The organism is Pseudomonas sp. Eqa60, assembly GCF_018326405.1.
GTDB lineage: Bacteria > Pseudomonadota > Gammaproteobacteria > Pseudomonadales > Pseudomonadaceae > Aquipseudomonas > Aquipseudomonas protegens.
The window spans coordinates 353,153-409,832 of record NZ_AP024342.1 but is presented as its reverse complement, the minus strand read 5'-3'; the positions used below and the strand labels follow the sequence as shown (position 1 = coordinate 409,832).

Genomic DNA, 56,680 nt, shown 5'->3' with positions numbered 1-56,680 from the left:
CGAGCAGAACCCCTATAGAACAGGGCCTATAGCAAAAAAATCATAGATAATTTTTTCGGCTTTCGAGATGTTTGCACAATGCCTGCATTCTTCCATCACGAACTTGAGCTGCTAAACCCATCCTTCGACTCCCCTCTGGTGGACGTGCTGAGCGAGCTTGAGCACCTTCGGCGCTTGCGATTGGAAGGCGATACGCCGCCTGCGGTCTTCTATCAGCTGAAAACGATCTTCCACATCCTGGAAAGCCTGGGTTCGGCGCGCATCGAGGGCAACCACACAACGCTTGCCGACTACATCGAGAGCAAGGTGGAAGGCACAGCCCAGGACACCGACCCGTTACGCGAAGTGGCGAACATCGAAAAATCCATGGATTACATCGAGCAAACCATTGGCCCGGGAACACCAATCACCGAGCTCACCATCAGAGAGCTGCACGCGATGACCGTCCAGGACCTGGAGCGAGAGGGCGATAAGACGCCTGGAGCGTATCGCCAGGGCGAAGTACAGATCGCTCAGGCCGCCCACCTACCTCCTGATGCCCTGATGGTGCCCAGCTACATGCAAGAGCTGGTGGAGTTCGTCAATCGAGAGGACCTACCCAAATACGACCTGATGAAAGTGGCCTTGACCCATCACCGGTTTGGTTGGATTCACCCATTTGGCAACGGCAATGGCCGCGTGGTGCGCCTCCTGACTTATGCACAGCTGATGAAATATGGCTTCAACGTCGATACGGGTGGCCGTGTACTCAACCCTACCGCTGTTTTTTTCAATGATCGGGAACGTTACTACGCCATGCTCGCCACCGCGGACCAAGGAACCAAGGCCGGGCTGGAGGCCTGGTGCACTTACGTTCTAGAGGGCATTAGGGACGACCTGGAAAAGGTCAATCGCCTCACCGACTATCGCTACCTGACCCGGCACATCCTGGCTCCTGCCATTACCTTTGCTCGGGATCGACAATGGATCACTGCAGCGGAAGAAACAGTACTGACCACAGCGATCAAGTCAGGCGTTGTTAAGTCGAGCGACATCGCCCAGGCACTGCCCAAGCTGACTGCCGGACAAAGGACCTATCAAATAAAGAAACTGGTGGACCAGGGCATGCTATTGCCCATCAGCGCCAACGCCCGGCAATACACCATCGGTTTCTCCAACAGCTACCTCATCAGAGGAATGATCAAGGCGCTTCGAGAGCAAGGGTTCATACCGGCACCGCTTGAGGCGCCATGACACTCTCTCGGGCTCTCCAAGGGCGCCCAGAATCAAACTGATCCTGGGCGCGCTGGCGCAGCGCCTGCGCCAATCAGAAGGCCTTATCCGCCCGCTCCATCTCCCGCCCCTGAGCCACATCGAGCAGGGCCACGCCATCACCGAGCAGCAGCGCGGCGATGTCGGCGATCTGGAACAGGTCGCTGGCGTCGGCCGTTTGCGCGGTCATGCAGGACAGGCTGTTCATCAGTTTGTGAAGGGCGCGTATGCGCTGATCGGCGCAGGCCAGGAGATCGACCAGCGGCGCATGGGGATTGATCAGCAGGACGGGGTTGTCCGCTGGCGTGTGGTGAAGAGGGATATATCCGTTCATTGGTGAAACTCCTTGTGTGTGAGGAGCTACCACCCAACTTCCTACCGGCCAGGTGGCAGCTGCACGCGGGGGTAGGAACCGGTCACAAGATCCGGCCACGCCGAAGCGTGCCCGCGTACAGCTGCCATAACGCATAGACAGCAAACAACACCCAAAGCGCTGGGTGCTGGTACGCATCTTATGATCGGGTTCCTACGCCCGGCCGCTGATTTGGCAGCGACCGGCGCAGAGCAAAGAGCAGGTCCGAGCAGCGCAAGCCCTCACCTGGTGACTGAAAGTAACCGGCCCGCTCAGTGCTTGTGCCGATGATGAATATCGGGGAAGTGCGCGTGGCTATGCCGGATCGGCGCGTGCTCATGGGGATGACTGTGGGGCTCTGAGCCGTCCCACTCAAAGCCGTGTTCATGCTGGTGGTGCTCGTCATGCCGGTGGCGATGGTTGTGCGCGAGAGGCTCATGCTGATGCTCGTGGGCATGATTCTCCATGAGGTGAATCCACACGCCGATGGCCATCAGTGCCGCCGCCACCAGGAACCACAGAGAAACCGGCTCGCCCAGGATCAGAATCGAGATCACTGCTCCCAGGAATGGCGCCGTGGAGAAGTACGCCCCGGTTCGCGCACTGCCCAGCCCACGCAGGGCCAGGACGAACAACACCAGGCTGACGCCGTACCCCAGAAACCCCACCAGCAGTATCGGGCCCAGCGTGGTCACAGCAGGCAGTTGCGCGCCGATGGCCAACGCCAGGCTGGTGTTGACCACCCCCGCCGCCAAGCCTTTGCTGCCCGCAATGAACAGCGCATCCGAGGCGGAGACTTTCCGGGTCAGGTTGTTATCAATGGCCCAGCAAAGGCAGGCGAAAGCCACCGCCAGCGGTCCCGTCCAGTCATGCGCAGTGGCGCTCTGGTGCGGCCATGACAGAACGATCCCGCCTAATACGATGGCAATCATGCTGATCACGATCCGTCGATCGGCGTTCTCCCTGAACACCACCCACGCCAGCAACGCCGTGAGTACCGACTCCAGGTTGAGCATCAATGAGGCGGTGGCACCCGCCGTCCGTGTCAGGCCGAACATCAGGGCGACCGGGGCAAGCACGCCGCCAAAGAGGATGGCTCCCATCAGCCACGGCCACTCGCGCACCGTCAGCCCCGTACGTTGCCAACCTCGATCCCGAGCGAAACGAACAATGGCCAGGCCGACACCACTGCTCAGATACAACAACCCGGCCAGGAGCATCGGCGCAACATCCACCCCCAACAGCTTGGCCAGCGGCGTACTGGCGCCGAACAAGGCGGCGGCAGCCAATGCATAGAGAACACTCAGATTCATATTCGGATCGCCTGTCAGGCTCGTTGCGTGCGGTGACGCATGATGGCTTGGCCTGTGTGGAAATGATGTGAATCGCCCCGCACCAGACAAGCGCGCCCTCTCCCAGCCAATAGCAAAAACCCTGAACCTTTCGATTCAGGGTTTTCAGACCTGGAATTGGGCATCACCCATGCTCAACGCCGGGCACCCCACCACCCCTCTCTCAGTAACCGTTATTCCAGTGGATGTTGAGATCGCGCATAGCCGCCACTTTCATGTCGACCATGCTGCGCTGTTCCAGCCCTTTGCGGGTGGTGATGACCTGGTATCTGCCGGCCGGCAACTGCACAAAGACGATCGGGCCCACTCCGCTCAGGCTCAACAGCTGATGCCCTCGCGGGTTCTGGATCAGCACATCGACATCCGAGGTGTATTCATTCCCTGAGCCGACGGAAAAGGTCATGTGCAGGTTGTAACCCTTGGCCTGCTGAATGGCCCGCGACTCGTCCAGGCCGATGCCGCCGCTGACATAGGAAATGCCGTTCTGTTGCAGCGGCTCTAATTGCACGCCAGCCGGGTCGATCGGCTCATTGCTGGTGGAGGCGGAGCGCACGCTCACTGGTGCGGCCAATAGCAGCACCGCGATAACACCTGACAGGACACTCATAGAAAAGGACTTCATGATGACCACTCCCGGGTTCGTCTCGAACCACTGAATGGGACGCCACCGTCAGGCCTCTGGCCCCGGGACGGCAGCGCCCGGGTCTCCCCTGCTTCATCTTGAATGGCCAGGCCATGTCTCAGGCCAGAAGCCGAATGAAAACCCTCGCTCGCCCTGTGCAACCAGACTCGCCCATAGCTCCTGCTATTGAGTGTAAAACCTGACACAGGGCGGTTTAGATCGATTCGGCGTGAGGCCTTTAACCAAAGGTACCTAGGCTAGGGGACCAGCCCCTCGGCTCGGAGCCTGCGCCGCCTGCCAATGCTTCATCTCCTCGGCGATGAAGTGCTGCACCAGATCGCTGTACATCTTCTCGATGGCATCCGGGTTCAGGCCTTCGGCCGCCGCCCAATCGCGACGAGTGGCCAACATGGCTTTGAAACGCTCCTCGGCGCGCACGGTGGCCGCCGAGGTCTTGAATTTCGATGCCGCCAGTACGTACTGGAAGCGCGCGCCGAGCAAAGCGATGACCGCTCGATCCAGGGCATCGATTTCCCGGCGGATATCGTCCATGCCCTGGCATTGTTCCGGGCTCATCTGGTTCTTCACTTCCATGCTCAAGGCTCCATCGACGAATAGGGATACCCGGGCTCGACCGGGCCCGGATTATTCCCATGGGCCCGCCTGGGAGTAAAGTTGCAGGCATCCGCCCATCCGGGCGCAAAGGAACTGCTCTCGTGAACCAGAAGCGAACCCGAGTCCGCCTGCCCCACCCCCAGCCCGGCAAGACCCGCAGCGGGGCCTGGTTTTTTTTGCTGATCGGCAGCGTGCTGCTGGCACTGACTGCACTGCTGGGCTGGACCCTGGTAAGCGCGCTGCTGGACGGACAGATCGTCACCAGCAACCGTGCCGGGCCGAAGCTCGCCTACAGCCAGGCGTTGCAGCCCACCAAGTTTTATATCGAGCTGCTCTGGCAGGGCACCAGCACCCTGTTGCTGGGTGCCCTGGCAGTTGCCGCGCTGTGGATCGCCCGGGTATTAATGGGCGCACAAAAAAATCGTCGCTGAACGCCAGGGGTCGCTCCGGCCCGTTACAGCCGCCAAGGAACAACCGCCCATGTCCCTGCTGCCCTCGCCCGACCTGCCTGCCGCCCGCCCCGCCACTGCCGAGCCGGCGCCCGGCCCCAGTGAACGCTTCAGCGAAGTGGCGGCGGACGGTTTCCGCCTTGGCGGCTTCAGCTGGCGCCACGCGCAAGCCGATCCGGCGCGCGCAGTGGTGATCATCAACGCCGCGACCTCGGTGCGCTGCCGCTATTACTTTCGCTTCGCCGACTACCTGTTCGCCAACGGCTTCGACGTGATGACCTACGACTACCGCGGCATCGGCGAGTCGCGCCCGGCCTCGCTCAAGGGGCTCAAGGCATCCTGGTCGGATTGGGGCGCGCTGGATTTCGAAGCCATGCTGCAACGCGCCCGGCGCGAGTTTCCCGGGCAACCGATCGACGTGGTGGGCCACAGCTTCGGCGGCTGCGCCCTGGGCCTGGCGGCCTCCGCCGGGGTGATCCGCCGCGCGGCCACCATGGGGGCGCAGTTCGCCTACTGGCGCGACTACGTGCCCGCCCAGCGCTGGCGCATGCTGGGCAAGTGGCATGTGCTGATGCCCCTGCTGACCCGCCTGTACGGCTACTTCCCCGGCAAGCGCCTGGGCTGGATGGAAGACACCCCCGCCGGGGTGGTCCGCGACTGGGCCACCCCGCACCCACGCTACGAAGGCCGCCCCAGCGGCCGCAGGCTGGCCGCAGAGCGCAGTGGGCAGCCCTTCGCCCAGGTCAGCGCCCCGATCCTCGCCATCAGCGTCAGCGACGACCCCTTCGGCACCGTGGCAGCCATCGAGCGGCTACTGGGCTACTTCGACAACAGCACGCGCACCCATTGGCGCATTCGCCCCGAGGACATCGGTGAGCTCGAGATCGGCCACTTCGCCTTCTTCCACAGCCGCTTCGAAAGCCGGCTCTGGCCGCTGCTGCTGCACTGGCTGCAGCACGCAAGCCCGGCCCCGAACAGCCCGGGGCAAGAGCTGACGCCGGGGCGCTGATCAGGCAAAGGCGTTGATGAACCAGGTGATCAGCGGGATCGCCACGATGTCGATCAATACCGCACCGCACAGCGGCACGATGATGAAGGCCTTGTAGGAAAAGACCTTGTAGTGATCACAGATCGCGCCCATGTTGGCCACCGCATTGGGCGTGGCCCCCAGGCCGTGGCCCATGAAGCCGGCACACAACACCGCCGCGTCGTAGTTGCCGCCAAACAGGCGGAACAGCAGGAATACGCACAGCAGCACCATCACCAGCACCTGCACCACCAGGATCACCAGCAGCGGCAGGCCGAGCTGTTCCAGTTCCCAGAACTTCAGGCTCATCATGGCCATGGTCAGGAACACCCCCAGGCATACGTCGCCCAGGGTGCTCACGGCGCTGTCGGGGATGTCGATGATCCGCGCCCGGTCATTGAGATTGCGCAGGATGATCGCCACGAACATCGCCCCCACGTAGCTTGGCAGGACGATGCCCAGGTGCTCGTTCAGCGCGCTGCCGATCCAGAAACCCAGCACCATGATCAGCAGAATGCAGGTCAGCAGGCGCAGCAGGGTCGGCGCATCCAAAGGCGCCACCGAACCCTGGGCAGCGCTTTCCAGGTGCTGCAGGGTACTGACCTGATCGGCCTGGATCTGCAGGCGGTTGCGCTCGATCAGCCAGCGCGCCAGCGGGCTGCCCAGCAAGCCGCCGGCAACCATGCCGAAGGTGGCCGAGGCCAGGGCCGCCGTGGTGGCCCCCACCGCCCCGAGGTTTTCCGCGATCGGGCCAAAGGCCGCCGCCGCGCCAAAGCCACCCTCCAGGGACACCGCACCGGCCATGATGCCCAGCAGCGGGTCGATGCCCAGCGCCTTGGCGGCACCGACCCCCACCAGGTTCTGCAGCAGCGCCAGGGACCAGCAGGCCCCCAGATAGACGAACAGGATCTTGCCGCCACGACGCAGCAGGCCGAGGCTGCCCCCCAGGCCCACGGTGGTGAAGAACGCCACCATCAAGGGCGTCTGGATCGCGGTGTCGAGCTTGATCGCCAGCAGTTGCTGATCGCGCAGCAGCCAGACGATCAGGGCAAAGCCGAAACCGCCGATCACCGGCGCCGGGACACAGAGCTGGGTCAGCCAGCGGCTGCGTTTCTTCAGCTGGGCTCCCACCCCCAGCAGGATCAGGGCCAGCGCCAGGGTGGTCAGCGCGTCCAATTCAAAAGTCGGCATGGCAAACATCTCTTCTTGTCATTGTGGTGTTGCGCGGCGAGGGGCATGCCCCTCAGTGAATCAGGCTGGCCAGCAGACGCGCGGCCACACGGGCGGTGCGCTGGTCCTGGTCGAGCCCGGGATTGAGTTCGGCAATGTCGGCCACGCGCAATTTGCCGCTGGCCCGAGCACGGCGTACCAGGTGCTCGACCACCTGTACATCCACCCCGTGGGCCGAGGGCGCGCTGACGCCGGGAGCCTGGCTGGCCGGCAGCACATCCAGGCACAGGGTCATGTAGAGCACGTCGATACCGTCGAGAAAAGCGTCCAGGCAGGCCTCGACTGCCGGCAGGTTCCAGCCCTGCATCTGCCGGTCCAGCAGGTAGCGCACATCGAGCTCCCGGGCTTGCTCGAACAGCGCCTGGGTGTTGCTCAACTCGCTGACCCCCAGGCAGCAATACTCGAAAGGCATGCCGGCCTGCCGGCAGTACTCGGCGATCTGCCGGAACGGCGTACCGGAGCTGCTTTGCGGCGCATGGCGCAGATCGAAGTGGGCATCGAAATTGAGAATGCCGATGCGCGGGCAGGGCTGTTGGCGGCGCAGGTGATCGGCCAGGCCACTGAAGCTGGCAAAGGCGATTTCATGACCACCGCCCAGCCCCAGGGCCAGGTGCCCCTGTTCGAGCAACAGGCCGAGGCGCTCGGCGTAGCGCTGCTGGGCGCTTTCCAGGTGGTGGTCGGTGCAGGTCACGTCCCCTGCGTCGTACAGCGGGCCGGTGCCGTGCCAGGCCAGGTTGGCCAGGGCCGCGCGCAAGGCTGCCGGGCCCTGGCTGGCACCGGTGCGCCCCTGGTTGCGCTTGACCCCCTCGTCACAGGCCAGCCCGAGCAAGGCGATACCCGCCGGCTGCTGTTCGGCCCAGGGCTGCACCCACTGGTGCCAGCGCCGGGCGGCAAGGCCTTCGGCCAGGTCGATACGACCCTGCCACAGGTGCATGGGGGCGGTGCTGATCATGGTCTTGCTCCAGTCAATTCAATCCAGTCGGGCGCTCAGGCGCTGGGCCGCTTCGCGGGTCCAGCGGATCAGCCGGTCACTGCGCTGTTCGGCGCGGAACGCCGGGGCCATGAGGCTGATGGCGCCTTGCAAGCGGTCACGGCTGTCCAGCAAGGGCGCGCTGACACCCCAGATGCCCAGATCGATCTCGCTCAGGCTCACCGCATGCCCGGCGGCGCGAATGGCCCCGTAGCTGTCCAGGTGCGCGGCGAAATCCGCCTCCTCGACGCCCTGCTGGCGCAGGATCGACAAGCACAGCTCAGGCTCCATGTAGGCCAGCAACACCTTGGCCGAGGCGCCCAGCAGCAGCGGCTGCGCCAGGCCTTTCTGGTAGCAGCAGCGCAAGGGCTGCGGGCTGTCCACCAGCTCGATGCAGATCGCCTGCCCGTTGCTTGGCACCATCAGCGCGACGCTTTCCTGGCTGAGTTCGGCCAGACGGTTGAGCTCCGGCTTGGCCAGGGTCACCAGCAGGCCTTCGCGGTCGAACTTCTTCGCCAGTTGCAGGCAAGCAGGCCCGGGCAGGTAACGGCCCTGGCCATTGTCCTGGGCCAGCCCCCAGCGCAGCAGGGTCTTGAGGTGGCGATAGGTGCTGCTCAGGGGCTGCTGCAGGTTCAGCGACAGCTCCTTGGCAGACATGGCCTCCGGGGATTGCCCCAGGGCCACGAGTATTTGCAGCAGACGGTCAGTGGGCGTGTGGTAGTGCATAGCGGCCTCTTGCAGCCATGGTGCATGGAGTTTCCCGGCAAATGAAATCAGATTCCCAGGCAGTGGGAAAAGGCTGCAAAAAACCTTTGGCACAGGTGCTGCGCCGCAATGGACCTCGGCCCATGCAGGGTCGTCGGTACCCGTCTTGAGGCCTTGGCGGGTGCCAGCGCAGCGATTTGCTGGCATCCTTTCCCGCCTGACCGGCCGCTCGCCCCGAATCCGCGAGCGCCGCCCCTTTGCGCAACAAGGTAAGACGCCCATGGCATCGATCGACAAACAACACAAACGTGCCGCCCGGGCAAAGGCCAAGGCCAAGCAGAACCGCGCCAAGCGCACTGCACCGACCTCGGAGCTGGAACTGGACCCCAACGACAGCCGCATCGACTTCGAATCGGTGGACCTGACCGAGCTGTTCGTGAAGATGCGCGACGCCGAGAAAACCAGCCAGCAGGCGCTGTGCACGGTCTTCCTCTCGGACCCGCTGCTGGAGCTGGTCTATGAGCAGGAGGGCGAACAGGGCGCCACGGACTTCATCCTTGCGGCGCTGATCGAATACCGTAACTGGTCCACCGAGGCCGACGAGGCCACGGCCCTGGCCTGGATCGAGTCCGAGGCCTTCCAGGCCGACTACATGGCCGCATCCCAGGCACTGTTCAGCGCCGAAGGCTGAGTTTCTTCCGGGCATGAAAAAAGGGCGCATTCAGCAATGAATGCGCCCTTTTCCGTTTCAGCTAAACAGCCTGGCGTGATGCTCAGGCAGCTTCCAGCCGAGGGATTTCCATGCCGATGCGCGAGCTGGCGAAGTTCAGGTCGCCGCTGGCGATGGACTGGGCCTTGAAGCCTGCACCGATCAGGTCGCGTACATACAGCTTGTTGTAGATGAACATGAACACCAGGTTGCTCAGGCCGAAGGTGAACATGGCCAGCAGGAACATGATGGCAGCCCATTTCCAGTCGGCGCGGAACAGTGCCGGGATGAAGCCGAAGAAGAACACGGTCCAGGAGAAACCAACTGGCGCTTCCTTGATGGCTCCGGTGTTCGGGTTTTTGAAGATGATTTTAGTGAACGCCATGCGCGTCTCCTTGCCGCCCTTTCTTTAAGGGACCAATGGCCGGGCGATCACCATTGAACCCTGAATGCTCGTTCTTCGAACCGGGACTGTCAGGCAGGCGCTGACACTCAGGAACCATGGCGGCTACGCAGGGAACAAGGGACAGAGGCAGAAGGCGGATTCAGGGCCCCGACAAGCATTCAATCCCTTGCAATACAGCGCTATTCCATAGCTCCTCTCACGCTGGCACGCAAGAGCTCTTATCGAAGAGCGCGCAGGCTACTATTTCGCCAGCGGGCTGTCCATGAAACGCCATGTAACAAGTCACAAATCCAGCAAAAAGGCCACCGTCAATGCTGACGGCAGCCTTTTTTGCCTTTCAGAACGCCAAACTCTCAGAGCCGGCGTCCCCTGCCGGGGCCTTCTTCAGTGCCTGGTGGTACTGCTCGGCGCTGATTTCGCTGAGTGTCGCGTAGCCGTCGTACTGGTAGAAACGCTGTTTGTCGCGAGCATAGCGGTCCGCGACAAACTCCAGGCTGGCCAGGTCGATGCGCTTGGCACTCACCGGCCGCCGGCCACAGAACAGCTTGCGCGTGCCCAATTGCAGAAAGTCCGGATGAGGAACCATCACTTCCTCCGGGCTGAATTCAACCTCCAGCGGTTTGCCGGCAGCAAACATCAGTGTCGCGGTGAAGGCGTAGCTGCCCATGACGCGAGTGTGCGCCGGGTCGAGGGGCTTCTTTCTTGCGCCGTAGTAGTACACCGCCCCCTTGTCCCGGGCCCAGCCATGCCCGCATGACTCGAAGCTGGCCAGATCCGCTTTGGCCATAGGCTCGGGCACCTGATAAAAGACACTGTGGCAAAAAACCCTCTGGCCATCGGTCAGGTACGGGCCGCCCAGGGCACGGTAATGATCGGCGCAGGCCGAAGAGAATCGCTCCGGCACCCGGGTCTCGGCGCGATGAAAGGGGATCAGATACAAGCCATTGGCGTCGCCACACAGGTGTGTGTCCAGCAGCTTGAAACTGCCGGCATCCAGACCATTGATGGGGCGGCCATGGAAGTGCACCTGGCTCCCCAGCTCGAACCCGGAGCCGATGGAACGCAAGGCCTGGGCTGTTGACGCCGATGGTGCCTGCAAGCGATGCCACCAATAATCTTGCAACTGCGGATGCGCCTCGAAGTACGCCGACCACTCTTGCAGCATGGTGTCATCGATCACCCCATCCGAACCGAGCGGGCCGTGCCTGTCACCCACCAGCAACGGCGAATAGTTGCCTTCGCCACGCTCCAGCTGGGCCACTACAAAACTCTCTACATCCACGTCCAGCGGCTTGCTGCGCCGGTAGACGCGATGCCGGTCAGCGTAGTAATCGAATCCCAGGTGACGGAAACTCGGGCCATCGGCACCACGCAGGCGGGTGCCATTGCAGTAGACGAACTGATCGTCCACGGCAAAGTACGGGTCCGCCGCTTCACTCTGGCTCAAGATCCGGCCACCGGCATCGAACACCGACTGAACACGGTTCAGCAGGCGGAAGTCACCGACATAGCGCAGGGTTTTTCCGGTCAGGTAATAAGCCCGCCGTGCGTCCTTGGCGTAGCGCTCGTTGAGCACGCTGAAAGTCGCCAGATCGACGTTGTCGATGCGGTAGAAATACTCATAGGCGATGCTCGAGCCCTGCTGCGCCTGGACGATCACCGAATGCCCATCCGTACCCCAGCGCCAGGCCAGCATCTGGAAGCCATCCGGATTGGCAATCGGCAACGGCGAACCGTCCTTCTGATGCAGCACAACGCCGCCCCGGCAGACTTGGCCGCTGATCACTTGATAAGCCGGATGGTTGGTACCGCGTACCTGCTGCTCCGCGCTGGCGATCGCTCGGGCGCCGAGGAAGACCTTGTCCCCGTCACTGAACAGCACCGACCCCGCAGGCCAGTTTTCTGGCACCGGGTGCACAAGCGCCAGGCGCTCAGGCTGCGCGCCGTCGATCACCTCCTGCCCGTAGTCATGACAGAAGTAGGCACGGCACTGATCACGCCAATGGTCATGGCCCAGGCTCTGCAAGCCCCGACACACACGCACCGGCAAGGCTTGCAACGGGTGGTAGCCATAACGCGCGAAGTAACGGGGCAACGCATAATAATCGGCCCGCGCATCACGCAGCAGGTGCCGATGAACACGATGTCGCCAGAGCGGCTCGCCCTCTACCAGGGGGGAAGCCGGGAATTGCTCGGTCGCGGCCTGGCAAGCCTGCTCAGCCGGGGTCCGCCCTTCACGCTGCAGCATGAGGTAGACGTCCCGGGCTCGCTCCTCCACCAACAGGGCCCCTTCCACGAAGGCGAACCCTTGATGCCATTCGAGGTCGAGCAGTTCCCACTCGGCATCATCCATATCCAGGTCTTTCATCGCTGCATCCCAAGCTAACCGAGTGGCGGATTATCAGCAGGCGCCCCGGGTGGGTAAAGCGCCCCGTCGCCAGGCCGCGAGCGAGCCTCTGCCCGCCACCAGCAGCCCCCCAAGTTGCATCCGGACATGAAAAAGGCCGCGGTCATTTCTGAGCGCGGCCTTTTCATAAAGAGCGGAGCAAACCGTCAGTTCAGTGCCAGGGCACCATTGCGCTCGGCCTTGCGCCGACGGGCCACCATCAGGCCGGCAGCGATGACGATGACACTCAGCAGGCCAGTGGCGAGGATCTCCACCCGGTGCTCTTCCTGGAACAGCATGATGCCCAGCACCGCGACGATGAACACGATCACAGCGTAAGTCAGGCCCGGGAACAGCCACATGCGGAAGGCGATCTTCTCGCCGGCAGCCATGCGCTTGTGGCGCATGCGCAGTTGCGAGACGGCAATCACCAGGTACACCAGCAAGGCGATGGCGCCGGAGCTGGCCAGGAGGAATTCGAACACCGCCGCCGGAGCGACATAGTTGGCGAACACCGCGAGGAAGGCCGCAGCGGTGGACAGGATCACCGCCCAGTAAGGCGTGCCGCTGGCGTTGGTGCGCTTGGCGGCGGCCGGGGCATCGCCACGCTTGCCCAGGGAGAACAGCATGCGCGAGGCAGTGTAGAGCGCCGAGTTCAGGCAACTGGTCACGGCCACCAGCACCACCAGGTCAACGATCAGCTTGGCATTGGGGATGCCCATGCGGTCGAGCACGGTCTGGTAGGAGCCGACCTGGGCCAGGCTCGGGTCGTTCCACGGCACCAGGGCCACAACGATAAAGATCGATACCAGGTAGAACAGGCCGATCCGCCAGATCACCGAATTGGTGGCCTTGGAGATCTGCTTGCCCGGGTTGTGGGATTCCGCCGCGGCGATGGTGACGATCTCGGTGCCCATGAAGGAGAACATGGTGGTCAGCATGGCGGCCAGTACCGCGCCCATGCCGTTGGGCATGAAGCCCTGGGTGTCCACCAGATGCGATACGCCGCTGACCTGGCTGTTGGGGAGCAGGCCGCAGATGGCGGCGAGGCCGAGGATCACGAAGCCGATGATGGCTACCACCTTGATCAGGGCGAACCAGAACTCGAACTCACCGTAGTTCTTCACGCTGAACAGGTTGGTGGCGGTCAGCAGCAGGGTGATCACCAGAGTGAAGACCCAGATCGCCACGTTGGGGAACCAGGCATGCAGGATGGTCGCGGCAGCGTTGGCTTCCAGGGGAATCACCAGCACCCAGAACCACCAGTACAGCCAACCGATGGTGAAACCGGCCCAGTGGCCGATGGCGCGGTCCGCGTAGGTGGAGAACGATCCGGTGTCCGGCGAAGCCACGGCCATTTCCGCCAGCATGCGCATCACCAGCACCACCAGGGTGCCGGCGGCGGCATAGGCCAGCAGCACGGCGGGGCCGGCTTCGGCAATGGCGTGGCCGGAGCCGACGAAGAGGCCTGCGCCGATCACGCCGGCAATCGACAGCATGGTCACATGCCGCGGTTTGAGCCCCTGTTCGAGGTCATTGGAGAGTTGCGTACCGCTCATGAAAAGCACCTTTGCAACGAAAAAAGAGTAACTCCACCCGGTCTGCATTCGTTCTCGTAAAAAGAATCCAACAGGGCGTTCTTTATATCGCACGCAAGAATTGCGCCAAAATGTTACAGAACCCCGGGCAACAAGGGTTGGCGAGCCGACCGATGGAAATCCCAAGTCATTGAGAACAATGGCATTTCGCCATTTCGTTACCGGCCGACTCACTTGCAGGACGAAATGACGCACCAAAAACACACCCGAAAAGCAGCCGATGAGCGATTAGAGTGCAGATCCATGACCTTTGGCCCGTTAACCCTTCCAACACCCGGCCAAAGCTGGCACCATCGCGCCTTTTTTTACGCGACACCTACCGGATTTCAGGCGGATCCAGGGTTCAAACAGGCGTTCGGTTGTTGATGGGGCGACAGTCTTCTGTGCTGATGCGACAACCTGCCACACACCGTCTGTTTACCTCCGGTAGCGCTGTTGGCTGCGCTTGGAACCCTATGCTAGCTTGGCGCCTCGCCAGGAAGGCCGCCCAACAGCAGGAGCACAATGAACTCAATGAGGACCGCACATGGCTGAGGCCACGCCCGCGCTTGAAATCCGCAACTTGCACAAACGCTACGGCACTCAGGAGGTACTCAAGGGTATCTCGCTGACCGCACGCGACGGTGACGTGATATCGATCCTGGGTTCCTCCGGCTCCGGCAAGTCCACTTTCCTGCGTTGCATCAACCTGCTGGAAAACCCGCACCAGGGCCAGATCCTGGTAGCCGGCGAAGAGCTCAAGCTCAAGGCCGCGAAAAACGGCGAGCTGGTAGCCGCCGACGGCAAGCAGATCAACCGCCTGCGCAGCGAAATCGGGTTCGTCTTCCAGAATTTCAATCTCTGGCCGCACATGAGCGTGCTCGACAACATCATCGAGGCGCCACGCCGGGTGCTGGGCCAGAGCAAGGCCGAGGCCATCGAAGTGGCCGAGGCGCTGCTGGCCAAGGTCGGCATCGCCGACAAGCGCCACGCCTACCCGGCACAGCTGTCCGGCGGCCAGCAGCAGCGCGCCGCCATCGCCCGGACCCTGGCGATGCAACCCAAAGTCATCCTGTTCGACGAGCCGACCTCGGCCCTGGACCCGGAAATGGTCCAGGAAGTCCTCAACGTGATCCGCGCCCTCGCCGAAGAAGGCCGCACCATGCTGCTGGTCACCCACGAAATGAGCTTTGCCCGTCAGGTCTCCAGCGAAGTGGTGTTTCTGCACCAGGGTCTGGTAGAAGAGCAAGGATCGCCACAGCAGGTCTTCGAGAACCCGCTTTCGGCACGCTGCAAACAATTCATGTCCAGCAACCGCTAACGGAGCTACACGCATGCAGAGCTATAAGAAAATCCTCCTGGCCGCTGCCGTCACCCTGGCCTTCAGCGCCAGCGCTGCCGCCGAGACCCTGAAGATGGGCATCGAAGCAGCCTACCCACCGTTCAACAACAAGGACGCCAGCGGCCAGGTCGTGGGCTTCGACAAGGACATCGGCGACGCCCTGTGCGCCAAGATGAAAGTCGAGTGCACCGTGGTCACCTCCGACTGGGACGGCATCATCCCGGCCCTGAACGCGAAGAAGTTCGACTTCCTGATCTCCTCGCTGTCGATCACCGATGAGCGCAAGCAGGCGGTGGACTTCACCGACCCGTACTACTCCAACAAGCTGCAGTTCATCGCGCCCAAGGCCAAGACCGACTTCAAGACCGACAAGGCCTCGCTCAAGGGCAAGATCATCGGCGCGCAACGGGCGACCCTGGCCGGCACCTGGCTGGAAGACAACCTGGGCGACGACATCACCATCAAGCTCTACGACACCCAGGAAAACGCCTACCTGGACCTGACGTCCGGCCGCCTGGACGCGATCCTGGCCGACAAGTACGTCAACTACGAATGGCTCAAGAGCGATGCGGGCAAGCCTTATGAGTTCAAGGGCGAGCCTATGGTGGAAAGCGACAAGATCGGGATTGCCGTGCGCAAGAAAGATCCACTGCGCGAGAAGCTGAACGCCGCCCTGAAAGAAATCGTGGCCGACGGCACTTACAAGAAGATCAACGACAAGTACTTCCCGTTCAGCATCTATTGATACTGACTTGCCTGACCGGCGCTCGCCCCCTGGGCGCCGGTCCTTAGCAAAGCCATCCAGACCCCATGAATATCGATCTCTACGGATTCGGCCCGGCGCTCGCCGCCGGCGCGCTGATGACCGTCAAGCTGGCCCTCTCGGCGTTATGCCTGGGACTGGTGCTCGGCCTGCTCGGCGCCTTGGCCAAGACTTCCCCGTACAAGCCACTGCGCTGGCTTGGCGAAACCTATTCGACCATCGTGCGCGGCGTCCCGGAACTGCTGTGGGTGCTGCTGATCTACTACGGCACGGTGAACATGATGAGCGCGCTGGGCGAGCATTTCGGCAACCCCGATCTGGCCCTCAGTCCGTTTCTCGCCGGGGTGATCGCCCTCGGGCTGTGCTTTGGCGCCTATGCCACTGAAGTGTTTCGTGGCGCGATCCTGGCCATCCCCAAGGGCCACCGCGAGGCCGGCACCGCGCTGGGCCTTTCCAAGTTTCGGATATTCAGCCGCCTGATCCTGCCGCAGATGTGGCGCATCGCCCTGCCGGGCCTGGGCAACCTGTTCATGATCCTGATGAAGGACACCGCGCTGGTGTCGGTGATCGGCCTTGAAGAAATCATGCGCCACGCGCAGAACGCCGTGACCTTCGCCAAGCATCCCTTCACCTTCTTCATGGTCGCGGCCTTCATGTACCTGGGCCTGACCGTGCTGGCCATGACCGGCATGCACTTCCTGGAAAAACGCGCCGCCCGCGGCTTTGTGAGGACGACGTAATGGAATGGGAAGTCATCTACAAATGGCTGCCGAAGTTCATCCAGGGCGCGACGCTGACCCTGGAGTTGGTGGGCATCGCCGTGATTCTCGGTTTGCTGCTGGCCATCCCCTTGGGCATCGCCCGTTCGTCCAAGCTCTGGTACGTGCGCGCCCTGCCCTACGCCTACATCTTCTTCTTTCGCGGCACGCCGCTGCTGGTGCAGCTGTTCCTGGTGTATTACGGCCTGGCGCAGTTCGATGCGGTGCGCGACAGCTTCATGTGGCCCTACCTGCGCGACCCGTTCTGGTGCGCCACCGCCACGATGACCCTGCACACCGCGGCCTACATCGCCGAGATCCTGCGTGGCGCGATCCAGGCCATTCCGCCCGGTGAAATCGAAGCCGCGCGGGCCCTGGGCATGTCCCGGCCCAAGGCGCTGTTCTATATCATCCTGCCGCGGGCGGCGCGCATCGGCCTGCCGGCCTACAGCAACGAAGTGATCCTGATGCTCAAGGCCAGCTCCCTGGCCAGTACCGTGACCCTGCTGGAACTGACCGGCATGGCGCGCACCATCATCGCCCGCAACTACCTGACGGTGGACATGTTCTTCACCGCCGGGGTGTTCTACCTGTTGATGTCGTTCATGCTGGTCCAGGCCTTCCGCCAACTGGAACGCTGGCTGCGGGTCGACGCCTGCCAGGGACGCTGATCTTCTCCCGCTCCCGCCAGGGAGCGGGCCTGCCCCGGACGCCATGACCATGCCTGCGATTCTCCAAGGCCCTGCGCTGCTCGATCGCTTCCAGGCCCTGGACGGCTTCCTGCTTGAACACCAGGATCTCTGGCGGCCTCGTCCGTTCCAGCATCTGCACCTGCCGTGGGAAACCTCCTACCCGGAACTCGCCCAGTGGCTGCGCCAGCGCACCCTGGAAGACGCCGAGGCTGCCCACAACCACCCGGAACACCTCCAGGCACCCGCCCCCTTCGGCGAATTGGCCGCGCGCTCCGGGGCCCTGTCTGCCGTAGCCGAATGGCCCGGCCAGGCATTGCCGCCCCTGCGCCAGCGCCTCAGTGTCGACGTCCCCGGGCGCAAATGGCAGCAGATCGAAGCCTTCGCCGGCCGCCTGCACTTCACCCGGGCAACCGAGCACTGGCTCGACTGGTGTTCGGGCAAGGGCCACTTGGGGCGGCGCCTGCTGCAGCCCGGACAACAACTGACCTGCCTGGAATACGATCCGGCGCTGGTGACCAGCGGCGCGCAGCTGAGCCAGCACCACGGCCTGCCTGCCCGGCACCTGCACCAGGATGTACTGGCCGCCGACGCCGACCGCCACCTCGATGCCCGACACACCCCAGTGGCCCTGCACGCCTGCGGCGACCTGCATGTGCGCCTGATCCAGCTGGCCAGCCAGAACGGCTGCCAACAACTGGCCATTGCCCCTTGTTGCTACAACCGCACCAGCGCCAGCCACTATCAGGGGTTATCCACAGCGGCCCAGGCATCACACCTGCAACTGTCCCTGGAGGACCTGGCCCTGCCCATGAGCGAAACCGTCACCGCCGGCGCCCGGGTGCGGCGCCAGCGCGACAGCTCCATGGCCCGCCGCCTGGCTTTCGACCTGCTGCAGCGGCAAGTGCGCGGGGTCGATGAATACCTGTCTACCCCGTCGCTGCCCAGCCACTGGCTGGACAAGCCCTTCGCCGACTACTGCCGCGACCTTGCCGCGCTCAAGGAGTTATCCACAGTGGGCCAGCCAGACTGGCCGGCCCTGGAAGCCGCCGGCTGGCAGCGCCTGGCCCAGGTGCGCAACCTGGAACTGCTGCGCGGCCTGTTCCGCCGGCCATTGGAACTGTGGCTGGTGCTGGACCGGGCATTGTTTCTGCAACAGCAGGGCTACCAGGTACGCCTGGGCACCTTCTGCCCTGCGCACCTGACCCCGCGCAATCTGCTGCTTCTGGCGGAGCGTTGAGAGCCTGCGACGGCCTGTCGCGACCTGTGGATAAGTCTGTTGATGGAATTCAATGAAAGCCCATGAAAGCCTGGCCTGGAGCCAAAAACAGAGGCTGGTCATTTTTTGTTCACAAAATAAACCGTCGAAAAAACAGCCAGTTGCGCAAGGAATGAGAAACGGTCCACAAAACCGGCCCGTCCAGGCCCTGGCAACCCATCCGTTGTGCATAAACACCTGAACGAACGGGCATAACGCCCTCTCGTCCAGGCCGTTTCCACAGGCTCTGTCACCTCCTGCCGCGGGCTATTCGTCCGCTCGCGCCGGGATCCACCACTCTTCGCCTCGGGCCGTGCTGATGTACTCCGGCCAACGGAAATCGTGGGGCACCTTGAAGTCCTCGGGCAGCAGTGGCGCCTGCCAGCGAGTGCCGCCGATACCGCCACCGGTGCGCTCCACGAACTCGGCCTTGGCCGCACTCAACAGGGCTTCGTCGGTCAGCAGGTCCACCAGGGTCGCGGCAATGGTCTTGGCCGCCACTTCGATCATCGGGTCGATGGTCTGGCGAATGCCCCCCAGGGCGTTGGACACCCAGTCCGGATAGACCGTGCCAGCTGGCGCGCTGAGCATCGGCCGGGCCACCAGCAGGCGCACGGTGGGGCAGTGCCAGGTGTATTCCGGGTAGTCATCGGAGGTCAGGTAGTTCTGCCAGACGGGCATTTGCAGGCGCATCTGGCGCTCGCATTCCTGGGGTTCGATCAAGGCTTCGGTGGCCGGCAGAAATGGCCGTTCCATGGCTTCGAGGCCAAGGTTGCGCTGGATTTCCCGAGCGATCTCCCGGGCTTCTTCGTCCCACTGTGGAGCGCCCACCGCCGCCAGGTTGTCGTAGGTGGCCTGGGCCATGACGTGGTTGGGCAGGCCGCCCCGGGACTTGCACACCCAGGTCTTTTTCCAGCGGCAGCCGGTGGCCATGGCCGCCGCTGCGGCGTTGTTGTCCATGACCTGGGAGATGGTCTCGGCCTGCTCGATGGAATCGCAGCGCAGCAGGTACTGGATCTGCGACAGGTGCGGCGGCAGGTTGTCCGCGGTGGCCTGGCCGGCGGTGAGAATCGCCTCGTTGTAGCTCCACAGGCCGGTGAACGGCAGGGTCGAACGGCGCAGGCTTTCGTTCAGGGTGTAGAAATGCACCAGGGCGTCATTGGCCCCCGGCGCCCGGGCCGCCAGATGGTTCTGCGGGATCGGGCTGTAGCGATCGGCGGCGATCCAGTTCTGCGGATCCTCGCAGGTAAAGCTGTAGATGTAGGCGTAGGCGATGCCGCAGTGGGTGTCCCAGGTGGTGGTGTTGTTCAGCGGCAGCATGTAGGTGGGGTGGAAACTGATAGCGGCATCCAGGTCATCGTAGTAGCCCTTGGCGGCGTGGACCGGCTTGGAGGCGCGAAGCTTTTCCGCCGGCTCGCCGAAGAACCTGATGCTGCCCTGCAGGCCGAATTCCACCATGGTCGCCTTGGCCGCCAGGGCCCCGCCGAGGGCGCTGATGCCCAGGGCCGAGTGCGGGTCGGTGTGCCCAGGAGCGAAGCGCGACAGGCCATCGCGCGGCTGCTTGCGCGTAGTGGCCGCCTGGCAGTTGCCGGGCACCGCGTCGTATTCGCCGTAGGTGGCCAGCAGCGGTCCCTGGCCCTGGGTGAAGGTGGCGCAGAAGGCCGTGGGCATGCCGCCGCTGGCGCGCTCGACGGTGAAGCCCTCGGCTTCCAGCAGTTGCACGTACCAGGCGCTGGACTTGTACTCACGAAAGGCCGGCTCGGCGTAATGCCAGATGATCTGGTGCCAGTCCGACAGTTGCTGGCGGTGGCGTTCAACCCAATCCATGGCGAATTCTTTGTAACGGGACATCCGCGGCACTCCTGGTTATCCAGGTTCCGGCCGGCCGGCGCCAGGACGCCACAGCGCCCCCACTCGGCCTGCGGGACCTCTTGTTGTTATTAGGCTTGTCCGGTCGGCTACAGGCCGGATCGAGGCTCAGTATTGGTGAAGCGCCGATTACATCAATCGAATTTTTTAGGCGGCAATGTCAAAGTAAATTGACCAGTTTGCCGAGAGGTCGGCCCATACTGCGCCGCACTATGTGCGGAATACGAACGCCGTCGAACACAGGTTCCCTTGACCCGGAGGTTGTATGCGCTACCCCTCGATCACCGCCCTGCGCGCCCTCGACGCGGTCGCCCGGCTGGGCAGCGTCACTGCTGCCGCCCAGCAACTGAGCCTGACCCGCAGCGCCATCAGCCACCAGATCATCAGCCTGGAACAGAGCCTGGGTTTTGCCCTCACCGAACGGGTTGGGCGCGGCATCGGCCTGACCTACCAGGGCCAGTGCTATGCCCGGGAGGTGCGGCGCATCCTGGCCGACATCCAGGACGCCGGGCGGCGTTTCGACGGTCTGTCGGTGTCCGGAAAACTGCGCATCAGCTGCAACCCGGGGTTCGCCAGTTTCTGGCTGTGCAATCACATCAACGGTTTCCTGCGCCAGTACCCCCAGGTGCAGTTGCAAGTGGTCAGCCCGCGCTCCCAGGACGACACCAGCGACGCCGAAGCCGACCTGTTCATCGCCTATGGCATCGGCGACTGGCCGGGGCTGCTGGTGGAGCAGATCGTTACCCTGCGCTTCTCGCCGGTGTGCAGCCCGCGCCTGATCAACGCCATCGGCGGCCTGAAGACCCCACTGGACCTCAAGGACTTCCCGCTGATCCACATGAGCGACACCAGCGACTGGCGGGTCTGGCTGGCAGCGGCGGGCGCCAGTCAGGTCAACGCCGACAGCGGCATCACCTTCTCCGATGCGCACTGTGCCCAGTCGGCCTGCATCGCTGCCCAGGGCGTGGCGATTGGCGACAACCTGCTCAGTGGCGACGCCCTGGCCCGGGGCCTGCTGGTGCGCCCGTTCGACATCAGCATCAGCGCCTTGCGCGGCTACTTCCTGGTGATCGACCCGGCCAAGGCCGAGCGCTCGGTGGTCCAGGCCTTCAGCGCATGGTTGAAGAACCAGTTGCAGACCAGCGCCCAGCACATCTCGGACGCCCCCTCCGGCGAACCCTGAGGCGCTCGCGACTGGGAAATTTCACTCACCAATGAGACAAAAATTATTCCATTGATGTGGCGTTGCTTTTCACAATAATGAGCCGACCGCCTGCTGTTCCGACAATAAAAATTCCATAGCGCAGGCCGGCTTTGCGGGAGATCTCCGTAGTGTCCAGCAGTCCCTCGACTCAACTCAGCGCCCAAGGAATCAGCCAGTTCTACGGCAACTTCACTGCCCTGGACGGCATCGACCTCGACGTTCGCCAAGGCGAATTCCTCACCCTGCTCGGCCCCTCGGGCTCAGGCAAGACCACCCTGTTGATGATCCTCGCGGGCTTCCTCACCCCCAGCGCCGGCAAGCTGCTGGAGCGCGGTGTGGACATCAGCCGGCGGCCGGCGGAAAAACGCAACTACGGCATGGTGTTCCAGGGCTACGCGCTGTTTCCCCACATGAGCGTGGCCGACAACGTCGCCTACCCGTTGCGCATCCGAGGCGTGAAAGCCGAGGAGCGCCAGCGCCGGGTCAAGCACATCCTCGAAGTGGTGGGCCTGGGCGCCCACCTGAACAAGAAGCCGTCCGAACTTTCCGGTGGCCAGCAACAGCGCGTCGCCATCGCCCGGGCCCTGGTGTTCGAGCCGGACATGCTGCTGCTGGACGAGCCGCTCTCGGCCCTGGACAAGAACCTGCGCGAGCAACTGCAGACCGAGCTGCAACGCATTCATCGCCAGGTCGGCACCAGCTTCGTCTTCGTCACCCATGACCAGGGTGAAGCCCTGGCGTTGTCGACCCGCATCGCCATCTTCAACCAGGGGCGGCTGGCACAGATCGACACCCCGGAAACCATCTACGACCGCCCGCGCAACCGCTTCGTCGCCGAGTTCCTGGGCAAGATGAACCTGTTCCCGCTGCAAGGCATTTCCCGCAACGGCAGCCAGGCCAGCGGACGCTTTGGCGACAGCCCGCTGCAGGCCACCACGTCCGGGGAAATCAGCAGCCAGCCGCAATTGCTGGCGGTACGCCCGGAACACATGACCCTGCACACCGAGCGCCCGCAAGCCGGCGAGCACAACGTGCTGCCCGCCAGCCTCGGCGAGCGGGTGTACCAGGGCTCCAGCACCCACCTGGCGCTGAACATCAGCCCGGAACTGGCACCGGTGAACCTCTCGGTGCCCGGCGACCACCCCGGCGCCCGATTGCCCAGCGGCACCCCGGTGTGGCTGAGCTGGCCGGTACGCCACAGCTTCCTGCTGGAAGCCTGAGCCGGCCGCTCCCCCATCGCGCACAGCTCTCCCATAACAATAATCGGCCGGCGCGCCCTGCACCGGCCTCGCGAGGACTTGCCCCATGAGCCAGCACCATCAACGCGACTGCATTGAAATCCTCATCGAAAAAGCCCGCGGCGGGCAGGTCAGCCGCCGCACCTTCCTCCAGGCCATGGGCCTGCTGGCGGCGGTGCCCCTGGCATTGCGCAGCGGTATCAGCTGGGCCGCCGACAAGCCCCTGGTGGTGGTCAACTGGGGCGGCGACGCACTCAATGCCTTTCGCAGCGCCTGGACCGACAGCTTCACCAAGAGCACCGGCATCCCGGTGCGCATCGACGGCGCCGGCCCCACCGAAGGGGCCATCCGTTCGCAGCTGGCCAGCGGCCGGCCGAGCTGGGACGTGGTCGACGTGGACAGCTACAGCGCCATGACCCTGGGCCGCGACAAGGTCCTGCAACCCCTGGACTACAGCGTGGTGCAGCGGGACCTGGTGGCGCCGTCGCTGTCCCACGAGCACGGCATCGCCGGCTACCTGTTCAGCTACGTGATCGCCTGGGACAGCCAGAAGTTCGGCGACAACGGCCCCAAGGACTGGGCGGATTTCTGGAACGTGGAGAAATTCCCCGGCAAGCGCACCCTCTACAAGTGGATGAACGGCATGCTCGAAGCCGCGCTGCTGGCCGATGGCGTGGCCGCCGAGCAGTTGTACCCGCTGGACGTGCCTCGCGCCTTGCGCAAGATCGATGAGCTCAAGCCCCATGTCCTGTCGTTCTGGGGCTCGGGTGCGGAAAGCCAGCAGTTGATGATCGAAGGCGAAGCCTCCATGGGCGCCATCTGGCACACCCGCGCCACCCTGCTCCACGAAGACAGCGGCGGCCGCATCAAGTGGGGCTTCGACCATGCCTTCCTCAACGCCAGCAGCTGGGGCGTGCTCAAGGACAACCCCGCGGGCACCGCACCGGCCATGCAGTTCATCCAGCACGCCTTGCAGCCGGCCGGGCAACTGAAGCTGTTCGAGGCCCTGGGCAACGGCCCGTCCAACGCCGCCACCCAGCAACTGATGAGCGCCGAACAGCGGGAGATCAACTGCGCCTCCGAAGCCAACATGAAGAAGCAGATCTTCCTCGACACCCAGTGGTACGCCGACCACTACTCCAGCACCCTGGAGCAGTACCTGACCCACCTGTCCAAATGAGCCGCCGACCATGAGTGCAACCCGAACCGCACGCCTGGAACGCAGCCTGCTGCTGTTCCCGCTGCCGCTGCTACTGGTGGTGTTCTACCTGTTGCCGTTCTTCGGCGTGGTGAGCTGGAGCTTCACCCTGCCGGAGACGGGCTTGGGGCAGTACCAGCGCATCGCAACCGACCCGGCGATCCACGACATGCTCCTGCGCACCCTGCGCCTGTGCCTGACCGTGAGCCTCTTGGCCCTGGTGATCGGCTACCTGCTGGCCTACTGCTGGGTGTTCAGCCCGCCGTTCTGGCAACGCATGGTGGAGATCTGCGTGTTCATCCCGTTCTGGATCTCGGTGCTGGTGCGGGCCTTCGGCTGGCTGATCGCCCTGCGCAGCAACGGCGTGGTCAACGACAGCCTGCTGTCCCTGGGCTGGATCGATCACCCCTTGCAACTGACCCGCAACGAACTGGGGGTGGTGATCGGCATGCTGCACTTCATGATCCCCTATGCCCTGTTCCCGCTACTGTCGAGCATGCGCCAGCTGGATCAACGGGTGCTGCTGGCCTCACGCGGCCTGGGGGCCGGCGCCCTGCGCACCTTCTGGCAGGTGCTGCTGCCGCAGACCCTGCCGGGGCTGCTGGGGGCCTTCATCATGGTCTTCGTGTTCTGCCTGGGCTTCTTCATCACCCCGGTGCTGCTGGGTGGCGGGCAGACGGTGATGATTGCCGAATACGTGTTCCTGCAGATGTTCCAGACCAGCAACTGGGGCCTGGGCGCGGCCCTGAGCCTGGTGCTGCTGACCCTGGTCAGCGCGCTGATCTGGCTGCTGATGCGCATCACCCGTGTCAATCGACTGGTGGGTTGAGGTCACTATGAATACACATCGCACTGCCCTGAGTACCCGGCTGATCGCCGTGGTCGCCATGGCCTTCATGCTGTTCCCGCTGCTGACGGTGATCCCGGTTTCCTTCACCGCCAAACGCTACCTGTCGATGCCCGACGGCCACTGGTCGCTGCGCCACTACGAGGCGCTGCTGAGCAACCCCGACTGGCTGTCGAGCATCGGCCAGAGCCTGGCCATCGCCAGCGCCACCAGCCTGATCGCCACCCTGCTGGCGGTGAGTTTCAGCCTCGGCATCTGGTACCTGCGTTCGCGCCTGGCAACCCTGCTGATCGGCCTGGTGCTGCTGCCCATGGCCATTCCGCCGGTGATCTCGGCGCTGGTGCTGTACTTCATGGAAACCAACCTCGGGCGCATCGCCCCGGGCTGGGGCTACGACACCCTGCCCGGGGTGGTGATCGCCCATGTGGTGATGGTGGTGCCCTACGGCGTGGTGACCATGCTGGTGGCGCTGAGCCAGGTGGACCGGCGCATCGAGCTGGCCTCGCGCAACCTGGGGGCGAGCCTGATGCAGACCACCTTCCTGGTGATGTTGCCGAACCTCAAGCTGGGGATCTTCTCCACCGCGCTGCTGAGCTTTGCCCTGTCCTGGGAGGAAGTGGCGGTGACCCTGTTCATCACCAGTGTCGACGTCAACACCCTGCCGCGGCGGATCTGGAGCGGCCTGCGCGATAACGTCGACCCCAGCGTGGCGGCGATCTCGGTGCTGCTGATCGGCCTGACCCTGCTGGTGCTCATGGGCCGCCTGGCCTTGCAGTACGCCGCCCAGCGCCGCGCCCGCTCCTAGCGCCTGTGGCGAGGGAGCTTGCTCCCTCGCCACAGGGCCCACCCTACTCCCTGGCTATTCGCTTCCGAGCTGACCGAAGTCATCCCTCACTCCCCGCGTTTTATCCGATAGTGCCCCGTTCGCCCACCCGGTTGCCCAGGCTCTTCTAGACTCAATGGGTGGTCGTAGATGGAACCGAACACGTCGCTTTCGTGCAGATGAACCAGAAGCAGCGTGTCAAGCTGCCCTTTATGCCCTGAACAGGTGCGGCAACGACCGCGCCGGGTACAACAAGATGCCCATTCAGGGTGCATGGCCAACGGCCTGAAACGCCGCGCTACCGTGACGTGGCAACCAGCGCCGCAGCCGACACTTTCGGACAGCCGACAACCACCAGGTTTGTCCGTGACCGTGAGGAATTGCTGTATGCCTGATGAAACACTGCATCTGCCGTTGATCCACACCCTGCTGGAGCGTCACAAAGGCTCCCCGGGTGCGCTGTTGCCGATTCTCCACCAGATCCAGGAAGAGCTCGGCTACATCCCCGATCTGGCCGTCCCCGAAATCGCCCATGCACTCAATCAGAGCCAGGCGGAAGTGCGCGGGGTGATCAGCTTCTACCATGATTTTCGTACCGCACCGCCGGCGCGCCACATCCTGCGCCTGTGCCGCGCCGAGTCCTGCCAGAGCCGCGGCTCCGAGCAGCTGGCGGCGCAACTGCGGGCACGCCTGCAACTGGATGACCACGGTAGCAGCGCCGACGGCTCCATCAGCCTGCGGCCGGTGTACTGCCTGGGGGCCTGTGCCTGTTCGCCGGCCCTGGAGCTGGACGGACAGTTGCATGCCCGGGTCAGCGCCGAACGTCTGGATGCGCTGCTGGACAGTTGCCGGGAGGACGCGTGATGCCAAGCCTCTATCTGCCCTGTGATTCCCTGGCCCGGGCCGTGGGCGCCGACGCGGTGGCCGACGCCATCGCCGCCCAGGCCGAGCAGCACCAACTACCGCTGCAACTGCAACGCACCAGCTCCCGTGGCCTGTACTGGCTGGAACCGCTGCTGGAAGTCGATACCCCGGACGGACGCCTGGGCTTCGGCCCGGTGAGCGTCGCCGACGTACCCTCGCTGCTGAACGCCCTGCAAGACGCTCCCGCCAGCCATCCCCTGGCCCTGGGCCGGGTGGAAGACCTGCCCTACCTGAAGAGCCAGCAACGTCTGCTGTTCGCCCGCGCCGGCATTACCCGGCCGCTGTCCCTGGCGGACTATCGGGCCCACGGCGGCTTCGAGGGCCTGAGCCGCGCCGTCGCCCTGGGCGGTGACCAGACCGTGGCCGCGGTGCTCGACTCCGGCCTGCGGGGCCGCGGCGGCGCGGCCTTCCCCGCCGGGATCAAATGGCGCACCGTGCGCGACACGCCGCAGCAGCAGAAGTACGTGGTGTGCAACGCCGACGAGGGCGACTCCGGCACCTTCGCCGACCGCATGCTGATGGAAGGCGACCCGTTCCTGCTGATCGAAGGCATGGCCATTGCCGGTATCGCGGTCGGCGCCAGCTACGGCTACATCTACGTGCGCTCGGAATATCCCCAGGCGGTGGCGACCCTGCGCGAAGCCCTGGAAATCGCCCGGGATGCCGGTTATCTCGGGGCCAATGCCGGCGGTAGCGGCCAGGCGTTCGACATGGAGGTTCGGGTCGGTGCCGGGGCCTATATCTGCGGCGAAGAAACCGCCCTGCTGGACTCCCTGGAAGGCAAGCGCGGCATCGTTCGCGCCAAGCCGCCGATCCCGGCGCTGCAAGGCCTGTTCGGCCAGCCGACCCTGGTGCACAACGTGCTGACCCTGGCCTCGGTGCCACTGATCCTGGAAAAGGGCGCGCCGTTTTATCGCGACTACGGCATGGGCCGCTCCCTGGGCACCATGCCCTTCCAACTGGCGGGCAATGTGCGTCACGGCGGCCTGGTGGAACGGGCCTTCGGCCTGACCCTGCGCGAGCTGGTGGAAGGCTACGGCGGCGGCACCGCCAGCGGTCGGCCGCTGAAGGCTGCGCAAGTCGGCGGCCCACTCGGCGCCTGGGTGCCCCCTGCACAGTTCGATACGCCGCTGGATTACGAAGCCTTCGCCGCCATGGGCGCGATGCTCGGCCACGGCGGTGTGGTGGTGGCCGATGACAGCCTGGACCTGGCCCACATGGCGCGCTTCGCCCTGCAATTCTGCGCCGAGGAATCCTGTGGCAAATGCACCCCGTGCCGCATCGGTTCGACCCGCGGCGTGGAGGTCATCGACCGCCTGCTGGCAGCCCCCGATCAAGGCCGCCGCGATGAGCAGGCGCTGATCCTCAAAGACCTGTGCGACACCCTGCAATACGGCTCGCTGTGCGCCCTGGGCGGGATGACGTCCTATCCGGTGGCCAGCGCCCTGAAGCACTTTCCCGCCGACTTCGGTCTGCAGCCCTCGGAGGCCGACCAATGATCAGTATTTTCGACCCAGCCACAGACATCGACCTCAATGCCGTGGACTTCGGCACCCCAGCCCGCGACAGCCAGGTGCAAGTCAGCCTGAACATCGACGGACGCAACATCAGCGTGCCCCAGGGCACCTCGGTGATGCGCGCCGCCGCCCTGCTGGGCACCACCATCCCCAAGCTCTGCGCCACCGACAGCCTGGAAGCCTTCGGCTCGTGCCGCATGTGCCTGGTGGAAATCGACGGCATGCGCGGCTACCCGGCTTCCTGCACCACCCCGGTCAGCGAAGGCATGGTGGTGCATACGCAAACGCCAAAGCTGGCGACCCTGCGGCGCAACGTGATGGAGCTGTACATCTCCGACCACCCGCTCGACTGCCTGACCTGCTCGGCCAACGGCAACTGCGAACTGCAGACCGTGGCCGGCCAGGTGGGCCTGCGGGAAGTGCGCTACGGCTATGACGGCGCCAACCACCTGGACGATCAGAAAGACACCTCCAACCCCTACTTCGACTACGACCCGAGCAAGTGCATCGTCTGCAACCGCTGCGTGCGCGCCTGCGAGGAAACCCAGGGCACCTTCGCCCTGACCATCAGCGGCCGCGGCTTCGAATCCCGGGTCGCGGCAGCCGGTGGCGACAACTTCCTCGACTCCGAATGCGTGTCCTGCGGCGCCTGCGTGCAGGCCTGCCCGACGGCGACCCTGATGGAAAAAAGCGTGGTGGAAATCGGCCAGCCGGAGCGGGCGGTGATCACCACCTGCGCCTACTGCGGGGTGGGCTGCTCGTTCCGCGCCGAGATGAAGGGCGACCAGCTGGTGCGCATGGTTCCGGACAAGAACGGCCAGGCCAACCACGGCCATTCCTGCGTCAAGGGCCGCTTCGCCTGGGGCTACGCCACTCACCCTGACCGCATCACCAAACCGATGATCCGCAAACACATCAGCGACCCGTGGCAGGAAGTCAGCTGGGACGAAGCGGTGACCTACGCGGCCAGCGAGCTGCGGCGCATCCAGTTCAAGTACGGCCGCGACTCCATCGGCGGTATCACCTCCAGCCGCTGCACCAACGAAGAAACCTACCTGGTGCAGAAACTGGTGCGGGCAGCCTTCGGCAACAACAACGTCGACACCTGTGCGCGGGTCTGCCACTCGCCCACCGGCTACGGTCTCAAGCAGACCCTGGGGGAATCCGCCGGGACCCAGAGCTTCGACTCGGTGATGCAGGCCGACGTGATCCTGGTAATGGGCGCCAACCCCAGCGACGCCCACCCGGTGTTCGGCTCCCAACTCAAGCGGCGTCTGCGTGAAGGGGCCAAGCTGATCGTCATCGATCCGCGACGCATCGATCTGGTGGACTCGGTACACGCCCGCGCCGAGCTGCACCTGGCTCTGCGCCCGGGCACCAACGTCGCCATGCTCAATGCCCTGGCCCATGTGATCGTCACCGAAGGGCTGGTCAACCAGGGGTTCGTCGACGCCCGCTGCGAGCCGGAAGCCTTCGCCCAGTGGAGCGCCTTCGTCAGTCGCGCCGACAACTCGCCGGAAGTGCTCGGCGCCATCTGCGGCGTCCCCGCCACCGACATCCGCGCTGCCGCGCGCCTGTACGCCACCGGCGGCAACGCCGCGATTTACTACGGCCTGGGCGTCACCGAGCACAGCCAGGGCAGCACCTCGGTGATGGGCATCGCCAACCTGGCCATGGTCACCGGCAACATCGGTCGCGAAGGGGTCGGGGTGAACCCGCTACGGGGGCAGAACAACGTCCAGGGCTCCTGCGACATGGGCTCCTTCCCCCACGAGCTGCCGGGCTATCGGCACATCTCCAACCAGGCGGTGCGCCAGGAGTTCGAGCAGGCCTGGAACGTCACCCTGCAAGCCGACCCCGGCCTGCGCATTCCCAACATGTTCGAAGCGGCCCTGGGCGGCAGCTTCAAGGGCCTGTACTGCCAGGGCGAGGACATCGCCCAGAGCGACCCCAATACCCAGCACGTGACTGCGGCCCTGTCGGCCATGGAATGCGTGGTGGTGCAGGACATCTTCCTCAACGAAACCGCCAAGTTCGCCCACGTGTTCCTGCCGGGCTCCTCGTTCCTGGAAAAGGACGGCACTTTCACCAACGCCGAACGGCGCATCTCCCGGGTGCGCAAGGTCATGGAGCCCCTGGGTGGCAAGGCCGACTGGGAAGGCACCCTGGCCCTGGCCGCGGCCCTGGGCTACCCGATGCACTACAACCATCCTTCGCAGATCATGGATGAAATCGCCCGCCTGACCCCGACCTTCACCGGCGTCAGCTACGCCAGCCTGGACCGCCACGGCAGCCTGCAATGGCCGTGCAACGACGCCGCGCCGGACGGCACGCCGACCATGCACATCGACGAGTTCGTGCGCGGCAAGGGGCGCTTCATGCTCACCGGCTACGTGCCCACCGACGAGAAGGTCAACGGTCGCTACCCGCTGCTGCTGACCACCGGCCGCATCCTCAGCCAGTACAACGTCGGCGCCCAGACCCGACGCACCGACAACGTCGCCTGGCACGCCGAGGACCGCCTGGAAATCCACCCCACCGATGCCGAGAGCCGGGGCATCAACGAAGGCGACTGGGTGGGCATCGGCAGCCGCGCCGGGCAGACCGTGCTGCGGGCGCGGGTCACCGAGCGGGTGGCACCGGGGGTGGTCTACACCACCTTCCACTTCCCCGAGTCGGGGGCCAACGTGATCACCACCGACAACTCCGACTGGGCCACCAACTGTCCGGAATACAAGGTCACCGCGGTGGAAGTCAGCCGCGTCTACCACCCTTCCGAATGGCAGAAGCGCTACCAGGCATTCAGCGAAGAGCAGCATCGCCTGCTGGACAAGCGTGGCCGCTCCCGGGGCGGCAAGGCGGAGGTGCGCCGATGAGCACCGCCAACCTGATCAAGATGGCCAACCAGATCGCCTCGTACTTCGCCAATGAGCCGGACCAGGTACAGGCCGTGCTCAGCGTGCGCAACCACATGCAGATGTTCTGGACCCCAGGCATGCGCAAGGAACTGCTGGCCTGGCAGACCGAGCAGCAAGGGGCCGAACTGCATCCACTCGTGCAGCAGGCGGTGCGCGACGCGGGCTGGGAGGCCTAGACCAGCCCTCACCCCCGGCCTGCTACCCCAGGCCGGGGCTACCCTCCAACGGCTCAGCTACCCGGGCACTTGCTGTCCACCGGCGGCTTGGCCTGGACCGCCATCGGAATGACCGCTCCCGGCTTGCCCAGGGGCAACAACTGGTACACCGCAAAGGCACACATGGCTGCGGTTTCGCCGTTCGCCTGGGGGATGTAGTTCAGACCGACATAGGCCTCGTAGCTCTTGCCCGGCTCGAACAGCACCACCTTCCTCACCTCAGGGCAGGTGCTGTAGGTGCTGCCATAGCCACCTGCCGCCACGCCCCCGCCTTCCAGCAGGAAAGGCCGGCCCGCCGGTACCCGGTACTCGGTGGCGATCTCGTTGTAGGCGCCCTCGCCCCTGCGGATCGCCCCTGCGTAGGCCGGCAGTTTCGGCGCGAACCTGGGCAGCATGTCGATCTGCCGGGGCTGCACCGGGAACTGCGGGTAGTTGATGTTGGCCTGTTGATCGCTGCCGAAACGCCCGGCCTTGGCCAGGCGCTTGCTGTCCCCCAGGCACCCGGCATAGGCGTCCCCGCGCACCTCGCCGTTGGTGATCACCCGCAACTGCGCGGTCGGCACGCTCAGGGGCGGTTCCGAATAGGGCTGTACCGGTTTGGCACTGCAAGCGCCGAGCAACGCCAACGCGGCCAGCAGGGTGGGAGTTGCGAGATTCATCACTGAAGTTTCCTTTGACTGAGGCGGCCACCGGGCCCGCACAGGCTATCGGCCGAGTGCCCGCAGCCTTCACTGCCACCCAGGCACTTTCCACAAAACACAAGCCAGCTTGTGCCCGCCGGGATGTACCCGGCAACCCCTGCCACCTACGCTGCGCCGACCTGCCTTCAACAACAAAAACAAAAGGAAGCGACGGTTATGGCACTCGATTATCTGGTAATGGCGATCTACGTCCTGCTGATGGCCGGCCTCGGCTGGTGGGGCATGCGCAAAGTGAAAAACCAGGATGACTTTCTGGTGGCCGGGCGCCGCCTGGGCCCGGCCCTGTACCTGGGCACGCTGTCGGCGGTGATGCTCGGCGGCGCTTCCACCATAGGCTCGGTGCGCCTGGGCTACAGCTACGGCATTTCCGGGCTGTGGCTGGTGTTCATGCTGGGCCTGGGGATCATCGTGCTGAGCCTGGTGTTCTCCCGGCAGATCGCCCAGTTGCGGGTCTTTACCGTGACCCAGATCCTAGAGCAGCGCTACCAGGCGTCCTCGCGGCTGATCGGTGGCTGCGTGATGGTGGCCTACGACCTGATGGTGGCGGTGACCGCCACCATCGCCATCGGCTCGATCACCGAAGTGGTGTTCGAGATCCCGCGGATCACAGCGATCCTCTGCGGAGGCGGCCTGGTGATCTTCTACTCGGTGATCGGCGGCATGTGGTCGCTGACCCTCACCGACATCATCCAGTTCGTGATCATGACCCTGGGGATCTTCGGCGTCCTGCTGCCCATGAGCCTGGGCCAGGCCGGCGGCCTGGAAGCCTTGCAGGCCAACCTGCCGGCGGGCTTCTTCGAGCTGGGCAATATCGGCCTGGACACCATCCTCACCTACTTCCTGCTGTACTTCTTCGGCGCCCTGATCGGCCAGGACATCTGGCAGCGGCTGTTCACCGCCCGCAGTGAAAGCGTGGTGCGCTACGCCGGGCTCGGCGCCGGGATCTACTGCATGTTCTATGGCGCCGCCTGCGCCCTGGTGGGGGCCGCCGCCAAGCTGCTGCTGCCGGACCTGGCGGTGGCGGAAAACGCCTTCGCCGAAATCACCCGCAGCGTGTTGCCCGCCGGCCTGCGCGGCTTGGTGGTGGCCGCTGCCCTGGCCGCCATCATGTCTACCGCCAGCGCCTGCCTGCTGGCGTCGGCCACGGTGCTCAAGGAAGACATCTACAGCCGCTTCCTTACCCGGGGCGGGGAAAACCACCTGGCCAGCAGCCGCTGGATCACCCTCGGGCTGGGGGCGGCGATGCTGTTGATGGCGTGCCTGGTGAACGACGTGATCGCCGGGCTGAGCATCGCCTACAACCTGCTGGTGGGCGGCCTGCTGGTGCCGATCATGGGCGCGCTGCTGTGGCGTCGCGCCTCGGCCAGGGGCGCCATCGCCTGCATGCTCACCGGCAGCCTGACGGTGATCGCGTTCATGGTCCGCGACGGCATTCTCGCCAACACCCCGATCTACTACGGGCTCGGGGTCAGCCTGCTGACCTTTGTCGGCGTCAGCCTGACAAGCCGGGCGGCACCGGCACTGCGCAGCGCCACCGAATAAATCCTTCACAGCGAACAAGGAACCCCGCCATGTCCAAGCCCTTTCCCCAACCCGTGGATGCCGCCCTGGTCCCACGCTTCGCCGGCATTCCAAGCTTCATGCGCCTGCCGCTGTTCGACGACCCGGCCCAGGTGCAGATCGCCCTGGTGGGCGTGCCCTGGGACGGCGGCACCACCAACCGTGCCGGTGCCCGCCACGGCCCGCGGGAGGTGCGCAACCAGTCGAGCCTGATGCGCAAGGTGCACCATGTCAGCCGCATCGCCCCCTATGACCTGGTCCGGGTCGGTGACCTGGGTGATGCACCGGTGAACCCCATCGACCTGCTGGATTCGCTGAAACAGATCGAAGGTTTCTTCAGCCAATTGCACCAGGCCGGCGCCGTGCCCCTGGCGGTGGGTGGCGACCACCTGGTGACCCTGCCGATCTTCCGCGCCCTGGCCCGCCACCGGCCCATCGGCATGGTGCACTTCGATGCCCACTCCGACACCAACGACCGCTACTTCGGCGACAACCTCTACACCCACGGCACGCCCTTTCGCCGCGCCATCGAAGAAGGCCTGCTGGACCCCAAGCGCACGGTGCAGATCGGCATTCGCGGTTCGATCTACAGCGCCGACGACGAGGCTTTCGCCCGGGACTGCGGGATTCGCGTGATCCACATGGAAGAGTTCGCCGACATCGGCGTCGAAGCCACCCTGGCCGAAGCCCGGCGCGTGGTGGGCGACGGCCCGACCTACATCAGCTTCGACGTCGACGTGCTCGACCCGGCCTTCGCCCCCGGCACCGGCACCCCGGAGATCGGCGGCATGACCACCCTCCAGGCCCAGCAGATGATCCGCGGCCTGCGCGGCCTGAACCTGGTCGGCGCCGACGTGGTGGAAGTCTCGCCGCCCTTCGACGTCGGCGGCGCCACCGCCCTGGTGGGCGCGACCCTGATGTTCGAGTTGCTGTGCATCCTCGCCGAATCGATAGCGCAAGGCTCCTGAGGAGGGCCAGCCAATCGTTTGCCAGCGGACGCGGCCCTGAGCGCTTCGCAAAAATAGTCAGATTTCAGGGGTTTACAGAAGCCCGCCAATCGCTATAATCGTCGCCCTGACACGCCGGTATAGCTCAGTTGGTAGAGCAACTGACTTGTAATCAGTAGGTCCCGGGTTCGACTCCTGGTGCCGGCACCATACAAAACAAAGCCCTCGCAGCGATGCGAGGGCTTTGTTGTTTCCAGGGTCAAACAATCCTCTCCCGATGCCTTCAGCACCTTGCTGGACCCGGTATCGCCGCGCTTCAGCCCCCTTACCCTTCTTCGCAAGTCCCACAAGCACAATATCCTTCGTGTTTAATGCACATCGCCAGCACGACTCCGGCAGGTGTTTTGCGCTAGTGTTTCCTGCGGACTCGGACGTTCTTCACGTGCACGGCCTTTGAACCAGGTGCAAACGCTCATGACCCATGCAACGCCCTCCATCAAACTCAGCACGCTTCAGCAAATAGCGCCCTACCTGAGCATGCGCGGGGTGTCGCCGCTGGAGTTCTTCCGGCGCTACGGGATTTCCCCGCAGGTTTTTCAATACCCGGATGCCTGGGTGCCGCGAGCGACCTGTTTTCACATCGCCAATGAAATGGCCGCGGTCGCACAGGACCCCTTCGCGGGTGCAACGGTGGGGCACTTGATCGAAGTACGCTCACTCGGCGCCTGGGGCGGGTTGATCCTGGGTTCGACCAACCTTGCCCAGGCGTGCGCAGTGGCAGCGATCCATACGGACTTACTGCATCAAGGAAGTGACGTAAGAATCGTTACCGAAGGCCGTACGACGAAGCTGATCCAGCAATTCACCGGGCAGCACGGGGCTGATCCGAAGCAGGTCATTCTCGGCACTCTGGCGCTGCTGAGGAAAGTGCCGCTCATGTCCGGCGAGCCTTGCGCCATACGGGTGCATCTGCAAAACCCGCGGGAGCGAGGAGATGAGGCGCTGGAGGAGTACCTGGGGCCGAATCTGCACATGAACGCGAAGCACAACATGATCGAATTCGATCGTGAGCTGCTCGACACCCCTCTGCAACCTGCCCGGGATGACGCCTGGAAAGTCACCGAGGCCTTGAAGTCGACCGCGCAAGCCGCCGGTGTGCTGATCGAACGGATCGCGGATCAGGATCGATCCAAACTTACCGCTATTTCAAGAAACATCGGCTTGTCTTCCCGAACGCTACAGCGGCGCCTCAAGTACTGCGGCATGGACTTCGAAGACCTGCGTGACGAAACCCGTCGCAGCGAAGCACTGCAATTGATTGCCAGCGGCAAATACACCGCGACCGAGATTGCCTACATGGTGGGCTACAGTGATCAGGCGCACTTTACCCGAGCCTTCAAGCGCTGGACCGGAAGTTCGCCGTCACGCTACCGCTCGCTCTTGAAAGATGATCGTTAACCTCTTCGCCTGACCCTCCCGCCCCACTATCGGGCGCCTTCAAATAACCCACTTCGCGGTACTTGCCTGGTGTGCTTTTGGCACCAAATGGCAAGTTTCCAGCGGGGTGTTCTTTTACAGTCTGAAAAGGTAATGCCCACTTAAAAACGCTAGAGGTTTACATGCCCGATTCATCCACGGCCTGCATCGTCGCCCTGACGCTGGCCACTTTTGCCAGTGCACACGCTCAGTCATCCGCTGATGCGACGGTGCGGGTAAATGTCGATAACTTTGCTCGCGCCGAGTCCGACCTCTACATGGGCAAGAGTGTGAAGAGTGGAGGCTTGGGGCGGTTTGTTCACAGCCGCGAAGCGGTTGCCATCGACGCTCAGGATGTCATCCGCATGAACAGGGACACGCTTTACTCGTCAGCGGTGTTCGATCTCGATGCCGGCCCGGTGACTGTCACCTTGCCTGAAGCCGGTGAGAGGTTCATGTCGATGCAAGTGGTCAACGAAGATCACTACGTGCCGGCAGTCATTTATGGGCCCGGTCCCCATACGCTGGCGAAAGAGGACATCGGCACACGCTATGTATTTGTCGCTATCCGCCTGTTCTTCGACCCCATGGATCGCAAAGACCTCGAGCAGGTGCATGCGCTGCAGGACGCCATCCAGGTCAGCCAGGCCAGGCACGGGGAGTTCGTGGTTCCGAAGTGGGATCAGGCGAGCCAGAAAAAAGTGCGTGATGCCCTGGCTGTTCTGGGTTCGACCCTTCCCGACTACAACCAGTCCTTTGGCCCGAAAGGCAGGGTCGATCCGGTGCGCCACCTGATCGGAACCGCAACGGGCTGGGGCGGCAACCCGAGCAGGGACGCCATCTACCTCGGAGCAGTATTGCCGCACAACGATGGAAAAACCGTCTACCGGCTCAAGGTCGAACAGGTACCGGTCAAGAGTTTCTGGTCTGTGAGTGTTTACAACGCCGACGGGTACTTTCAGAAAAACCCCTATGACGCCTATTCGCTGAACAACCTCACTGCCAAGAAAAGTGCCGATGGTTCAATTGTCATCCAGTTCGGGGGTTGCGAGGCCAAGGTCGTCAATTGCCTGGTTACGACACCCGGCTGGAACTACACCGTCAGGCTCTATCGACCGAGTAACGAAATACTCAGTGGCCAATGGCGTTTTCCAACGCCCGAGCCCGTCGATTTGTAAATTCGAGTATTCGAGCAAGTGCAAGTTTGTCGAAAGGACGGACTCCTGCCATCGGTACTTGTAAACGCACTGGGGCGATCAATGAGGCCAGCGCTTGCGCCGGGGGTTTACCGGCCTGCACTCGCCTCGGATACCAGCACCTGCAAGTTGAATATTGGTGATCAACTCAGCAATGGCTCTGCACTACAGAGTTCACACCCAAGGAAATGAACAATGACACTCAAGGATCATTCACATTCTTTCAGGTCTCCCGTGGTGTTCTCCCTAAGTGCAGCCCTTGCATTGATGCTCGTGCCGCCTGCCCAGGCTGCCCCGGCCGATTCAGGCGGCACGCCATCGGTGACGGTAGGCGGTGGCTTGGCTGTTGGCCCGTTGTACCAGGGCTCTTCCCACTACGCCGCCTTCCCGTCACTGAAGCTCAAGGCGGTCATGCCGACCCAGGACTGGGGCACCTTTACCGCGGCCTTTCCGGAAGGGCTGCGGTGGGATCTGCCGGGGCTGGCGCCTTTCGGCGTGGCCCTGCTGGTGGGTTATGACCCGGGGCGCAAGGAACGCATTCACACCCTGGACGGCCGTGATGACTACCTGCGGGGCATGGGCAACCTGGACAGCACCGCCCTGGTGGGGGCGGAAGCGTACTGGATCCTGCCCGCCGGCCGCTTGTTCGTACGCGGCCTGCAATCGAGCCAGAGGCGCAATTACGGTGGCGAAAGCCTGGGCCGTACGACGTACCTGGAAGCCGGGGTCGCCACCACCTACCCGCTGTCTTCGACCTTGACCCTGGACTCGACGCTGTACGGTACCTGGAGCAACGAGAACGACATGATGGCCCGCTTCGGCGTCACCGCCCAGCAAGCCGCACGCACCCGGTTCGATGAATACCACCCCGGTGGCGGGATGCGCGACGTGACCTTGAAGCTGGGCCTGACCTGGCAATGGCAGCCACAGGTGGCACTGGAAGGTGGCATCAAGACCTACGCCCTGGTCTCCGACGCCCGTGACAGCCCGCTGACGGGGGAAAAGGTCGGTGCCGGAGCCTATCTGGACGCCTTGTACCGATTCTGATCAGCCGTGGTCATGGATAGAAAAGAGAACGCACGATGAAAAAAATACCTGACCCCCTCGCGGTGACACTGTCCCTGGCCGGCCTGCTCTGGTCGGCATGGGCGCTGGCCGAGGACGCCGCCACGAAGGTCACCGACCCGCACTTCAAGCTGGCGCCAGGCTACCTTGAACCGGCTGACTTGCCTTTACGCCTGGCATTGCTCGGGGCCCCGCCAAAACCGGGCTCCGCGGCTCTCGCGCGGGATGAAGAAGCACGGCGTGCGGCGCTGGCGCTGCGTGGCTCGAGCCGGGAGAAACTCGCGGCAACCGATGCAGAACTGTCATTCCCCGGCCCGGCGAAAACCTTCTCTTGCGCGCTGGGCACGCAGATCAGCGAAAAGAGCACACCCCATCTCTATACCTTGATGCAGCGCACCCTGACGGATGCCGGGGGCTCCACCTACGCCGGAAAGAATGCCTACAACCGTACTCGCCCCTTCGTGGTGCATGACGAAGGCACGTGCCGCAAGGACATGGAGCCACTGCTGCGCACGGATGGCTCCTGGCCCTCCGGCCACTCCGCCGCGGGCTGGGCCTGGGGCCTGGTCCTGGCCGAGATCAACCCGGCCCGCGCCACCGAACTGATGACCCGTGGCCTGGCATACGGCCAAAGCCGGGTCATCTGCGACGCCCACTGGCAGAGCGACGTGGACGCTGGCCGCATCATGGGGGCCGCGACGGTGGCCAGCCTGCATGGCAATCCGGCGTTCCTCGCCGATCTGGCGGCCGCGAAGGAGGAGGTCAAGGCGGCGCAGCAAGCCGGCCTGAAGCCTGCCAAGGACTGCGCAGCCGAAGGCGTGGCTCTTGGGCTGACCCAGCACTGACCGGAGAAATAGCATGATCCACCGTGACCATCCGCCCTCATCATTGCTGCACCGGCGCACCCGCCTGGCGCTGCTGCTCGGTGCCTTGACGACCGCCGGAACCAGCCTGCCGCCCGTGGCCATGGCGGCAGACGACGATGGCTGGCGCTTCAACGGCGGCCCGTACGTGTGGGGCGCCGGGATCCGCGGGCACGTAGGCCACCGCAGCACAGGGACCCAGTTCATCAAGTCCGACTTCTCGGACATCGCGCGCAGTGTCGACATGTCGGTGATGCTGATGGGCGAAGCGCGGCGCGGCCCCTACAGCGTGCTCGCCGACCTGATGTACATCGACACCGACACCCGCAACCGGCTGCCAGCCGGAGCGCTGGCATCCAAGCTTGAGGTGCAGAGCAAGACCGCCTCGGGTTTCCTGGGGGGCGGCTACCAGGTGCTGGGGGATGACGATCATCGCCTGGACATCGCCGGCGGCGTGCGCGTCTGGTACAGCAGCACCAGCATCACCCTGCACGGTGGGCCGGCCGGCGGCCTGTCGGGCTCGGACAAGGCCACCTGGGCCGACGCGATGGCGGGGTTGCGCGGGCACTACGCCGTGAATGAGCGGTTCTGGCTCTCCGCCTGGGGCATGGCGGGCGCCGGGCAGTCCCGGGAAGACTGGGACCTGGCCGCACTGGCGGGCTGGGAGTTCCTGCCGGGCTTTTCGGCGGTGGCCGGCTACCGGGCCATGGGGGTCGATTATCGCCATGACGGGTTTGTCTACGACATCGTCCAGAAGGGCCCGCTGCTGGGTATCAGTGGGCGCTTCTGAGCCTTGTATCGCAAGGCTCCCCCCAGGCATGCGCTTCATGCTCCAATAGCCGCCGATTCCAGCTGCACGCAGGCCGCCCATGAAGCCCATCGCCGTATCGATCCTGACCCTGTTGCTCCACTCCCTGCTATTCAGCGCCCCGGCCCTGGCCGGTGATGCCGAAGCCGGCGCCAAGCTGTTCAAGCGCCTGTGCAGCGGCTGCCATAACATCGGGCCTTCGGTACGCAGTTCCTTCGGGCCGCAGCTCAATGGCATCATCGACCGCCCCGCCGGCAGCGCCGCGGACTACCAGTACTCGACGGCCATGAAGTCCTCGGGCATTGTCTGGAGCCGGGACAAGCTCATCCAGTACCTGGAAGACCCCAAGGCCGTGGTGCCCGGTACCCGGATGATTTTCTGGGGGCTGAGCGATGAGGAAAAAATCGATAATCTGCTGGCCTATCTGCAGACGTTCCAGACCCCCTGACCCGTTTTCGACAAGGATGTGTTGATGAAGCTCCCTTTGCTCTCGCTGGCGGCCATGAGCCTCGCGCTGGCGCCCGATCTGCAGGCCGCCGGCTTCGACTGCGCCAAGGCCTCGACCCAAGTGGAAAAGACTGTCTGCGCCACGCCGACGCTGTCCGCCAAGGACGAGGAGATGACCCGCCGCTACCAGGCGCTGAAGCACTTGCAGGTGTTCCGCCTGCTGCAAGGCCACTGGTTGAAGAACACCCGCAATACCTGCCCCGACACCGATTGCCTGGAGTCGGTCTACCGGGCCCAGGTGAAAATGCTCACGTCGCTGCCGATTCCTCCCGAGCCCGCCCCGGACGCACTGCGCCCACTGGCTCCCGGCGAGGCGTACCTGGTCTATGACCCGGACGACTGGCAGAACTTCACCCTGGCCACCTTCAACAGCACCCTGCCCCAGGGCGACCAGCAGATCGTCGATGCCCAGGTGATAGCCGGGGTGTTGCATGTGGTGCTGTTTGTCGGGCGCTATCAGCAGGGCAAGCCGGTGTATGTCGGCACCCTGTATGAGTACGCCGATGACCAGCCGGGGCTGCATCCCATCGCCCAGGACATCGCCTTCGCCGGCTGGGCCAATCCCGGGGCCAACGACCAGGGGCCGCGCTACGCCGGGATAGTCGATGGCCAGTTCTACTACCGCGAGCAGCTGGCGGGCCAGTTGCAGCAAAGCATGGTCTACCGTCTGGGTTCGCGCAGCGCGCCCGCCAGCACCCAGCAGGTGTTCCAGGTGGGCTCCAACACCTTCATGCACGCCCGGGCGCGGGTGGAGCAGGACCTCAATCGCGACAGCAGCCAGCTGTCCCTGAACTATGACCGCGCCAACGCGGGCAGCCATTCGGAGAACATCACCGAGCAGAAACAGCCCGATGCCGGATGGGCCATCGTCAACCCGACCTGGAGCACCACGCGCCCGGTGCTGTACTTCGATAACCAAGGGCCCCGGGCCTGTATCTGGCGGGTCGATATGCGGGGCAAGGAGTTGTCGAAGATAGTCACCGATCACGACGCAATGTCGGCCCGGCCGGTGGATATCCATGGCCGTGAAGCGGTGGTCTACCTGCAGGGCAACCAGCTGAAGTTCGCCATCAATCCGGACGACTGACGAACAGCGTTCGCGGATAAAAAAAGGCTCGCGATCAGGCGAGCCTTTTTTATTGCATCAACCACGCTGCATTCAAGGCAGCTTGATCTTGTACTCGGCCAGCTTGGCCTGGTGCTGCGGCTCGACGTACTTCTGGTTCACCAGCTTGGCGAACTGTGCAAAGTCGGCGCGGGCGTCGTCGGTCTGGCCCAGTTTGTCGTAGGCCAGGCCGCGGTGGTAGAAGGCCCAGGCATAGTCGGGCTGCTTCAACAGGCCGGTGCTGTAGGCTTCCGCGGCCTCGCGATAGCGACCCAGGTCGTACAGCGTCTGGCCCAGGTGGTAGTAGGTCGGCATGTTGAAACCGCTGCCCTTGCCCGCCTCGCCCAGGTTGTTGTCAAGGTTGGACTGCACCAGCTCCAGGGCCTTTTGCGGGTTGCCCGCTTCGCGATACAGACGGCTCAGGTCCAGCACCGCCCGAGCATCGGGCTTGGGGCCCAGCTCGATGGATTTTTCCTTGGCGGCGATGGCTTCCGGGTAACGCTTGAAGCTGGCGTAGGCATCGGATTTGAGCCAGTACACCAGGCTCTGCATGGGCTGGCTCAGCTGGTTCTTCTCAAGGCACAGGTCGGCCTCTCGCAGCACCACGTCGAATTTTTCGGCCTTGGAAGCCTGGCCCACCATGCGGCAATGGGCGTAGTTGATCTGGTCCTGGCTCTGCAGGCTGGCGCAGCCAGTCACAGCAAGGGCACACACAAGCAGGAGCGACCCGCGTACAGACAATGAAGGCATGTTTTTCAATCCAGCAGATGGGCGTTGAGGTCAGGGCGATACACCTGCAGCAACGGCGCGGTGACCGTACCCTGCAAGCTGCAGAAGATCGTGGTGCGTCCGGCAATCGGTGCGTTGGTGGTACCGATGTCGATGCTCAGGATGCGTTCGACATAACCGAACGGCGTAGCCACGCCACCGCCCGCCAGGCCTTCGGTGCGCCACTGGTCGATGGGGTCGCCGACCCGGCGGATCTCCACCCGGCTCATGGCGCTGCGGTCTGCCTTCAGGCGGCTGTTGTCCACCAGCAGCGGCTTGAGTGCCGCGGCCACGTCCTTGGGCTGGCCCTCGGCGACAAAGCCCCAGAACAGCAGGTTGCCCACCGACTTCAGCGACTGAGCTTCGTTGTAGTAGCCCACCAGGCGCACGCCATTGACCAGCAGCGGCTGTTCGAAGGCCTGGTAGCGCCCGCCTTCCTGCAAAGGGTTCATGACCTTGGGCGCGCTTACCGCACCGTACCGGGCCAGGCTCAAGGTGCCGGTCGGCAGTCGGGCGGTATTCAGGTTCTGGAAGAACTGCGCATCACAGCGGGAGAAGTCGCTCAGCAACTGCTCGGGCGCAGTCGCTTGCTGGCCGTGGGCGATGCTGGCGACGCTCAGCAGGCACAGGCCGGATAGCAGGGTACGGAACATCGAAATCATCCGTGACAAGACAGGGGGGTGGACTGTAACAAGATTGATATGCGCCAACCACTGGCTGAAAAAAGCACCCGGGCGAGAACAGTCACCCGCCATCCCGGGCATTTCTGCAACCCGGATGCCCAGGCACAAAAAAGCCCCGAACCAGTCGGGGCTTTTTCCATTGCGCCACCTGAAGTCAGGCGGTGATCAGGCGTTCATCAGAACACGTTGATCGGGTAGTCGACGAACACACGCAGTTCGTTGCCGCCCACGTTGTACTCGGAAGACTTCTGCGAAACGCGCAGTACCGAGCTGCGTACTTTCACGCTCAGGTCTTTGGCTGGGCCACTCTGTACTACGTACTTGAACTGGTTGAAGATTTCCCGCTCGCTGCCGCCGGTGGAGGTCGAGGTGGTGATGTTGTCGCCACGCACGTAGGCCACGTTATAGGTCAGGCCCGGTACGCCGAAGGCGCCGAAGTCCAGACCGTAGCCCAGCTGCCAGCTGCGCTCGTCTTCGGCGTTGAAGTCGGACCAGTAGGAGTTGGCCAGGTAGATGGTGTTGCCGCCATCGCCCACGCGGTTCTGACCGCGCTGGTAGCCGCCGTAGGCATAGCCCAGGTGGCTGTCGCCGGTGCTGCGCTGGTGCGCCAGGGTGAAGGAGTGCGGGCCCATGGCGTAGGTGGCTGCCAGGCTCCAGATCTTGTTGTCTTCGCCGCCGGCTTTAGCCTTCTCGGCGTAGGACTTGTCCAGCTCGGTACGGTAGCCGTTGAAGTCCAGGGTCAGGGACTGGTCAGTGGCCAGCGGGAACACGTAGTTCAGGTTGATGTACTGCTTCTTCAGCACGTCTTCGACGTCGGAAGCGTACAGCGCGCCCTTGAACTGCTCGGTGAACTGGTAGCTACCGCCCAATACGTTGATCGACTTCAGGCCACCACTGTCACGGCCTTCGGCGCTCTTGCGCGATTCGGCGGTGAAGTGACCGGCGTTCAGCTCCAGGCCCTTGATCTCCTTGGAGGTGATCAGGGTACCGGTGTAGCTTTCCGGCAGCAGGCGCGAGTTGTCGTAGTTCAGCACCGGCAGGGCCGGCATCTGGTCACCGTAGGTCAGCACAGTGTTGGAGAAACGGAACTTGACTGCAGCACCGGCCTTGGCCAGGTCGTCTGCAGCGCTACCGCTGTCACCCTGCTTGAAGAAGTCGATGCCGCCGGCACCGCTGCGACCCTTGCCGCCGTCCAGGCGCAGTGCGTACAGGCCGAAGGCGTCAACGCCCACGCCCACGGTGCCTTGGGTGAAGCCCGAGGAGAAGGTGCCGATGAAACCCTGGCCCCATTCAGCCTTGTCCGGGTTGCCATCTTTGTAGTCACGGTTGATGTAAGCGTTGCGCAACAGCACTTTCAGGCTGCTGTCTTCAACAAAACCCTTGGCGTCGGCCTGGCCGTCGGCCATGGCCTGTGTTGCGCTCAAAATCCCCAGTGCAACCAAGCAGATCCGCTGTTTAAACATTTTATTTTCCTTATTACGGGTTGGTGACGCGCTGTGAGCTCCGCGGCTATGGCGATTGAACGCTCTTCTACCGTTGAAACAAAAAAGCCCGACCGCGGGTGAGCACGGTGGGCCTTTTATTATTCTGAAATATGGCTCCTGGCCACAGGCGTTGGGGCGAATCCTATCTGCGCCTTTAACAACGTGTCAATTTCGTGAATCGTCTTTGAATAGCTGAAAATATTCTAAGAACTGCGGGCTAGAGCATTGCCAGCTGCACACTGTGACTGTCCACGAATTGTTCGAAGTGGGTGACCTTGCCATCTTTAAGTGTCCACAAGTGAGCCACCCGTACATCGATCGGTTTGCCCGAGGCCTTGTAGACGCCCTGGTAATTGCCATAGGCGAACACCTTGTCGCCCTGGGCCACATAGTTCTCGACCTTGAAGGTGAAGTCCTGCCATTCCGAGCCCAGGCGCTTGAAGACGTGCTCCAGCACCGCCTCGAACCCTATGTAGGTGCCGGCATAGGGAAAGCCTGCCGCCTCGGTCCAGCGGGCATCGGGGGCCAGGGCCGCTGCGGTGTTGCGCGCATTTTCCTGGGAGTTGGCACCTTCGTAGGTGCTCTTGATCAACGCTAGGTTATCCATGGGTGACTCCACGCAGGTCAGGTGAGTTCAGGGTGTGCAACCGTCCAGGCCACAGGCCTGGACCACGCCATCGTGAGGGCCGCTATCGGCGCCCAGGGAGGTCTTCAGCCAGTCGGCGAAGGCCTCGGGTTTGCCCAGCCAGGGGCTGATGTCGAGCAACTGGTAACGACCATCGCGCTCCAGCACCAGGGTCGGGAAGCCTTGCCCGCCGACCTTGGCCAACAGGGCCCGGCTCGCCTTTATATGGTTGTCCAGTTCATGGGCCACCGCCTGGTCGAAGGCCGCCTCGAAGGCGGCCGGGGCAAACCCCTGGGCCTGCGCCAGCTCCAGCAGCACCTGCCGGTCGGCGATCCTGCGTCCTTCCAGATAATGCGCCGTCTGCAACCGGCCCAGAAATTCCAGGCCCCGCCCTTCCATAGCCTGGGCCGCCAGTACGGCGGCAATCGGCGGCGCCGAGTCGAAGGTGGCCGTCTCATCCCGCAGCAGGCCCTCGAAATAGGCCTGGCCAAAAGGCTGCCCGGTGTACTCGGCGATCCGCCGGTCATGGGGCATGACGTAATCGCGCAGTTGCGGCGAGACCGGCTGGCGGTTGCGCCCGGTCATCATGCCGCCGGCATGGGCCACCACCGGCACCACCGCCTGGGCGGCCTGCACCAGCGGCTTGGCACCGTAGCACCAGCCGCACAGGGGATCATAAATATAGTGAAGGGTGGCCAAGGACATATCGGGGCTCCAGCAAGGTCTTGAAAATTCGATGTCACGCAGACTAGGCCGCGCGCGCCAAGGAAAAAACCTCGAATTGGCTTTTAGTCTGTTGCTGTAACCGGTCGAATCCGTCTGTTTAGCCTCAGTATGCGAACCGATACCCGAAAGATACATTCAGAAACAAATAGCCCGGGGAACTTATTAGGGAATATTTAACATCTGTTAATGACAAGCATTACCATTCGCACCCTCGAATTCCCCCTTCTCGGATGCGTTTCAGATGCCTGCCCATTTCCGCCTCATGCCCCTGTCCCTGGGTCTTTGCACCCTGCTGGCCAGCGGTTTTGCCTGCGCTGCCAGCACTACCCTGCCGATGACCTCCATCAGTGCCGAGGCCGAAGCCGACCCCGATGACCCTCGCGTCAAGGAAGTCAGCACTGCAACCCGTACCTCGACCCCGGCGCGCTACGTGCCCCAGGCCATCGACACAATCAAGACCGCCAACGTGCTGGACTACGGCGTCAACGACCTGGGCAGCGCCCTGAGTGGCATTCCCAACGTCAGCAGCGGCTCGGACACGCGCTTCGACAGCCTGCGGATCCGCGGCTTCGATGCCAGTAACGACTTCTACCTGGACGGCATCCGCGACGACAGCCAATACGTGCGCGACCTGCACAACATCGAGCGCATCGAAGTGCTCAAGGGCCCGGCGGCAGTGCTCTACGGCCGTGGCAGCCAGGGCGGGATCATCAACCGGGTGAGCAAGCTGCCGGAATTCGGCCGCCGCTCCAGCGTCGAAGTCCAGGGCGGCAGCCAGGACCTGCGCAGCCTGTATGCCGACCTCAGCGCCGACCCGACAGAGAACGTCAGCCTGCGCCTGAACCTGGGCAACGAGGACCGGAACAGTTTCCGCAAAGGCGTCAGCGGCAACCGCCAATTGTTCGCCCCGTCCATGAGCTGGCAACTGACCCCGGACCTGAACTGGCTGGTGCAGTACGAATACAGCCGCTACAACCGCACCCCGGACCGCGGCATCCCCGGGGTCAATGGACGCCCGGCGGACGTCAGCCGCGACACCACCTACGGCGATCACCGCGACTACATCGACGACAAGTCCCAGTCCCTGCGCTCCAAGCTGAGCTACGAGCTCAGCGAGAACTGGCAACTGCGCCACACCCTGGGGGTATTCAAGCTCGACAGCGACTTCGACAACACCTACCAGACCGGCTACAACGCCACGACGGGCAAGGTCCAACGCCAACGCTGGCAGCAGGACCTGAAGACCCGCAACGTCTACAACAACACCGAACTGGAGGGCCGTTTCGACACCTTCGGCCTGGAACATCGCCTGCTCACCGGCCTGGAGCTCGGCAGCCAGCGCCGCGACCCGATCCTCTACAACGCCGCCACTTCCGGGCCGGGCAGCCAGGCGGTGCCCGCCGTCGACCTGTACAACCCCAACCCGTACCAGAGCCACACCGGCCGCATGCAGGTCTCCAGCAACAACCACACCGAGGTCGAAAGCCGGGCCCTCTATGTGCAGGATCAACTGCGCCTGAACGATCAATGGCAATTGCTCGCCGGCCTGCGCTACGACAACTTCGATGTGCAGACCAGCAACCGCAAGAACGGGCTCTCCGAAAGCCGCGAAAGCCACAGCGTCAGCCCGCGCCTGGGGGTGGTCTGGACGCCGCTGGAGCACCACTCGTTCTATGCCTCGTGGAGCAAGTCGTTCTCACCGGTGGGCGGCGGCCTGATCGGCATCACCCCGAACGCCGCCGGTAACGGCAACGACCTGAGCCCTGAGCTCACCCGGCAGAAGGAAGTCGGAGTCAAGAGCGACTGGCTGGACGAACGCCTGAGCACCACCCTGGCGGTGTATGAGCTGGAGCTCTACAACCGTCGCACCTCCGATCCGCAAGACCGCAGCATCACCCTGCTCACCGGGCTGCAACGCTCCCGCGGCATCGAGCTGACGGGCACCGGCAAGATCGTCGGCAACTGGTACCTGCGCGGCGGCATCGGCCTGCAGGACGCCGTGGTGGTCAAGGACAACAACGGCTTCGAAGACAAGCGCGTGAACAACGTCGCCAAGCGCAATGGCAGCCTGTTCATCACCTGGAAACCGGAACTGGGCTGGTACGCCGAGACCGGCCTGACCCTGGTCGGCGACCGCTTCGCCGATAGCAGCAACACCGTGGCGCTGCCCGGTTATGGCCGCTGGGACGCCCTGGCCGGTTACCGGCACAAGGACTGGGACGTACGCGCTGCGCTGAACAATATCGCCGACCGCGAGTACTACAGTTCCGCCACCAGCGCCTTCCAGATCCAGCCGGGCGACCCTCGCAGCCTGGTGGTCACCGGCAACTACCGCTTCTGACACCCGGACGCCCGGCATCTGAATGCCAGGCAAAAAAAAGCGCTGCCATCCCGGCAGCGCTTCGCACAATCCCTTGTTTGTCTATCCTTTCACCACATCCCACAACGCCTGCAGTTCCGCCTCGCTGAGCAATCCAGCGGGGTAACGCTCAATGATGATCCGGCGCGGATCAGGTTCCCTGATCTGACGCGTTCCATTGGACTTCAACCACTGGGCCAGCACCTGCAGCGACTCGTTATTCATTGCCAAGGGATGGGACGCCCGCTCGCTGACCATGTTCATTCCAGCGCTCTCCTGGTATCTGAGCGGCCTAACTTATCCAAGCTTTATGACAGAACAACACCGTTCTCCATGTCTCAGAATCACGCCAGGAGAGATACAAGAGCTATGCCAATGTGCCACCCGTGCCGATATACGGCCATGAAAAAGCCCGCGGCCTGTCTAGGCTGCGGGCTGGCTGGTGAAGCTCAGGCCACGGGCCGGGCCGGCACCGGCAAACAACCGGCATCGGCTGTTACAACGGCACTCAAATCCGCTGTGGCGCGGGCTGTTGCTGGGTAAGGCAGTGGATATTGCCGCCCCCCAGTAACAGTTCACGGCCCGGCACCATCACCACTTCGTGCTCGGGAAACAGCTGCTGCAGGATGGCCTTGGCCTGGGCGTCCATCGGGTCGTCAAAGCTGGGCGCGATGATCCCGCCATTGACGATCAGGAAGTTCACGTAGGAACCCGCCAGCCGCACCGAAGGGTTGCGCTCCTGGCTGCCCTCTACCGCGTCGACCCCGGCGCATTCCTCTTCGGTGGCGTACAAGGGGCCGGGAATCGGCATCTTGTGCACCTTGAAGGTGCGGCCCTTGGCGTCACGGGTGTTTTCCAGCACCTGCAGGGCGGCCTGGCAACGCGGGTAGTTCGGGTCCTGGGGGTCGTCGGTCCAGGCCAGCAGCACTTCGCCCGGGCGCACATAGCAGCAGAAGTTATCCACATGGCCGTCGGTTTCGTCGTTGTACAGGCCGTCCGGCAGCCAGACGATCTGCTCCACCGCTAGATGCTCGCGCAGTACCGCCTCGATCTCTTCGCGGGACAGGTGCGGGTTGCGGTTGTGGTTGAGCAGGCATTCCTCGGTGGTGATCAGGGTGCCTTCGCCATCGACGTGGATCGAGCCACCTTCGAGCACGAAGCCCTCGGTGCGGTACTCCTGGCAACGTTCGATTTCCAGCACCTTGCTGGCGACCTGCTCGTCACGGTTCCACGGCGAATACAGGCCGCCTTCGAAGCCGCCCCAGGCGTTGAATCCCCAGTGCACGCCGCGCACTTCGCCGCTGGCGTTGATGACGAAAGTCGGGCCGGTGTCGCGGACCCAGGCGTCGTCGCTGGACATTTCCACCACACGGATATTGGGCACGTCCAGGCGTGCCCGGGCGTTTTCATACTGGGCCGCGGACACGGCCACTGTCACCGGTTCAAAGCGCGCGATGGCCTTGGCCACCGCGGCATGGGCGGCCTGCGCCGGCTTGCCGCCCAGGCGCCAGTTGTCCGGGCGCTCGGGCCAGATCATCCAGGCCTGGGTCTGGGTCGCCCATTCGGCGGGCATGTAGAAACCGTCGGCGCGCGGCGTGCTGTGCAAAGTGCTCATAGTGTTCAGGACTCCAGGGAACCGTCGAGGGTTTTCAGCGCGCCATAGAGGTTCGGACGACGGTCACGGAAACTGCCCCAGGCGCTGCGGATGTGCTCGAGCTCGTCGAGGTCGAAGCTGTGCACAAGGATACCTTCTTCAGTTTGGTTGAGCTCCTGAACCTTCTCGCCGAACTGATTGGCGATGAAGGACGAGCCGTAGAAGGTGATGTCGTAGCCGTCCTGCTCTTCGTTGCCGATGCGGTTGCTGGCGATCAGCGGCATCAGGTTGGCCCCGGCATGGCCCTGCTGCACCCGCTGCCAGTGGTCGCGGGAGGAAATTGTCTGGTCGTGGGGCTCGCTGCCGATGGCGGTGGGGTAGAAGAGAATCTCCGCGCCTTGCAAGGCCATGCTGCGGGCGCACTCGGGGAACCACTGGTCCCAGCAGATGCCCACGCCGATCTTCGCGTAGCGGGTGTTCCATACCTTGAAGCCGGTATCGCCCGGGTTGAAGTAGTACTTTTCGTGGTAGCCGGGGCCATCCGGGATGTGGCTTTTCCGATAAATCCCGAGGTTGCTGCCATCGGCATCGATGATCGCGATGCTGTTGAAACGCGCCCGCCCGGCCAGCTCGTAGAAGCTGATGGGCAGCACCACTTGCAGCTCCCTGGCGACTTTCTGGAAGTGCGCGATGGCGGCGTTGCTGTCCACCGTGGTGGCCAGTTGCAGGTAATCCGGGTTGGGCTTCTGGCAGAAGTAAGGCGCCTCGAACAGTTCCTGGATCAGGATGATCTGCGCCCCCTTGGCCGCGGCTTCGCGTACCAGTTTCTCAGCGGTTTCGAGGTTGGCCTCAAGGTCCCAGGAACAGGCCATCTGGGTAGCGGCGACGGTAACGGTACGGCTCATGGATCAACTCCTGGGCAAGGCGAAGCGGTCGATGACAACGGACACAAGGCACCGGGCACGGCGAGGCCAAGCCTGGATATGGCCACTTTATATCCGATAAATATCGACTTTAAAAGCTGAAAAACCATTAACTACGATAAATTAACGACAAAAAGCCGATAACAATCGAATTATAAAGAAACGCATTCGCCGGCAAGCCTGCTCCTACCAAGCGTTGCAGGAGCCGGCCTGCCGGCGAATGGAGGTCAACGCAAAGCAGAGCCCTGCGCCTACAGCTCTTCGCTCAACACCTTGGCCAGCATGTCGACGAAGAAATCCACGCTCTGGCGAGTCGTGACCATCGGCGGCTTGATCTTGAGGATGTTCAGGTGATCGCCGGTAGGTTGCATGAAAATCCCCAGCTCGCGCAGGCGTTCGCACAGCAGGGTGGTTTCCTCGGTGGCCGGTTCCAGGGTGGCGTGATCGCGGATCAGTTCCAGCCCAAGGTAGAAACCGGAACCATGCACCGCTCCCACCAGCGGGTGGTTTTCCTTGAGCGCCTCCAGGCGCTGCCGGAAGTGTTCACCGACCACCTGGGCGTTTTCCCAGAGTTTCTCTTCCTGCATCACGTCCAGCACCGCAATGCCGATGCGGCAACTGACCGGGCTGCCGCCGGACGAGGAGAAGAAATAGCCTTCGGCCTCCAGCGCTTCGGCGATTTCCCGCCGGGTGATCACCGCACCCAGGGGCTGGCCGTTGCCCATGCCCTTGGCCATGGTGATGATGTCCGGGGTCACGCCCTGCTCCTCGAAGCCCCAGAAGAACTGGCCCATGCGCCCGTAGCCGACCTGGATCTCGTCGGCGATGCACACCCCGCCCCGAGCCCGCACCCGCTCGTAGACCTGCTGCAGGTAGCCCGGTGGCAGCGAAATCCCTCCGGCGTTGCCATACACGGGTTCGCAGATGAAACCGGCCAGCTGGCGTTGCTGCTCATCCAGCTTGTGCAGTTGCTGGTCGACGCTGCGCAGGTAGTGCGGGGTGCTGTCCTGGCCGCGGAACTCGCCGCGATAGGTGTTGGGCGCGGTCACCGGGTGCACCCACTCCGGACGGCTGGTGAGGGCCTGGGGGTTGTCGGCGATGGAGGTGGACACTGCGTCAGCCGCCACCGACCAGCCGTGGTAGGCCTCCAGCACACTGAGCATGTCGCGCCCGCCGCTGTAGGCCCAGGCCAGGCGGATCGCCAGGTCATTGGCCTCGGTGCCGCTGTTGACCAGGAACACCCGGTCCATGGAATCCGGTGCCAGGGCCAGCAGGCGCTCGGAGAACTCGGCGATCGCCGCATAGTGGAAACGCGAGTTGGTGTTGAGCAGCGACCATTGCCGCGCCGCTTCAGCGGCCATGCGCGGGTGACCGTGGCCCAGCACCGCGACGTTGTTGAGCATGTCCAGGTAGGAACGCCCCTGCATGTCGATCAAGTGGTTGCGCCAGCCGCGCTCGATCCGCGGCGGATCGACGTAATAGTGCTTCTGCGAGCGGGCAAAACTGGCGTCACGACGCTCCAGCAGGGTTTGCGGATCCAGTTCCGGCTCGGCATCGCAGGCCAGCCCCAGCAGCGCCGCCGGCGAGGGGCAAAGGGCTTGCCAGGCCGGGGCTCGGGACGGTGTACAGAACAGCGGCGGATCCAGTTCGGCAGCCCGACACAGCTGCACCTTGAGCCGACCATCCGCCGCCACGGCGCCCAGCACCTGGCCCTTGACCAGCGCCGCTCCCGGCTGCAACGAAGGCTCGACGCCCCACAGGTGCACACTCAGGGTCGGGCCATCGAGGCGCAACAGGCCTTGCTCGGCACGGTGCAGGACCCCGGCGAACGGCGCTTCCACAGCGGTGCCTGGCGGCACTTGCAGTTGTACATGCAAGGGGCAGGTCGAGGGTTCCTCGGCGCTATCGGGACGGGTCTGCGACAGGCGGTACTGTCCATAGCGGCTGGCTGCCAGGCCATGGGCGGCGCCGGCTTCGGCCAACAGGCGATCGTCGATCCCCGGCTGCTCCCAATTGCCCGCCTCGAAGTGCGGGCTGAGCACGCCCAGGTCGATCAGGGCGAATTCGCGCCCCACCAGGCTCGGCAACAGCGGGGCGAACCCCTCACCACCGATGGCAGGCAGTGCGTGCCCGACAGCGGTGAGAATCGCCGCCTCCATGAACTCGAACGACACCGAGTTGGCGACCTGGAAAATCTCCCACTCGTGGCTCAGGTTGGCACGGCTGTAGGCATTGCCCGGGTCGATGCTGACCTGCTGCTCGCCACTGAGCACCAGCACCGCCGCCCGGGCCACGATCAGAGGCCAGAGCGCCAGCAGTTCCGCACGTTGCAACGGGTTGACCTGATGGTAGGCCTGGATCGCCGGGAGGATGCGCAGCGGGTCGCCCTCGGCGTGATGCAGCAGCGCCGCGCAGGTCACCGACAGGTCGGTGATGCGCCAGGTGCGGATCAGGTCGCCGAAATCGATCACCCCCTGCACCTGCCAGTGCCGTGCTTCATCCCGCTGCCAGACCACGTTGTCATCGGTGATGTCCATATGGATGGCCTGCACCGGCAGTTGCTCCAGCAGCGGATGCAGGCGGCGCTCGGCGCGTTGCGCGGCGCTGGCGATCACCGCTCGTTGCTGCGGGTCGGCAATGATCGGCAGCAGATGCCCGATCAATGCCTGGGCATGCCGGGCGTCCCATTGCAGGGTGCGCTCCAGGCCCGGATGCTCGAAATCCGCCAGGGCCAGGTCCATCTGCCCGCACAGCCGGCCCAGGCCCGCCACCAGCTCGCCGCCCAGGTGCGGCAGCTGGGTCAGGGAGCGGCCTTCTATATAGTCCAGCAGGCGCACGTGCAGCGCTTGCCCGGCGATCTCCAGGGACAGCAGGTCCGCGCCGTTTGTCGCCGGGATGACCCTGGGCACTCGCAGCTCCGGGTGCTGTTGCAGATGCTTGAGGCCGGCGTGCTGCGCCTGCAACTCCAGGACCGAGTAGTCGCCGCGGCAGATCTTCAGGACAAACCGCCCCTGGGGGCTGTCGACGCGATAGTTGAGGTCTTGCTGGCTGCCCAGCGAATGCAGGGTGCCGTGCAGGCCGTAGTGGCTTTCCAGCAACTCCAGCGCTTGCTGCGCTAAGACTTGCGGGCTGGGCAGACTGGCACGGTGGATCAAGGTGGCGAGCAACATACAACGACCCCTGGAATTGTTATAGGGCGCTTATATCGCCACTGCGCAAGTTAATGCGCAACCCCAAAGCGCACAGGCAAGACCAGAGCCTTGCCTGCTGTAAACTTCGGCCGGCGAAATTTCCGACGGTTCGCAGAGCAATCAAGCGGTTGTTGCTATTGCACCCTAGGCGTCCTATCGACAAGCTATGCTGCATTCGTCGCAGCAAATGACCGTTTTCAAGGATACAGGCCCCAAATATGCGCATTCTCGTTACCGGCGGAGCCGGTTTTATCGGCTCGGCCCTGGTCCGCCATCTGCTTCAGCACACGGAACACGAAGTGCTGAACCTGGACAAACTGACCTACGCAGGCAACCTGGAATCGCTGCACAGCATCGCCAGCAACAGCCGCTATGAGTTCGTCAAGGCCGATATCGTCGACCAGGCCACCGTCAGCGCCGTGCTGGCGCGCTTCCAGCCCCACGCGATCATGCACCTGGCTGCCGAGTCCCATGTCGACCGCTCCATCGACGGGCCGTCCGACTTCATCCAGACCAATATCGTCGGCACCTACAGCCTGCTGGAAGCGACCCGCGCCTACTGGCACACATTGCCCGAGGCGGAAAAAGCCGCTTTCCGTTTCCACCATATTTCCACCGATGAGGTCTATGGCGACCTGCATGGCGTCGATGACCTGTTCACCGAAACCACGCCCTACGCCCCCAGCTCGCCCTACTCCGCCAGCAAGGCCGCATCCGACCACCTGGTCCGCGCCTGGCAGCGTACCTATGGGCTGCCGGTGCTGATCACCAACTGCTCCAACAACTACGGCCCGTTCCACTTCCCCGAAAAGCTGATTCCGCTGGTGATCCTCAACGCCCTGGCAGGCAAACCGCTGCCGGTGTACGGCAACGGCCTGCAGGTGCGCGACTGGCTGTATGTCGAGGATCACGCCCGGGCCCTGTTCAAGGTGATGACCGAAGGCACGGTCGGCGAGACCTACAACATCGGCGGCCACAACGAGCAGAAGAACATCGACGTGGTACGCGGCATCTGCAGCCTGCTGGAAGAGCTGGCCCCGCACAAACCCCAGGGCGTGGCTCACTACGCCGACCTCATCACCTTCGTCCAGGACCGCCCCGGCCACGATCTGCGCTACGCCATCGACGCCGGCAAGATCGAGCGCGAGCTGGGCTGGGTTCCGGAAGAAACCTTCACCAGTGGCCTGCGCAAGACCGTGCAGTGGTACCTGGAAAACCTCGAGTGGTGCCGCCGGGTACAAGACGGCAGCTACCAGGGCCAACGCCTGGGTTCCACCGACATCAAGGATCTGATTGCATGATCAAAGGCATTGTTCTGGCGGGCGGCTCCGGCACCCGTCTGCACCCCATCACCCTCGGTGTGTCCAAGCAGCTGCTGCCAATCTACGACAAGCCGATGATCTACTACCCGATCTCGGTACTGATGCTGGCCGGCATCCAGGACATCCTGATCATCTCCACCCCCCAGGACCTGCCGCAATACCGCAACCTGCTGGGTGACGGCAGCCAGTTCGGCGTGCGTTTTTGCTATGCCGAACAGCCTTCCCCGGATGGCCTGGCCCAGGCCTTCCTGATTGGCGAGGAGTTCATCGGCAATGACCCGGTGTGCCTGATCCTGGGCGACAACATCTTCCACGGCCAGTACTTCGGCGAACAGCTGCGCGACGCCGCCAAGCGCACCAGCGGCGCCACGGTGTTCGGCTACTGGGTCAAGGACCCGGAGCGTTTCGGAGTCATCGACTTCGACAGCGAGGGCCGTGCCCTGTCCATCGAAGAGAAACCCAAGAAGCCGAAGTCCAGCTACGCGGTCACCGGCCTGTATTTCTACGACAATGACGTGGTGCAGATTGCCAGGGACGTCAAGCCTTCGCCCCGGGGCGAACTGGAGATCACCGACGTCAACAACGCCTACCTTAAGCGTGGCGACCTGCACGTGGAGCGTTTTGGCCGGGGCTTTGCCTGGCTCGACACCGGCACCCACGACAGCCTGCTGGAGGCCTCGCAATACGTGCAGACCATCGAGCATCGCCAGGGCCTGAAAGTCGCCTGTCTGGAAGAGATCGCCTATGAGAACCGCTGGATCAGCCGCGAGCACCTGCTGGAGCGCGCCGCTTACTTCGGCAAGACCGGCTATGGCCAGTACCTGTTCACTCTGGCGGGGGAGACCCAATGAACATCATTCAGACAGAGCTCACCGGTGTACTGATTATCGAGCCCAAGGTCTTTGGCGACGAGCGTGGCTTCTTCTACGAGAGCTTCAATGCCAAGGCCTTTGAAGAGGCCACCGGCTTGCAGAAGAGCTTTGTACAGGACAATCACTCGCGATCCGTCAAGAACGTCCTGCGTGGTCTGCACTACCAGATTGAGCACCCGCAGGGAAAACTGGTCCGGGTGATTGCCGGCGAGGTTCTGGACGTAGCCGTCGATATCCGGCGTAGCTCCCCGAACTTTGGCCGTTGGGCAAGTGTTCGCCTGTCTGCACATAACAATCGCCAACTATGGATTCCCGAAGGGTTCGCCCATGGCTTCGTAGTACTCAGCGACGCTGCCGAGTTTCTCTACAAGACCACCGATTACTACACGCCTTCTGCTGAGCGTTGCATCAGTTGGGACGATCCGACCCTGGCGATCGACTGGCAGTTGCAGGATATGCCAACGCTCTCGGCCAAGGACCAGAAAGGTAAAAGCCTTGAAGAAGCCGATCTGTTCCCATGAACGCTCCTCTGAAAATCCTTATCAGCGGCCAGCACGGCCAGGTCTCCCGGGAGCTGCAGCAGCGCCTCGGCGACCTGGGCGAGCTGGTGGTCCTGGGTCGTGAGCAACTGGACCTGAGCCACCCGGAACAGATCCGCCAGCAAGTGCGCGCCACTCGCCCGGACCTGATC

53 protein-coding genes and 1 tRNA gene (1 of these 54 only partly in view) are annotated in these 56,680 nt (G+C 63.7%); 33 read left to right on the top strand and 21 right to left on the bottom strand.

The annotated features are described in order from the left end of the window. The first annotated feature begins 78 nt into the window (after positions 1–78). Positions 79–1,233: a Fic family protein gene (locus tag KI242_RS01835; protein ID WP_053155986.1), complete on the top strand. Its 1,155-nt coding sequence runs from the start codon at positions 79–81 to the stop codon at positions 1,231–1,233. 73 nt (positions 1,234–1,306) lie between these two features. Here KI242_RS01835 and KI242_RS01830 read toward each other — a convergent pair whose 3' ends face one another. From KI242_RS01830 to KI242_RS01815, 4 genes are all read right to left on the bottom strand, one after another. Then, on the bottom strand, positions 1,307–1,585 hold the full coding sequence (locus KI242_RS01830) for a hypothetical protein (RefSeq protein ID WP_015633822.1): 279 nt from the start codon (positions 1,583–1,585) through the stop codon (positions 1,307–1,309). A gap of 290 nt (positions 1,586–1,875) precedes the next feature. Next, on the bottom strand, positions 1,876–2,916 hold the full coding sequence (locus tag KI242_RS01825; RefSeq protein ID WP_212805865.1) for a DMT family transporter: 1,041 nt from the start codon (positions 2,914–2,916) through the stop codon (positions 1,876–1,878). A gap of 202 nt (positions 2,917–3,118) precedes the next feature. Next, positions 3,119–3,577, bottom strand: a complete 459-nt coding sequence (locus tag KI242_RS01820; protein ID WP_212805863.1) for a carboxypeptidase regulatory-like domain-containing protein — start codon at positions 3,575–3,577, stop codon at positions 3,119–3,121. A gap of 252 nt (positions 3,578–3,829) precedes the next feature. Beyond that, the gene (locus KI242_RS01815; RefSeq protein WP_011058729.1) at positions 3,830–4,171 is read right to left on the bottom strand and encodes an isochorismate lyase; all 342 of its coding nucleotides are present in this window, start codon (positions 4,169–4,171) and stop codon (positions 3,830–3,832) included. Positions 4,172–4,293: 122 nt separating this feature from the next. On the opposite strand from KI242_RS01815, the gene KI242_RS01810 reads away from it, so the two are divergent. Both KI242_RS01810 and KI242_RS01805 read left to right on the top strand, forming a co-directional pair. After that, the gene (locus KI242_RS01810; RefSeq protein WP_041751913.1) at positions 4,294–4,623 is read left to right on the top strand and encodes a hypothetical protein; all 330 of its coding nucleotides are present in this window, start codon (positions 4,294–4,296) and stop codon (positions 4,621–4,623) included. Between the two features lie 49 nt (positions 4,624–4,672). Then, on the top strand, positions 4,673–5,650 hold the full coding sequence (locus tag KI242_RS01805; protein ID WP_077933218.1) for an alpha/beta fold hydrolase: 978 nt from the start codon (positions 4,673–4,675) through the stop codon (positions 5,648–5,650). Here the strand turns inward: KI242_RS01805 and gltS are convergent, their stop codons facing one another. From gltS to KI242_RS01790, 3 genes are read right to left on the bottom strand one after another with little or no spacing between them, the layout of a single operon-like run. Further along, complete coding sequence (gene gltS / locus KI242_RS01800; RefSeq protein WP_011058726.1) at positions 5,651–6,859, bottom strand: sodium/glutamate symporter; 1,209 nt, start codon at positions 6,857–6,859, stop codon at positions 5,651–5,653. It abuts the gene before it with no gap. 52 nt (positions 6,860–6,911) lie between these two features. Further along, on the bottom strand, positions 6,912–7,850 hold the full coding sequence (hutG, locus tag KI242_RS01795; RefSeq protein WP_041115264.1) for a formimidoylglutamase: 939 nt from the start codon (positions 7,848–7,850) through the stop codon (positions 6,912–6,914). Positions 7,851–7,868: 18 nt separating this feature from the next. After that, entirely contained in the window at positions 7,869–8,594 is a 726-nt protein-coding gene (locus KI242_RS01790) for an IclR family transcriptional regulator (RefSeq protein ID WP_041115262.1), read from the bottom strand. Between the two features lie 259 nt (positions 8,595–8,853). Here KI242_RS01790 and KI242_RS01785 point away from each other — a divergent pair, with 259 nt between their 5' ends. Continuing rightward, the gene (locus KI242_RS01785) at positions 8,854–9,264 is read left to right on the top strand and encodes a hypothetical protein (RefSeq protein WP_011058723.1); all 411 of its coding nucleotides are present in this window, start codon (positions 8,854–8,856) and stop codon (positions 9,262–9,264) included. 82 nt (positions 9,265–9,346) lie between these two features. On the opposite strand, the gene KI242_RS01780 is transcribed toward KI242_RS01785, so the two are convergent. From KI242_RS01780 to gabP, 3 genes are all read right to left on the bottom strand, one after another. Beyond that, entirely contained in the window at positions 9,347–9,667 is a 321-nt protein-coding gene (locus tag KI242_RS01780; protein ID WP_011058722.1) for a hypothetical protein, read from the bottom strand. A gap of 358 nt (positions 9,668–10,025) precedes the next feature. Continuing rightward, entirely contained in the window at positions 10,026–12,056 is a 2,031-nt protein-coding gene (locus tag KI242_RS01775) for a DKNYY domain-containing protein (protein WP_152685884.1), read from the bottom strand. A 185-nt stretch (positions 12,057–12,241) separates the two neighbouring features. Beyond that, complete coding sequence (gene gabP, locus KI242_RS01770) at positions 12,242–13,633, bottom strand: GABA permease (protein ID WP_011058720.1); 1,392 nt, start codon at positions 13,631–13,633, stop codon at positions 12,242–12,244. Positions 13,634–14,198: 565 nt separating this feature from the next. On the opposite strand from gabP, the gene KI242_RS01765 reads away from it, so the two are divergent. The 5 genes from KI242_RS01765 (at position 14,199) to KI242_RS01745 (ending at position 18,443) form a co-directional block, all read left to right on the top strand. Next, positions 14,199–14,972: an ABC transporter ATP-binding protein gene (locus KI242_RS01765; RefSeq protein WP_011058719.1), complete on the top strand. Its 774-nt coding sequence runs from the start codon at positions 14,199–14,201 to the stop codon at positions 14,970–14,972. Between the two features lie 13 nt (positions 14,973–14,985). Beyond that, a complete protein-coding gene (locus KI242_RS01760; protein WP_011058718.1) occupies positions 14,986–15,738 on the top strand; it encodes an ABC transporter substrate-binding protein in 753 nt (250 codons plus the stop codon). A 65-nt stretch (positions 15,739–15,803) separates the two neighbouring features. Next, positions 15,804–16,496, top strand: coding sequence for an ABC transporter permease (locus KI242_RS01755; protein ID WP_011058717.1), 693 nt, complete (start codon positions 15,804–15,806; stop codon positions 16,494–16,496). Next, positions 16,496–17,185, top strand: coding sequence for an ABC transporter permease (locus KI242_RS01750; protein WP_072452116.1), 690 nt, complete (start codon positions 16,496–16,498; stop codon positions 17,183–17,185). The genes KI242_RS01755 and KI242_RS01750 overlap by 1 nt, the downstream gene beginning before the upstream one ends. Positions 17,186–17,234: 49 nt before the next feature. Further along, positions 17,235–18,443, top strand: coding sequence for a methyltransferase (locus KI242_RS01745; RefSeq protein WP_077934982.1), 1,209 nt, complete (start codon positions 17,235–17,237; stop codon positions 18,441–18,443). Positions 18,444–18,728: 285 nt separating this feature from the next. Here the strand turns inward: KI242_RS01745 and KI242_RS01740 are convergent, their stop codons facing one another. Further along, positions 18,729–20,312 (bottom strand): peptidase M20, encoded by a 1,584-nt coding sequence (locus KI242_RS01740; RefSeq protein WP_053148574.1) that lies wholly within the window; start codon positions 20,310–20,312, stop codon positions 18,729–18,731. A 283-nt stretch (positions 20,313–20,595) separates the two neighbouring features. Between KI242_RS01740 and KI242_RS01735 the strand changes: the two genes are divergently transcribed. The 9 genes from KI242_RS01735 to KI242_RS01695 all read left to right on the top strand — a co-directional run bounded on the left by KI242_RS01735 (position 20,596) and on the right by KI242_RS01695 (position 31,175). Continuing rightward, positions 20,596–21,513 carry a LysR substrate-binding domain-containing protein gene (locus KI242_RS01735; protein ID WP_011058712.1) on the top strand — a complete coding sequence of 306 codons (918 nt, stop codon included), beginning with the start codon at positions 20,596–20,598 and terminating at the stop codon, positions 21,511–21,513. 149 nt (positions 21,514–21,662) lie between these two features. Beyond that, positions 21,663–22,754 carry an ABC transporter ATP-binding protein gene (locus KI242_RS01730; RefSeq protein ID WP_053148571.1) on the top strand — a complete coding sequence of 364 codons (1,092 nt, stop codon included), beginning with the start codon at positions 21,663–21,665 and terminating at the stop codon, positions 22,752–22,754. An 85-nt stretch (positions 22,755–22,839) separates the two neighbouring features. Then, entirely contained in the window at positions 22,840–23,952 is a 1,113-nt protein-coding gene (locus KI242_RS01725; RefSeq protein ID WP_015633809.1) for an ABC transporter substrate-binding protein, read from the top strand. 10 nt (positions 23,953–23,962) lie between these two features. Continuing rightward, complete coding sequence (locus KI242_RS01720; RefSeq protein WP_047283525.1) at positions 23,963–24,799, top strand: ABC transporter permease; 837 nt, start codon at positions 23,963–23,965, stop codon at positions 24,797–24,799. Positions 24,800–24,806: 7 nt separating this feature from the next. Then, a complete protein-coding gene (locus KI242_RS01715) occupies positions 24,807–25,622 on the top strand; it encodes an ABC transporter permease (protein ID WP_019093897.1) in 816 nt (271 codons plus the stop codon). A 405-nt stretch (positions 25,623–26,027) separates the two neighbouring features. Continuing rightward, entirely contained in the window at positions 26,028–26,504 is a 477-nt protein-coding gene (locus tag KI242_RS01710) for a formate dehydrogenase subunit gamma (RefSeq protein ID WP_123724165.1), read from the top strand. Beyond that, positions 26,504–28,063 carry an NADH-ubiquinone oxidoreductase-F iron-sulfur binding region domain-containing protein gene (locus KI242_RS01705; protein ID WP_212805862.1) on the top strand — a complete coding sequence of 520 codons (1,560 nt, stop codon included), beginning with the start codon at positions 26,504–26,506 and terminating at the stop codon, positions 28,061–28,063. Before KI242_RS01710 ends, KI242_RS01705 begins: the two co-directional genes overlap by 1 nt. Next, positions 28,060–30,957, top strand: a complete 2,898-nt coding sequence (fdhF, locus tag KI242_RS01700) for a formate dehydrogenase subunit alpha (RefSeq protein ID WP_212805861.1) — start codon at positions 28,060–28,062, stop codon at positions 30,955–30,957. The genes KI242_RS01705 and fdhF overlap by 4 nt, the downstream gene beginning before the upstream one ends. Then, on the top strand, positions 30,954–31,175 hold the full coding sequence (locus KI242_RS01695; RefSeq protein ID WP_011058705.1) for a formate dehydrogenase subunit delta: 222 nt from the start codon (positions 30,954–30,956) through the stop codon (positions 31,173–31,175). The genes fdhF and KI242_RS01695 overlap by 4 nt, the downstream gene beginning before the upstream one ends. Positions 31,176–31,228: 53 nt before the next feature. Here KI242_RS01695 and KI242_RS01690 read toward each other — a convergent pair whose 3' ends face one another. Continuing rightward, positions 31,229–31,873 (bottom strand): amidase, encoded by a 645-nt coding sequence (locus KI242_RS01690; protein ID WP_212805860.1) that lies wholly within the window; start codon positions 31,871–31,873, stop codon positions 31,229–31,231. Between the two features lie 198 nt (positions 31,874–32,071). Between KI242_RS01690 and KI242_RS01685 the strand changes: the two genes are divergently transcribed. The 10 genes from KI242_RS01685 (at position 32,072) to KI242_RS01640 (ending at position 41,424) form a co-directional block, all read left to right on the top strand. Next, on the top strand, positions 32,072–33,457 hold the full coding sequence (locus KI242_RS01685; RefSeq protein WP_015633802.1) for a sodium:solute symporter: 1,386 nt from the start codon (positions 32,072–32,074) through the stop codon (positions 33,455–33,457). 29 nt (positions 33,458–33,486) lie between these two features. Continuing rightward, entirely contained in the window at positions 33,487–34,443 is a 957-nt protein-coding gene (speB, locus tag KI242_RS01680; protein ID WP_019093902.1) for an agmatinase, read from the top strand. 113 nt (positions 34,444–34,556) lie between these two features. Next, positions 34,557–34,632 (top strand) — tRNA-Thr (locus tag KI242_RS01675). A 264-nt stretch (positions 34,633–34,896) separates the two neighbouring features. Beyond that, positions 34,897–35,880, top strand: a complete 984-nt coding sequence (locus KI242_RS01670) for an AraC family transcriptional regulator (protein WP_123431230.1) — start codon at positions 34,897–34,899, stop codon at positions 35,878–35,880. Between the two features lie 161 nt (positions 35,881–36,041). Further along, a complete protein-coding gene (locus tag KI242_RS01665) occupies positions 36,042–37,076 on the top strand; it encodes a DUF1254 domain-containing protein (RefSeq protein WP_210693206.1) in 1,035 nt (344 codons plus the stop codon). Between the two features lie 213 nt (positions 37,077–37,289). After that, entirely contained in the window at positions 37,290–38,141 is an 852-nt protein-coding gene (locus tag KI242_RS01660) for a MipA/OmpV family protein (protein ID WP_212805859.1), read from the top strand. Between the two features lie 35 nt (positions 38,142–38,176). Further along, complete coding sequence (locus KI242_RS01655) at positions 38,177–39,004, top strand: phosphatase PAP2 family protein (protein WP_212805858.1); 828 nt, start codon at positions 38,177–38,179, stop codon at positions 39,002–39,004. 13 nt (positions 39,005–39,017) lie between these two features. Further along, the gene (locus KI242_RS01650) at positions 39,018–39,812 is read left to right on the top strand and encodes a hypothetical protein (RefSeq protein WP_212805857.1); all 795 of its coding nucleotides are present in this window, start codon (positions 39,018–39,020) and stop codon (positions 39,810–39,812) included. A 79-nt stretch (positions 39,813–39,891) separates the two neighbouring features. Beyond that, entirely contained in the window at positions 39,892–40,278 is a 387-nt protein-coding gene (locus KI242_RS01645) for a cytochrome c family protein (protein ID WP_011058696.1), read from the top strand. A gap of 24 nt (positions 40,279–40,302) precedes the next feature. Further along, entirely contained in the window at positions 40,303–41,424 is a 1,122-nt protein-coding gene (locus KI242_RS01640; protein ID WP_125062534.1) for a hypothetical protein, read from the top strand. 72 nt (positions 41,425–41,496) lie between these two features. Here the strand turns inward: KI242_RS01640 and KI242_RS01635 are convergent, their stop codons facing one another. The 5 genes from KI242_RS01635 to KI242_RS01615 all read right to left on the bottom strand — a co-directional run bounded on the left by KI242_RS01635 (position 41,497) and on the right by KI242_RS01615 (position 45,707). Then, entirely contained in the window at positions 41,497–42,192 is a 696-nt protein-coding gene (locus KI242_RS01635; RefSeq protein ID WP_212805856.1) for a tetratricopeptide repeat protein, read from the bottom strand. A gap of 5 nt (positions 42,193–42,197) precedes the next feature. Further along, positions 42,198–42,863, bottom strand: coding sequence for a hypothetical protein (locus KI242_RS01630; RefSeq protein WP_230493583.1), 666 nt, complete (start codon positions 42,861–42,863; stop codon positions 42,198–42,200). Positions 42,864–43,069: 206 nt separating this feature from the next. Beyond that, entirely contained in the window at positions 43,070–44,356 is a 1,287-nt protein-coding gene (locus KI242_RS01625; protein WP_015633793.1) for an OprD family porin, read from the bottom strand. Positions 44,357–44,594: 238 nt separating this feature from the next. Then, complete coding sequence (locus KI242_RS01620; protein ID WP_015633792.1) at positions 44,595–44,984, bottom strand: nuclear transport factor 2 family protein; 390 nt, start codon at positions 44,982–44,984, stop codon at positions 44,595–44,597. Positions 44,985–45,011: 27 nt separating this feature from the next. Next, positions 45,012–45,707 carry a DsbA family protein gene (locus tag KI242_RS01615; RefSeq protein ID WP_011058689.1) on the bottom strand — a complete coding sequence of 232 codons (696 nt, stop codon included), beginning with the start codon at positions 45,705–45,707 and terminating at the stop codon, positions 45,012–45,014. Between the two features lie 262 nt (positions 45,708–45,969). Between KI242_RS01615 and KI242_RS01610 the strand changes: the two genes are divergently transcribed. Beyond that, a complete protein-coding gene (locus KI242_RS01610) occupies positions 45,970–48,069 on the top strand; it encodes a TonB-dependent siderophore receptor (RefSeq protein WP_053155939.1) in 2,100 nt (699 codons plus the stop codon). A gap of 81 nt (positions 48,070–48,150) precedes the next feature. On the opposite strand, the gene KI242_RS01605 is transcribed toward KI242_RS01610, so the two are convergent. From KI242_RS01605 to KI242_RS01590, 4 genes are all read right to left on the bottom strand, one after another. Beyond that, positions 48,151–48,351 (bottom strand): hypothetical protein, encoded by a 201-nt coding sequence (locus tag KI242_RS01605; RefSeq protein WP_011058687.1) that lies wholly within the window; start codon positions 48,349–48,351, stop codon positions 48,151–48,153. 244 nt (positions 48,352–48,595) lie between these two features. Further along, positions 48,596–49,702: an agmatine deiminase gene (aguA, locus tag KI242_RS01600; RefSeq protein ID WP_011058686.1), complete on the bottom strand. Its 1,107-nt coding sequence runs from the start codon at positions 49,700–49,702 to the stop codon at positions 48,596–48,598. Between the two features lie 5 nt (positions 49,703–49,707). Beyond that, entirely contained in the window at positions 49,708–50,586 is an 879-nt protein-coding gene (gene aguB, locus KI242_RS01595) for an N-carbamoylputrescine amidase (RefSeq protein WP_011058685.1), read from the bottom strand. 269 nt (positions 50,587–50,855) lie between these two features. Continuing rightward, positions 50,856–53,774 carry an aminotransferase gene (locus tag KI242_RS01590; RefSeq protein ID WP_053155936.1) on the bottom strand — a complete coding sequence of 973 codons (2,919 nt, stop codon included), beginning with the start codon at positions 53,772–53,774 and terminating at the stop codon, positions 50,856–50,858. 239 nt (positions 53,775–54,013) lie between these two features. On the opposite strand from KI242_RS01590, the gene rfbB reads away from it, so the two are divergent. The 4 genes in view from rfbB to rfbD are tightly spaced (each overlapping or abutting the next) and all read left to right on the top strand, a layout consistent with a single transcriptional unit that may run on beyond the window. Further along, positions 54,014–55,096: a dTDP-glucose 4,6-dehydratase gene (gene rfbB, locus KI242_RS01585; protein ID WP_212805855.1), complete on the top strand. Its 1,083-nt coding sequence runs from the start codon at positions 54,014–54,016 to the stop codon at positions 55,094–55,096. Further along, positions 55,093–55,968 carry a glucose-1-phosphate thymidylyltransferase RfbA gene (rfbA, locus tag KI242_RS01580; RefSeq protein WP_015633785.1) on the top strand — a complete coding sequence of 292 codons (876 nt, stop codon included), beginning with the start codon at positions 55,093–55,095 and terminating at the stop codon, positions 55,966–55,968. Before rfbB ends, rfbA begins: the two co-directional genes overlap by 4 nt. Further along, positions 55,965–56,510: a dTDP-4-dehydrorhamnose 3,5-epimerase gene (rfbC, locus tag KI242_RS01575; protein WP_041115221.1), complete on the top strand. Its 546-nt coding sequence runs from the start codon at positions 55,965–55,967 to the stop codon at positions 56,508–56,510. Before rfbA ends, rfbC begins: the two co-directional genes overlap by 4 nt. Then, positions 56,507–56,680 carry the beginning of a dTDP-4-dehydrorhamnose reductase gene (gene rfbD, locus KI242_RS01570; RefSeq protein WP_041115220.1) on the top strand. The gene runs 708 nt beyond the window's last position, so only the first 174 of its 882 coding nucleotides appear in the window; its start codon is at positions 56,507–56,509; its stop codon lies beyond the right edge, outside the window. Before rfbC ends, rfbD begins: the two co-directional genes overlap by 4 nt.

Bases quoted from the DNA above. Each gene is read 5' to 3' on its own strand.
- KI242_RS01835 (WP_053155986.1), top strand. From the start codon at position 79: ATGCCTGCATTCTTCCATCACGAACTTGAGCTGCTAAACCCATCCTTC.
- KI242_RS01830 (WP_015633822.1), bottom strand. From the start codon at position 1,585: ATGAACGGATATATCCCTCTTCACCACACGCCAGCGGACAACCCCGTC.
- KI242_RS01825 (WP_212805865.1), bottom strand. From the start codon at position 2,916: ATGAATCTGAGTGTTCTCTATGCATTGGCTGCCGCCGCCTTGTTCGGC.
- KI242_RS01820 (WP_212805863.1), bottom strand. From the start codon at position 3,577: ATGAAGTCCTTTTCTATGAGTGTCCTGTCAGGTGTTATCGCGGTGCTG.
- KI242_RS01815 (WP_011058729.1), bottom strand. From the start codon at position 4,171: ATGGAAGTGAAGAACCAGATGAGCCCGGAACAATGCCAGGGCATGGAC.
- KI242_RS01805 (WP_077933218.1), top strand. From the start codon at position 4,673: ATGTCCCTGCTGCCCTCGCCCGACCTGCCTGCCGCCCGCCCCGCCACT.
- gltS (WP_011058726.1), bottom strand. From the start codon at position 6,859: ATGCCGACTTTTGAATTGGACGCGCTGACCACCCTGGCGCTGGCCCTG.
- hutG (WP_041115264.1), bottom strand. From the start codon at position 7,850: ATGATCAGCACCGCCCCCATGCACCTGTGGCAGGGTCGTATCGACCTG.
- KI242_RS01790 (WP_041115262.1), bottom strand. From the start codon at position 8,594: ATGCACTACCACACGCCCACTGACCGTCTGCTGCAAATACTCGTGGCC.
- KI242_RS01785 (WP_011058723.1), top strand. From the start codon at position 8,854: ATGGCATCGATCGACAAACAACACAAACGTGCCGCCCGGGCAAAGGCC.
- KI242_RS01780 (WP_011058722.1), bottom strand. From the start codon at position 9,667: ATGGCGTTCACTAAAATCATCTTCAAAAACCCGAACACCGGAGCCATC.
- KI242_RS01775 (WP_152685884.1), bottom strand. From the start codon at position 12,056: ATGAAAGACCTGGATATGGATGATGCCGAGTGGGAACTGCTCGACCTC.
- gabP (WP_011058720.1), bottom strand. From the start codon at position 13,633: ATGAGCGGTACGCAACTCTCCAATGACCTCGAACAGGGGCTCAAACCG.
- KI242_RS01765 (WP_011058719.1), top strand. From the start codon at position 14,199: ATGGCTGAGGCCACGCCCGCGCTTGAAATCCGCAACTTGCACAAACGC.
- KI242_RS01760 (WP_011058718.1), top strand. From the start codon at position 14,986: ATGCAGAGCTATAAGAAAATCCTCCTGGCCGCTGCCGTCACCCTGGCC.
- KI242_RS01755 (WP_011058717.1), top strand. From the start codon at position 15,804: ATGAATATCGATCTCTACGGATTCGGCCCGGCGCTCGCCGCCGGCGCG.
- KI242_RS01750 (WP_072452116.1), top strand. From the start codon at position 16,496: ATGGAATGGGAAGTCATCTACAAATGGCTGCCGAAGTTCATCCAGGGC.
- KI242_RS01745 (WP_077934982.1), top strand. From the start codon at position 17,235: ATGCCTGCGATTCTCCAAGGCCCTGCGCTGCTCGATCGCTTCCAGGCC.
- KI242_RS01740 (WP_053148574.1), bottom strand. From the start codon at position 20,312: ATGTCCCGTTACAAAGAATTCGCCATGGATTGGGTTGAACGCCACCGC.
- KI242_RS01735 (WP_011058712.1), top strand. From the start codon at position 20,596: ATGCGCTACCCCTCGATCACCGCCCTGCGCGCCCTCGACGCGGTCGCC.
- KI242_RS01725 (WP_015633809.1), top strand. From the start codon at position 22,840: ATGAGCCAGCACCATCAACGCGACTGCATTGAAATCCTCATCGAAAAA.
- KI242_RS01720 (WP_047283525.1), top strand. From the start codon at position 23,963: ATGAGTGCAACCCGAACCGCACGCCTGGAACGCAGCCTGCTGCTGTTC.
- KI242_RS01715 (WP_019093897.1), top strand. From the start codon at position 24,807: ATGAATACACATCGCACTGCCCTGAGTACCCGGCTGATCGCCGTGGTC.
- KI242_RS01710 (WP_123724165.1), top strand. From the start codon at position 26,028: ATGCCTGATGAAACACTGCATCTGCCGTTGATCCACACCCTGCTGGAG.
- KI242_RS01705 (WP_212805862.1), top strand. From the start codon at position 26,504: ATGCCAAGCCTCTATCTGCCCTGTGATTCCCTGGCCCGGGCCGTGGGC.
- fdhF (WP_212805861.1), top strand. From the start codon at position 28,060: ATGATCAGTATTTTCGACCCAGCCACAGACATCGACCTCAATGCCGTG.
- KI242_RS01695 (WP_011058705.1), top strand. From the start codon at position 30,954: ATGAGCACCGCCAACCTGATCAAGATGGCCAACCAGATCGCCTCGTAC.
- KI242_RS01690 (WP_212805860.1), bottom strand. From the start codon at position 31,873: ATGAATCTCGCAACTCCCACCCTGCTGGCCGCGTTGGCGTTGCTCGGC.
- KI242_RS01685 (WP_015633802.1), top strand. From the start codon at position 32,072: ATGGCACTCGATTATCTGGTAATGGCGATCTACGTCCTGCTGATGGCC.
- speB (WP_019093902.1), top strand. From the start codon at position 33,487: ATGTCCAAGCCCTTTCCCCAACCCGTGGATGCCGCCCTGGTCCCACGC.
- KI242_RS01670 (WP_123431230.1), top strand. From the start codon at position 34,897: ATGACCCATGCAACGCCCTCCATCAAACTCAGCACGCTTCAGCAAATA.
- KI242_RS01665 (WP_210693206.1), top strand. From the start codon at position 36,042: ATGCCCGATTCATCCACGGCCTGCATCGTCGCCCTGACGCTGGCCACT.
- KI242_RS01660 (WP_212805859.1), top strand. From the start codon at position 37,290: ATGACACTCAAGGATCATTCACATTCTTTCAGGTCTCCCGTGGTGTTC.
- KI242_RS01655 (WP_212805858.1), top strand. From the start codon at position 38,177: ATGAAAAAAATACCTGACCCCCTCGCGGTGACACTGTCCCTGGCCGGC.
- KI242_RS01650 (WP_212805857.1), top strand. From the start codon at position 39,018: ATGATCCACCGTGACCATCCGCCCTCATCATTGCTGCACCGGCGCACC.
- KI242_RS01645 (WP_011058696.1), top strand. From the start codon at position 39,892: ATGAAGCCCATCGCCGTATCGATCCTGACCCTGTTGCTCCACTCCCTG.
- KI242_RS01640 (WP_125062534.1), top strand. From the start codon at position 40,303: ATGAAGCTCCCTTTGCTCTCGCTGGCGGCCATGAGCCTCGCGCTGGCG.
- KI242_RS01635 (WP_212805856.1), bottom strand. From the start codon at position 42,192: ATGCCTTCATTGTCTGTACGCGGGTCGCTCCTGCTTGTGTGTGCCCTT.
- KI242_RS01630 (WP_230493583.1), bottom strand. From the start codon at position 42,863: ATGTTCCGTACCCTGCTATCCGGCCTGTGCCTGCTGAGCGTCGCCAGC.
- KI242_RS01625 (WP_015633793.1), bottom strand. From the start codon at position 44,356: ATGTTTAAACAGCGGATCTGCTTGGTTGCACTGGGGATTTTGAGCGCA.
- KI242_RS01620 (WP_015633792.1), bottom strand. From the start codon at position 44,984: ATGGATAACCTAGCGTTGATCAAGAGCACCTACGAAGGTGCCAACTCC.
- KI242_RS01615 (WP_011058689.1), bottom strand. From the start codon at position 45,707: ATGTCCTTGGCCACCCTTCACTATATTTATGATCCCCTGTGCGGCTGG.
- KI242_RS01610 (WP_053155939.1), top strand. From the start codon at position 45,970: ATGCCTGCCCATTTCCGCCTCATGCCCCTGTCCCTGGGTCTTTGCACC.
- KI242_RS01605 (WP_011058687.1), bottom strand. From the start codon at position 48,351: ATGAACATGGTCAGCGAGCGGGCGTCCCATCCCTTGGCAATGAATAAC.
- aguA (WP_011058686.1), bottom strand. From the start codon at position 49,702: ATGAGCACTTTGCACAGCACGCCGCGCGCCGACGGTTTCTACATGCCC.
- aguB (WP_011058685.1), bottom strand. From the start codon at position 50,586: ATGAGCCGTACCGTTACCGTCGCCGCTACCCAGATGGCCTGTTCCTGG.
- KI242_RS01590 (WP_053155936.1), bottom strand. From the start codon at position 53,774: ATGTTGCTCGCCACCTTGATCCACCGTGCCAGTCTGCCCAGCCCGCAA.
- rfbB (WP_212805855.1), top strand. From the start codon at position 54,014: ATGCGCATTCTCGTTACCGGCGGAGCCGGTTTTATCGGCTCGGCCCTG.
- rfbA (WP_015633785.1), top strand. From the start codon at position 55,093: ATGATCAAAGGCATTGTTCTGGCGGGCGGCTCCGGCACCCGTCTGCAC.
- rfbC (WP_041115221.1), top strand. From the start codon at position 55,965: ATGAACATCATTCAGACAGAGCTCACCGGTGTACTGATTATCGAGCCC.